Annotated in this window: 57 protein-coding genes, 2 tRNA genes and 2 pseudogenes (1 of these 61 running past the window's edge); 26 read left to right on the forward strand and 35 right to left on the reverse strand. The window is 65.2% G+C overall.

Going from position 1 to position 55,157, the window contains the following annotated elements:
* The 7 genes from L6Q21_RS05110 to zwf all read right to left on the reverse strand — a co-directional run.
* On the reverse strand, positions 1–212 hold a 212-nt coding region (locus L6Q21_RS05110), incomplete at its 3' end, for a hypothetical protein (RefSeq protein ID WP_237829572.1).
* Entirely contained in the window at positions 209–928 is a 720-nt protein-coding gene (gene ung / locus L6Q21_RS05115) for a uracil-DNA glycosylase (protein ID WP_237829574.1), read from the reverse strand. The genes L6Q21_RS05110 and ung, both read right to left, overlap by 4 nt.
* An 8-nt stretch (positions 929–936) precedes the next feature.
* A complete protein-coding gene (gene eda / locus L6Q21_RS05120; protein WP_237829575.1) occupies positions 937–1,548 on the reverse strand; it encodes a bifunctional 4-hydroxy-2-oxoglutarate aldolase/2-dehydro-3-deoxy-phosphogluconate aldolase in 612 nt (203 codons plus the stop codon).
* The gene (locus L6Q21_RS05125) at positions 1,545–2,522 is read right to left on the reverse strand and encodes a glucokinase (RefSeq protein WP_237829576.1); all 978 of its coding nucleotides are present in this window, start codon (positions 2,520–2,522) and stop codon (positions 1,545–1,547) included. The genes eda and L6Q21_RS05125 overlap by 4 nt, the downstream gene beginning before the upstream one ends.
* Before the next feature lie 9 nt (positions 2,523–2,531).
* On the reverse strand, positions 2,532–4,358 hold the full coding sequence (edd, locus tag L6Q21_RS05130) for a phosphogluconate dehydratase (protein WP_237829577.1): 1,827 nt from the start codon (positions 4,356–4,358) through the stop codon (positions 2,532–2,534).
* Position 4,359: 1 nt separating this feature from the next.
* Positions 4,360–5,055: a 6-phosphogluconolactonase gene (gene pgl / locus L6Q21_RS05135; protein ID WP_237829578.1), complete on the reverse strand. Its 696-nt coding sequence runs from the start codon at positions 5,053–5,055 to the stop codon at positions 4,360–4,362.
* 30 nt (positions 5,056–5,085) lie between these two features.
* Positions 5,086–6,543, reverse strand: a complete 1,458-nt coding sequence (gene zwf / locus L6Q21_RS05140; RefSeq protein WP_237829579.1) for a glucose-6-phosphate dehydrogenase — start codon at positions 6,541–6,543, stop codon at positions 5,086–5,088.
* Between the two features lie 207 nt (positions 6,544–6,750).
* Here zwf and L6Q21_RS05145 point away from each other — a divergent pair, with 207 nt between their 5' ends.
* From L6Q21_RS05145 to L6Q21_RS05160, 4 genes are all read left to right on the forward strand, one after another.
* Positions 6,751–7,416, forward strand: a complete 666-nt coding sequence (locus L6Q21_RS05145; RefSeq protein WP_237829581.1) for a protein-L-isoaspartate O-methyltransferase family protein — start codon at positions 6,751–6,753, stop codon at positions 7,414–7,416.
* Positions 7,417–7,428: 12 nt separating this feature from the next.
* The gene (locus L6Q21_RS05150) at positions 7,429–8,817 is read left to right on the forward strand and encodes a TolC family outer membrane protein (protein WP_237829582.1); all 1,389 of its coding nucleotides are present in this window, start codon (positions 7,429–7,431) and stop codon (positions 8,815–8,817) included.
* A 10-nt stretch (positions 8,818–8,827) separates the two neighbouring features.
* Positions 8,828–9,187, forward strand: coding sequence for a DUF2497 domain-containing protein (locus L6Q21_RS05155; RefSeq protein WP_237829583.1), 360 nt, complete (start codon positions 8,828–8,830; stop codon positions 9,185–9,187).
* 68 nt (positions 9,188–9,255) lie between these two features.
* Entirely contained in the window at positions 9,256–12,147 is a 2,892-nt protein-coding gene (locus L6Q21_RS05160; RefSeq protein ID WP_237829584.1) for a valine--tRNA ligase, read from the forward strand.
* A gap of 309 nt (positions 12,148–12,456) precedes the next feature.
* On the opposite strand, the gene L6Q21_RS05165 is transcribed toward L6Q21_RS05160, so the two are convergent.
* Complete coding sequence (locus L6Q21_RS05165) at positions 12,457–12,846, reverse strand: hypothetical protein (protein ID WP_237829585.1); 390 nt, start codon at positions 12,844–12,846, stop codon at positions 12,457–12,459.
* A complete protein-coding gene (locus tag L6Q21_RS05170; protein WP_237829586.1) occupies positions 12,837–13,079 on the reverse strand; it encodes a hypothetical protein in 243 nt (80 codons plus the stop codon). Before L6Q21_RS05170 ends, L6Q21_RS05165 begins: the two co-directional genes overlap by 10 nt.
* A 126-nt stretch (positions 13,080–13,205) precedes the next feature.
* Here L6Q21_RS05170 and L6Q21_RS05175 point away from each other — a divergent pair, with 126 nt between their 5' ends.
* Positions 13,206–13,892 (forward strand): S24 family peptidase, encoded by a 687-nt coding sequence (locus L6Q21_RS05175; RefSeq protein ID WP_237829587.1) that lies wholly within the window; start codon positions 13,206–13,208, stop codon positions 13,890–13,892.
* A gap of 134 nt (positions 13,893–14,026) precedes the next feature.
* Here L6Q21_RS05175 and L6Q21_RS05180 read toward each other — a convergent pair whose 3' ends face one another.
* The gene (locus L6Q21_RS05180; protein WP_237829589.1) at positions 14,027–14,206 is read right to left on the reverse strand and encodes a hypothetical protein; all 180 of its coding nucleotides are present in this window, start codon (positions 14,204–14,206) and stop codon (positions 14,027–14,029) included.
* 387 nt (positions 14,207–14,593) lie between these two features.
* Here L6Q21_RS05180 and L6Q21_RS18210 point away from each other — a divergent pair, with 387 nt between their 5' ends.
* Positions 14,594–14,830, forward strand: coding sequence for a hypothetical protein (locus tag L6Q21_RS18210; RefSeq protein ID WP_418895809.1), 237 nt, complete (start codon positions 14,594–14,596; stop codon positions 14,828–14,830).
* A 183-nt stretch (positions 14,831–15,013) separates the two neighbouring features.
* Here the strand turns inward: L6Q21_RS18210 and L6Q21_RS05185 are convergent, their stop codons facing one another.
* From L6Q21_RS05185 to L6Q21_RS05195, 3 genes are all read right to left on the reverse strand, one after another.
* The gene (locus L6Q21_RS05185; RefSeq protein WP_237829591.1) at positions 15,014–15,784 is read right to left on the reverse strand and encodes a PEPxxWA-CTERM sorting domain-containing protein; all 771 of its coding nucleotides are present in this window, start codon (positions 15,782–15,784) and stop codon (positions 15,014–15,016) included.
* Between the two features lie 183 nt (positions 15,785–15,967).
* Positions 15,968–16,044 (reverse strand) — tRNA-His (locus L6Q21_RS05190).
* A gap of 85 nt (positions 16,045–16,129) precedes the next feature.
* On the reverse strand, positions 16,130–16,753 hold the full coding sequence (locus L6Q21_RS05195) for a hypothetical protein (RefSeq protein WP_237829593.1): 624 nt from the start codon (positions 16,751–16,753) through the stop codon (positions 16,130–16,132).
* A gap of 125 nt (positions 16,754–16,878) precedes the next feature.
* Here L6Q21_RS05195 and ispH point away from each other — a divergent pair, with 125 nt between their 5' ends.
* The 6 genes from ispH to L6Q21_RS05225 all read left to right on the forward strand — a co-directional run bounded on the left by ispH (position 16,879) and on the right by L6Q21_RS05225 (position 21,980).
* Complete coding sequence (ispH, locus tag L6Q21_RS05200) at positions 16,879–17,820, forward strand: 4-hydroxy-3-methylbut-2-enyl diphosphate reductase (RefSeq protein ID WP_237829594.1); 942 nt, start codon at positions 16,879–16,881, stop codon at positions 17,818–17,820.
* 36 nt (positions 17,821–17,856) lie between these two features.
* Entirely contained in the window at positions 17,857–18,816 is a 960-nt protein-coding gene (gene thrB, locus L6Q21_RS05205; protein ID WP_237829596.1) for a homoserine kinase, read from the forward strand.
* Positions 18,809–19,261 carry a ribonuclease HI gene (gene rnhA / locus L6Q21_RS05210; RefSeq protein WP_237829597.1) on the forward strand — a complete coding sequence of 151 codons (453 nt, stop codon included), beginning with the start codon at positions 18,809–18,811 and terminating at the stop codon, positions 19,259–19,261. Before thrB ends, rnhA begins: the two co-directional genes overlap by 8 nt.
* Before the next feature lie 11 nt (positions 19,262–19,272).
* Positions 19,273–20,220 (forward strand): DUF808 domain-containing protein, encoded by a 948-nt coding sequence (locus L6Q21_RS05215; protein WP_237829598.1) that lies wholly within the window; start codon positions 19,273–19,275, stop codon positions 20,218–20,220.
* A 90-nt stretch (positions 20,221–20,310) separates the two neighbouring features.
* The gene (locus tag L6Q21_RS05220) at positions 20,311–21,312 is read left to right on the forward strand and encodes an NADP-dependent oxidoreductase (protein WP_237829599.1); all 1,002 of its coding nucleotides are present in this window, start codon (positions 20,311–20,313) and stop codon (positions 21,310–21,312) included.
* Positions 21,313–21,341: 29 nt separating this feature from the next.
* Complete coding sequence (locus tag L6Q21_RS05225; RefSeq protein ID WP_237829600.1) at positions 21,342–21,980, forward strand: extensin-like domain-containing protein; 639 nt, start codon at positions 21,342–21,344, stop codon at positions 21,978–21,980.
* A gap of 19 nt (positions 21,981–21,999) precedes the next feature.
* Here the strand turns inward: L6Q21_RS05225 and L6Q21_RS05230 are convergent, their stop codons facing one another.
* Positions 22,000–22,575: a hypothetical protein gene (locus tag L6Q21_RS05230; RefSeq protein ID WP_237829601.1), complete on the reverse strand. Its 576-nt coding sequence runs from the start codon at positions 22,573–22,575 to the stop codon at positions 22,000–22,002.
* A 90-nt stretch (positions 22,576–22,665) separates the two neighbouring features.
* On the opposite strand from L6Q21_RS05230, the gene purC reads away from it, so the two are divergent.
* The 3 genes from purC to L6Q21_RS18110 all read left to right on the forward strand — a co-directional run bounded on the left by purC (position 22,666) and on the right by L6Q21_RS18110 (position 25,318).
* Positions 22,666–23,448: a phosphoribosylaminoimidazolesuccinocarboxamide synthase gene (purC, locus tag L6Q21_RS05235; RefSeq protein ID WP_237829603.1), complete on the forward strand. Its 783-nt coding sequence runs from the start codon at positions 22,666–22,668 to the stop codon at positions 23,446–23,448.
* Positions 23,445–24,362, forward strand: a complete 918-nt coding sequence (locus tag L6Q21_RS05240) for an alpha/beta hydrolase (protein WP_237829605.1) — start codon at positions 23,445–23,447, stop codon at positions 24,360–24,362. Before purC ends, L6Q21_RS05240 begins: the two co-directional genes overlap by 4 nt.
* 188 nt (positions 24,363–24,550) lie before the next feature.
* Positions 24,551–25,318, forward strand: a complete 768-nt coding sequence (locus tag L6Q21_RS18110) for a PEPxxWA-CTERM sorting domain-containing protein (RefSeq protein WP_237829606.1) — start codon at positions 24,551–24,553, stop codon at positions 25,316–25,318.
* 74 nt (positions 25,319–25,392) lie between these two features.
* On the opposite strand, the gene L6Q21_RS05250 is transcribed toward L6Q21_RS18110, so the two are convergent.
* A complete protein-coding gene (locus L6Q21_RS05250) occupies positions 25,393–26,088 on the reverse strand; it encodes an NYN domain-containing protein (RefSeq protein WP_237829607.1) in 696 nt (231 codons plus the stop codon).
* A 45-nt stretch (positions 26,089–26,133) separates the two neighbouring features.
* On the opposite strand from L6Q21_RS05250, the gene purS reads away from it, so the two are divergent.
* Both purS and purQ read left to right on the forward strand, forming a co-directional pair.
* On the forward strand, positions 26,134–26,364 hold the full coding sequence (purS, locus tag L6Q21_RS05255; protein ID WP_237829608.1) for a phosphoribosylformylglycinamidine synthase subunit PurS: 231 nt from the start codon (positions 26,134–26,136) through the stop codon (positions 26,362–26,364).
* A complete protein-coding gene (gene purQ / locus L6Q21_RS05260; RefSeq protein ID WP_237829609.1) occupies positions 26,361–27,026 on the forward strand; it encodes a phosphoribosylformylglycinamidine synthase subunit PurQ in 666 nt (221 codons plus the stop codon). The genes purS and purQ overlap by 4 nt, the downstream gene beginning before the upstream one ends.
* Before the next feature lie 257 nt (positions 27,027–27,283).
* Here purQ and L6Q21_RS05265 read toward each other — a convergent pair whose 3' ends face one another.
* On the reverse strand, positions 27,284–28,051 hold the full coding sequence (locus L6Q21_RS05265; protein WP_237829610.1) for a queuosine precursor transporter: 768 nt from the start codon (positions 28,049–28,051) through the stop codon (positions 27,284–27,286).
* A 78-nt stretch (positions 28,052–28,129) separates the two neighbouring features.
* Between L6Q21_RS05265 and L6Q21_RS05270 the strand changes: the two genes are divergently transcribed.
* Complete coding sequence (locus tag L6Q21_RS05270) at positions 28,130–29,401, forward strand: DNA polymerase Y family protein (protein ID WP_237829612.1); 1,272 nt, start codon at positions 28,130–28,132, stop codon at positions 29,399–29,401.
* 127 nt (positions 29,402–29,528) lie between these two features.
* Here the strand turns inward: L6Q21_RS05270 and L6Q21_RS18295 are convergent.
* Positions 29,529–29,630, reverse strand: a pseudogene (locus L6Q21_RS18295) (PEPxxWA-CTERM sorting domain-containing protein); the annotation flags it as partial.
* 471 nt (positions 29,631–30,101) lie between these two features.
* A pseudogene (locus tag L6Q21_RS18300) lies at positions 30,102–31,091 on the reverse strand (choice-of-anchor D domain-containing protein); the annotation flags it as partial.
* Between the two features lie 21 nt (positions 31,092–31,112).
* Between L6Q21_RS18300 and L6Q21_RS18115 the strand changes: the two are divergent.
* Positions 31,113–31,298 (forward strand): hypothetical protein, encoded by a 186-nt coding sequence (locus L6Q21_RS18115; protein ID WP_237829616.1) that lies wholly within the window; start codon positions 31,113–31,115, stop codon positions 31,296–31,298.
* 363 nt (positions 31,299–31,661) lie between these two features.
* Here L6Q21_RS18115 and L6Q21_RS05285 read toward each other — a convergent pair whose 3' ends face one another.
* Positions 31,662–32,792 (reverse strand): helix-turn-helix transcriptional regulator, encoded by a 1,131-nt coding sequence (locus tag L6Q21_RS05285; RefSeq protein ID WP_237829617.1) that lies wholly within the window; start codon positions 32,790–32,792, stop codon positions 31,662–31,664.
* A gap of 160 nt (positions 32,793–32,952) precedes the next feature.
* Here L6Q21_RS05285 and purL point away from each other — a divergent pair, with 160 nt between their 5' ends.
* Positions 32,953–35,130: a phosphoribosylformylglycinamidine synthase subunit PurL gene (gene purL, locus L6Q21_RS05290; protein ID WP_237829618.1), complete on the forward strand. Its 2,178-nt coding sequence runs from the start codon at positions 32,953–32,955 to the stop codon at positions 35,128–35,130.
* 58 nt (positions 35,131–35,188) lie between these two features.
* Here purL and L6Q21_RS05295 read toward each other — a convergent pair whose 3' ends face one another.
* Positions 35,189–35,830, reverse strand: coding sequence for a PEPxxWA-CTERM sorting domain-containing protein (locus L6Q21_RS05295; protein WP_237829619.1), 642 nt, complete (start codon positions 35,828–35,830; stop codon positions 35,189–35,191).
* Positions 35,831–36,029: 199 nt separating this feature from the next.
* Positions 36,030–36,713, reverse strand: a complete 684-nt coding sequence (locus tag L6Q21_RS05300; RefSeq protein ID WP_237829620.1) for a type 1 glutamine amidotransferase domain-containing protein — start codon at positions 36,711–36,713, stop codon at positions 36,030–36,032.
* A 152-nt stretch (positions 36,714–36,865) separates the two neighbouring features.
* Here L6Q21_RS05300 and L6Q21_RS05305 point away from each other — a divergent pair.
* The 6 genes from L6Q21_RS05305 to L6Q21_RS05330 all read left to right on the forward strand — a co-directional run bounded on the left by L6Q21_RS05305 (position 36,866) and on the right by L6Q21_RS05330 (position 42,229).
* Positions 36,866–36,942, forward strand: a tRNA-Ile gene (locus tag L6Q21_RS05305).
* A 315-nt stretch (positions 36,943–37,257) separates the two neighbouring features.
* A complete protein-coding gene (locus L6Q21_RS05310) occupies positions 37,258–38,604 on the forward strand; it encodes a tyrosine-type recombinase/integrase (RefSeq protein ID WP_237829665.1) in 1,347 nt (448 codons plus the stop codon).
* A 290-nt stretch (positions 38,605–38,894) separates the two neighbouring features.
* A complete protein-coding gene (locus tag L6Q21_RS05315) occupies positions 38,895–39,557 on the forward strand; it encodes a hypothetical protein (protein ID WP_237829621.1) in 663 nt (220 codons plus the stop codon).
* A complete protein-coding gene (locus L6Q21_RS05320) occupies positions 39,554–40,450 on the forward strand; it encodes an abortive infection family protein (protein WP_237829623.1) in 897 nt (298 codons plus the stop codon). Before L6Q21_RS05315 ends, L6Q21_RS05320 begins: the two co-directional genes overlap by 4 nt.
* Before the next feature lie 428 nt (positions 40,451–40,878).
* Positions 40,879–41,934, forward strand: a complete 1,056-nt coding sequence (locus tag L6Q21_RS05325) for a LysR family transcriptional regulator (RefSeq protein WP_237829624.1) — start codon at positions 40,879–40,881, stop codon at positions 41,932–41,934.
* Positions 41,921–42,229, forward strand: a complete 309-nt coding sequence (locus L6Q21_RS05330; protein ID WP_237829625.1) for a hypothetical protein — start codon at positions 41,921–41,923, stop codon at positions 42,227–42,229. Before L6Q21_RS05325 ends, L6Q21_RS05330 begins: the two co-directional genes overlap by 14 nt.
* 7 nt (positions 42,230–42,236) lie before the next feature.
* Here L6Q21_RS05330 and L6Q21_RS05335 read toward each other — a convergent pair whose 3' ends face one another.
* From L6Q21_RS05335 to L6Q21_RS05400, 14 genes are all read right to left on the reverse strand, one after another.
* Positions 42,237–42,476 carry a DUF2274 domain-containing protein gene (locus tag L6Q21_RS05335; RefSeq protein WP_336246227.1) on the reverse strand — a complete coding sequence of 80 codons (240 nt, stop codon included), beginning with the start codon at positions 42,474–42,476 and terminating at the stop codon, positions 42,237–42,239.
* Positions 42,477–42,513: 37 nt separating this feature from the next.
* On the reverse strand, positions 42,514–43,803 hold the full coding sequence (locus L6Q21_RS05340; protein ID WP_237829626.1) for a TraB/TrbI/VirB10 family type IV secretion system protein: 1,290 nt from the start codon (positions 43,801–43,803) through the stop codon (positions 42,514–42,516).
* The gene (trbG, locus tag L6Q21_RS05345) at positions 43,800–44,828 is read right to left on the reverse strand and encodes a P-type conjugative transfer protein TrbG (protein ID WP_237829627.1); all 1,029 of its coding nucleotides are present in this window, start codon (positions 44,826–44,828) and stop codon (positions 43,800–43,802) included. Before trbG ends, L6Q21_RS05340 begins: the two co-directional genes overlap by 4 nt.
* The gene (gene trbF / locus L6Q21_RS05350; RefSeq protein ID WP_237829628.1) at positions 44,825–45,508 is read right to left on the reverse strand and encodes a conjugal transfer protein TrbF; all 684 of its coding nucleotides are present in this window, start codon (positions 45,506–45,508) and stop codon (positions 44,825–44,827) included. Before trbF ends, trbG begins: the two co-directional genes overlap by 4 nt.
* A gap of 6 nt (positions 45,509–45,514) precedes the next feature.
* The gene (gene trbL, locus L6Q21_RS05355) at positions 45,515–46,894 is read right to left on the reverse strand and encodes a P-type conjugative transfer protein TrbL (RefSeq protein WP_237829629.1); all 1,380 of its coding nucleotides are present in this window, start codon (positions 46,892–46,894) and stop codon (positions 45,515–45,517) included.
* Between the two features lies 1 nt (position 46,895).
* Positions 46,896–47,288: a putative entry exclusion protein TrbK-alt gene (gene trbK-alt / locus L6Q21_RS05360; RefSeq protein ID WP_237829630.1), complete on the reverse strand. Its 393-nt coding sequence runs from the start codon at positions 47,286–47,288 to the stop codon at positions 46,896–46,898.
* A gap of 41 nt (positions 47,289–47,329) precedes the next feature.
* Positions 47,330–48,052, reverse strand: a complete 723-nt coding sequence (trbJ, locus tag L6Q21_RS05365; protein ID WP_237829631.1) for a P-type conjugative transfer protein TrbJ — start codon at positions 48,050–48,052, stop codon at positions 47,330–47,332.
* The gene (gene trbE, locus L6Q21_RS05370; protein ID WP_237829632.1) at positions 48,049–50,496 is read right to left on the reverse strand and encodes a conjugal transfer protein TrbE; all 2,448 of its coding nucleotides are present in this window, start codon (positions 50,494–50,496) and stop codon (positions 48,049–48,051) included. The genes trbJ and trbE overlap by 4 nt, the downstream gene beginning before the upstream one ends.
* A 12-nt stretch (positions 50,497–50,508) precedes the next feature.
* Positions 50,509–50,778 carry a VirB3 family type IV secretion system protein gene (locus tag L6Q21_RS05375; protein WP_237829633.1) on the reverse strand — a complete coding sequence of 90 codons (270 nt, stop codon included), beginning with the start codon at positions 50,776–50,778 and terminating at the stop codon, positions 50,509–50,511.
* A complete protein-coding gene (locus tag L6Q21_RS05380; RefSeq protein WP_119037252.1) occupies positions 50,778–51,089 on the reverse strand; it encodes a TrbC/VirB2 family type IV secretion system protein in 312 nt (103 codons plus the stop codon). The genes L6Q21_RS05375 and L6Q21_RS05380 overlap by 1 nt, the downstream gene beginning before the upstream one ends.
* Positions 51,090–51,133: 44 nt before the next feature.
* Positions 51,134–52,105, reverse strand: a complete 972-nt coding sequence (gene trbB / locus L6Q21_RS05385; RefSeq protein WP_237829634.1) for a P-type conjugative transfer ATPase TrbB — start codon at positions 52,103–52,105, stop codon at positions 51,134–51,136.
* A gap of 188 nt (positions 52,106–52,293) precedes the next feature.
* Entirely contained in the window at positions 52,294–52,731 is a 438-nt protein-coding gene (locus tag L6Q21_RS05390; protein WP_237829636.1) for a CopG family transcriptional regulator, read from the reverse strand.
* 15 nt (positions 52,732–52,746) lie between these two features.
* Positions 52,747–54,765 carry a conjugal transfer protein TraG gene (locus tag L6Q21_RS05395; RefSeq protein WP_237829637.1) on the reverse strand — a complete coding sequence of 673 codons (2,019 nt, stop codon included), beginning with the start codon at positions 54,763–54,765 and terminating at the stop codon, positions 52,747–52,749.
* Positions 54,766–54,915: 150 nt separating this feature from the next.
* Positions 54,916–55,157, reverse strand: partial view of a type II toxin-antitoxin system VapC family toxin gene (locus L6Q21_RS05400; RefSeq protein ID WP_237829638.1) — the 3' portion only. It continues 130 nt past the right edge of the window; 242 of the gene's 372 nt are visible here — the last part of the coding sequence; the start codon falls outside the window, past its right edge; its stop codon occupies positions 54,916–54,918.

Genomic DNA, 55,157 nt, shown 5'->3' on the forward strand with positions numbered 1-55,157 from the left:
TCACTCGTCTCCATCTGACGAGCTAACTTACCAATGGCATGATTTCTGGGGAGCAGGTCACGTCGCCAACCTAAAGATGCATCGGCGCGGCAAGAATCCAATTCTTCGGGGAACCGCCCTCTGGAACCCGCTTTGTGGTTTTCACCCGTTCGGGTTCGTTCGGTCGCAGCTTCTAATATTGGCCTGCCAATTCCGCATGCTGGAAGTTTCATTTCAGCGGCGGCAATCTCCAGTCCACTGAATCGAGCCCATGCTCAGCCAGAAATGCATTGGCCTTCGAAAAATGCCGGCAACCGAAAAAGCCATTGTCGGCAGAGAAAGGCGATGGGTGAGCCGCTTTCAGCACCAGATGACGGCTGCTGTCGACAAACCCCGCTTTCTGTTGGGCATAGCGCCCCCACAGAAGAAACACCGCAGGCTCCGCACGGGCCGCGACCAGTTTGATCACCTCGTCCGTGAAACGCTCCCACCCCTTGCCGGCGTGGGAAGCCGGACGCCCCTGCTCCACTGTCAGCACACTGTTGAGAAGCAGGACACCCTGCTTCGCCCAGCTTTCGAGAAAGCCATGAGATGCAGGCGGTATATCAAGATCGTCTTTCAACTCCTTGAATATATTCCTGAGTGAGGGGGGAATGGCCACACCGGGTGGCACAGAGAAGCTGAGGCCATGCGCCTGCCCTGCCCCATGATAGGGATCCTGCCCCAGGATCACCACGCGCACCCTTGAGAGCGGTGTCAGGTCCATGGCGCGGAACCAGTTGGCGGCACGCGGCATGATGATCTTGCCCTGCTCGCGCTCCTGCACGAGGAACCGGCGAAGTTCGGCCATGAAGGGGGCTTCGAACACCGGAGCCAGCGGAATGCGCCAGCTTTCCTCCAGCTTTACCGCTCCGGCTTTCGCCTGCCCGGATTCGCCCTGCCCGTTCACGGATGTGCTCATGAAAGCCGCGAAGCCGCGGCGGCCGCGTCGCGAATCGCGGTGACGTCGGGGATTCCCCTGCCCACGATCCAGCTGCCCCCCACGCAAAGCACCGCTTCTTCCGCCAGCCATTCGGGCGCGCTCGCCAGCGTGATGCCGCCCGTCGGGCAGAAACGCACATTGCCGAAGGGGGCCGCCAGCGCCTTCAGGGCTTTCAGGCCGCCGGCCGCTTCGGCCGGGAAGAATTTGAACCGGTCGAGCCCAAGATCCAGGCCGCGCATGATGTCTCCGGCATTGGCTACGCCCGGCAGAAAGGCAATGTCCCGCTCGATGGCGGCCTTCGCCAGCGGCTCGGTCAGCCCCGGTGAGACGATGAACTCCGCGCCAGCCTCGATCGCAGCGTCCAGATCGCCCGCGTTCAGCACCGTTCCCGCTCCGACGATGGCACCGGGCACTTGCCGCATTTCCCGAATGGCCTCCAGCGCCGCAGGGGTGCGCAGCGTCACTTCCAGCACTTTCAGGCCCCCGGCGACCAGCGCCTCGGCGATCGGCGCGGCATGGGCCACCTCCTCCACCACCAGCACCGGAATCACCGGGCCGCTGCGCATCAGTTTCTCGATCCCGTTCATCGTTCCTCCCTGCCGAGGGCCTCGTTGAAGAAGACGGCGGCGGCCCCCAGCAGCCCCGGTTCCGGATGGACGATGTGCAGGATCGGAATATCCGCCATGCGCTTTTCAAATCGGCCCTTGGCCTTGAAGCGGGCATGGAATCCCGATCCGGCCAGCAAGTGCCGCACACGCGGCAACATCCCGCCGGCCAGCACCACGGCATCCGCGCCTTGCGCCAGCGCCAGATCGCCCGTCACGCTGCCCAACATCAGGCACCAGCGATCGAATGCCTCCCGGGCAAGGGCATCCGCATTCTCAAGCGCCGCTGTCCAAAGCGCCTTGTCGTCCAGCGAGGAGGAAGCCCGGCCTTCGATCGCCGCCAATGCGGCATGGATATTGGAAAGCCCCGGCCCCGAGACCAGCCGCTCCACCGAAACCCGGCCGAAGCGCCGCCGCAACTGGGCCAGAATCCGCTCCTCCAGATGGTCGACAGGCGCGAAATCGATATGCCCGCCTTCCGTCGGCACCACGCGCGGATGCCGGCCCGTCAGCAGCAAGCCAACCCCAAGCCCGGTTCCGGGGCCAACCACCGTGACCGCGCCTTCCGCCGGCAAGGCCTTGCGAGGGCCGGCAACGGCTTCGAGCAAATCCGACGAACATTCAGATATCGCATGAGATACGGCAGAAAAATCATTGATGAATCTTGCAGATTTCAATCCAATCTGCCCAGCCACCAGAGCCGGCCGTATCGACCACGGGCTGTTGGCAAGCGTGATCAACTCCACATTCGTCGGCGCTGCCAGCGCCACTACGGCATCGTCGGGAACCGGCCTTCCCAAACCCGCCCGATAAGCCTCGAACGCGGCCTGCAGGCTGGCATATTCGGCGACTTTCAGCTTCGCGACATGCGAAAGGGCAATGCGACCCTCTTCCCCCCTGGTCGCAATTGCAAAACGCGCGTGCGTTCCGCCGATGTCCGCTGCAACCATTTCCATTGCAGCCTCCTACAGCTTCGCCGCCGCCAGAATGGGGGAGCCGCCTCGCTCGGCTTCGTCCGCCGCCTGGCGGAACAGCGCGAACAATTCCCGGCCAGTCCCCTCCATCGCCTCCGGTTCGGAGGCCGGCTCGCGCGCCAGAAACTCGGCATCGTCCACCAGCACATCCACGCGCCCCTGATGCGCGCAAAGGCGAATCACATCGCCATCGCGCACCCGGGCCAGCGGGCCGCCGCCATGCGCTTCCGGGGTCATGTGGATCGCGGCCGGCACCTTGCCCGAAGCGCCGGACATGCGCCCATCCGTCACCAGCGCGACGCGGAAGCCCCGATCCTGCAACACGCCAAGCGGTGGAGTCAGCTTGTGCAGCTCGGGCATCCCGTTGGCGCGAGGCCCCTGGAACCGCACCACCACCACCACATCCCGGTCCAGCTCTCCGGCCTTGAAGGCGGCGTTCACTGCCGCCTGATCCTCGAACACCCTTGCCGGGGCTTCGATCGTCCAGCGTTCGGGATCGACGGCGCTGGTCTTGAAGCTGCCCCGGCCCAGATTGCCCTGCACCAGCCGCAGCCCGCCGTCCGGCCGGAACGGGGCGGCGGCGGGGCGCAGGATCGTTTCATCGCGGCTGGTTTCAGGCGCAGGGCGCCAGACCAATTGCCCATCGTCCAGATCCGGCTCCAGCGCGTAATCGGCCAGGCTCTCTCCGGCGACGGTCAGGATATCGCGATGCACCAGCCCCGCCCGCAGCAGTTCGGCGATGGTGTAGGCCATGCCGCCCGCTTCGTGGAACTGGTTCACATCCGCCGCGCCCGCCGGATAGACATTGGCGATCAGCGGCACGACCGAGGAGAGCGCGTCCACATCCTCCCAGTCGATCAGGATCCCGGCCGCCCGCGCGATGGCCGGCAGGTGGATGGCGTGGTTGGTGGAGCCGCCCGTCGCCAGCAGGCCGACGATCGCGTTCACGATCGCCTTCTCGTCCACGCAATGGCCCAGCGGCCGCCAGTCGTTCGCGCCCCCGTCCTTCCCGATTCGGGTAAGCTGGTGCACGGCGGCGCGCGTCAACTGCTGGCGCAATTCCGTGGCCGGATGCACGAAGGCCGCGCCCGGCATATGCAGGCCCATCAGCTCCATCATCATCTGGTTGGAATTGGCCGTGCCGTAGAAAGTGCAGGTGCCGGGGCTGTGATAGCTGGCGGACTCCGCCTCCAGCAATTCCTTCTCCCCTACCTTGCCCTCGGCATGGAGCTGGCGAATCCGCTGCTTCTCCTTGTTCGGCAGGCCGGACGGCATCGGCCCCGCCGGCACCAGCACCACCGGCAGATGCCCGAAGCGCAGCGCCCCCATCAACAGGCCGGGCACGATCTTGTCGCAGATGCCCAGCATCGCCACGCCTTCGAACATGCCATGGCTCAGCGCGATCGCCGTCGAAAGCGCGATGGTGTCGCGGCTGAACAGGCTGAGCTCCATGCTGCTCTGCCCCTGCGTCACGCCATCGCACATCGCCGGCACGCCGCCGGCCACCTGCGCGGTGGCGCCCGCCTCCCGCGCCCAGACCTTCATCTGCTCCGGGTAGCGGCCATAGGGCTGATGCGCCGACAGCATGTCGTTGTAGGCGGTGACGATCCCGATGTTGAAAGACCGCCCGCCCCGGATCGTGGCCTGGTCCTCCTCGGCGCCGGCGAAGCCGTGCGCGAGGTTGGAGCAGCTCAGCGCTTCGCGCCTCAGGCCCTTGTCCGCCTCGCGGGCGACAAGGTCCAGATAGCGACGGCGGCTGTCCGCCGAGCGCTCGACGATCCGGGCCGTGACGGCTTCGACGGTCGGGTGAAGGCTCATCTCAGGGGCACCAGTGGATGTCGATCGCCTGGCTGGAATCGGCCAGCACCCGGCCAATGGGATAGCTGGAACCGGCGCCGTCCTTCAGCGCCTTTTCCAGCACCTTGCGCTTGTCCTTCCCCGTCACCGAGATCAGCGCCGATCGGGCGGCAAGGATCGAGGCTTTCGTCAGCGTCACCCGGGCGAAAGGCGCGTCCGCCGGAAGCGGCTCGGGCGTGACGCCCACGGCCCGGTGCGGCGCCGTCAGGGCAGCCTCCAGATCCGGCCCGGGGAAGATGGAGGCGGTGTGGCCATCGGCGCCGACACCCAGCCACACCAGATCGAGCGGCCAGTGGATCGCCTGCAGCCGCGCGTCCGCCGCCTTCCCCGATTCCACCACCGGCAGGTCGCCGCCGGTCAGCGGCACCACGCGGGCGCCCAGCGGCAGGAAACGCTCGGCCAGCGCGCGGACATTGGATTGCCCGTCGCTCACCGGCACCAGACGGTCGTCGGTCGGAACGATGGTCACATCCTTCCACTTCAGCTTCGCCGCCTTCAGCAGGTCCAGCGCCATCAGCGGCGTCTTGCCGCCCGGAAGCGCCACCGCCGCATCGCCGCGCGCGTCCAGCGCCGATTCGATCAGGAACTGGGCGTCTCCAGCCACCGCCTCGGCCATCTCGGCGGCGTCCTCATACTCCCACCATTCCACTTCAATCATTACCCGAATTCCTTGTCATGGCCGGAACGATCAGTCGTTCCAGCTCGCATTGTCCCGTTCGATGAGGGCGATCGCGGCCGACGGCCCCCAGCCGCCCGCCGTATAAGGCCGCGGCTCCATGGCATTTTCCGCCCAGCCGCGTCGGATTCCGTCGATGAAGGCCCATTGCGCCTCCACCTCGTCGCGGCGGACGAACAGCGTCTGCCGGCCCTCGATCAGGCTCAGCAGAAGTTGCTCATAGGCGATCCGTCGCCGGGCTTCGGCAAAGGCGTTGCGCTGGTCGATGTCCAGCGAGACTTCGCGCAGGCGGATTCCGCCCTGGTCCAGCCCCGGCACCTTCGCCATCAGCTTCAGCGAGATATTCTCGTTCGGCTGCAGGCTGATCAGCAACTTGTTCGCCTGCATCCCCTGCACATGCTCGCCGAAGATCGAATGCGGCACCGGCTTGAAATCGATGAGGATTTCCGACTTGCGGGTGACCAGCCGCTTGCCGGTGCGCAGGTAGAAGGGCACGCCCTTCCAGCGCCAGTTGTCGATATGCGCCTTCAGGGCGACGAAAGTCTCGGTGCCGCTCGCCCGCCCAAGCTCGTCGGCATAGCCCTTCACCGGCTGCCCGCCGACGGCACCCGCCACATATTGCCCGATCACGCTGTGGCTGGGCGCGGTCCGGCCGTCGATGGGGCGCAGGGACTGGAGCACCTTCACCTTCTCGTCGCGGACGCTTTCCGCATCCGAACGGGCGGGCGGCTCCATCGCCACCAGCGCCAGCAGTTGCAGCATATGGTTCTGCACCATGTCGCGCAGCGCCCCCGCGCCGTCGTAGAAATCGACGCGCCCTTCCAGCCCGACGGTCTCGGCGACGGTGATCTGCACATGCGAAATGGCGTCGGCGCGCCACAGCGGCTCGAACAGGATGTTGGCGAAGCGCATCGCCAGCAGGTTCTGGACGGTTTCCTTCCCCAGATAATGGTCGATGCGGAAAATCTGCGCCTCGGAAAAAGCGGCGGCCACCGCATCGTTGATCTCGGCCGAACTGGCAAGATCGGTGCCCAGCGGCTTTTCCAGCCCGATGCGCACATTGGGGCCGGCCAGCCCGGCGGCGGCCAGCCCTTCGATCGTGGGCTTGAACAGCGAAGGCGCGGTGGAAAGAAAGATGGAAATCTGCTCGGCGCCGCAATTGTCCACGCCGCAGGCGGCCTGATGCAGCCGCCTGTAGCCCGACATGTCGGTCGCATCGAGCGGCACATAGGAAAGCTGCTTCAGGAAGGCGGCCGCCCTCCCCTCGTCCCCCAGCCCGTTGGCGATGTGCGGCGCCAGCGCTTCGGCCGCCAGCGCGCGAAAGCCCGCGTCGTCGATCTGCGAGCGCGCGGTGCCGACGATCCGCACCTCCGCCCCCAGCAGCCCGTCCACGGAAAGCCCGTAGAGAGACGGCAGCAGCATCCGACGTGAAAGGTCGCCCGTGGCACCGAAAAGCAGAACCGCTGTCATGCACTCCCCGCGATGGCTCGAAATCCCAACTCCATGGGCCACCATTAATGGGAGGCGGCGGAATGTGAAGCCCGGCCGGGGAAAAGCGCCGGAAATCAACGGCCAGAAATCAAAGCGAGCGTGCCAGTTGCGGGCAGCCCGGCCCTTCAGTATCAGGGCCGGCACCATATCTCTGTTCGAACAGTCGCAACCAAGGGGCCTATCCGCGTGGCATCTGCTGTTTCCGCTTCCCAAATCGCCGCCCGTGAAGCGATGATCGACAGCCAGTTGAAGCCTTGCGGCGTCGTCTCGCCGCGCGTTTCCGCCGCCTTCTTCGCCGTGCCGCGCGAAGCGTTCGTGGCCGCCGGCCGCCGTGGTCTCGCCTATGTCGACGCGCCGCAGCCACTCAAGCCCGGCCGAGAGTTGCTGGCCCCGCTCAGCCTCGGGCTTCTGGTGGAGCATGCCGAGATTCAGCCGAACGACAAGGTGCTGATCGTCGGCACGGGCAGCGGCTATTCCGCCGCCATAGTTTCGCAATTGTCGAACTCGGTGGTGGCGCTCGAATCCGATTCGGAGCTGGCCGCCGAGGCGCGGGACAATCTCGCCGCCTATGCCGAAGTGCGTGTCGTCGAGGGTCCGCTTGAAAAAGGCTGGGCCGAAGCCGCGCCTTACTCTCTCATCCTGATTGACGGGGCGGTCGAGGAACTGCCCGTCGAGTTGATCGCGCAACTGGCCGAGGGGGGCCGGTTGCTGGCGATCGTCGTCGGCAGCGATGGCGTCAGCCGCGCTGCAAAGGGAATCCGGCGGGCAGGCCTGCTGCCGCTGGAGCCCTTTGCGGAAGCGCCGGGCGCCGTTCTGCCTTCCTTCGGAAAGGCGCCCGCCTTCCAGTTCTGAAAGCCCCCCTCCATGTTGAAACATCTGCTTCTCGCCACCGCGCTGATCGCGGCGCCCGCGTCCGCCGAAACGCTTCAGGACGCGATCGCCGCCGCCTATGGCAGCAACCCGCAAATCGCCGCCGCCCGCGCCCGCCTGCGCCAGGTGGACGAAGGCGTGCCGCTCGCCTCGGCCGGCATGCGCCCCACGGTCGACCTCACCGGGGATTTCACCCAGGAATTCTCCGACCGTCTGGGCGATCGCGGGCAGCTCTGGCGCGGCGGCGCGGTCGTCGCCCAGCCGATCTATCAGGGCGGGCGCGTGCGCGCCGGAATCTCCGCCGCCGAGGCGCAGATCGCCGCTCAACGCGCGCAATTGCGCGCGACGGAATATCAGGTGATCGTCGACACGGTGGCCGCCTACGCCGATGTGCTGAAAACGGAGGCGGTGGTGCGGCTGAACGAAGGCCAGGTGAAGCTGCTGGGCGAACAGCTCCGCGCCTCGCGGGATCGCTTCGAAGTGGGCGACCTGACCCGCACCGACGTGGCGCAGAGCGAGGCCCGCCTGGCCGCCGCCCGGGCCGGCTTGCAGGGCGCGATCGCCCAGCGGACGCTTGCCCGTCAGGCCTATCGCCGCCTCGTCGGCAACGATCCGGTGGACCTGCAGCCGCTGCCGGCGCTTCCGGCAACGCCCGCGACCGAAGACGAAGCCCGCAACCGCGCTTTCGAGCTGAACCCGTCGATGGCGGCCGCCCGCTTCTCGGAAAAGGCGGCGGCCGAGAATGTGCGCGCCGCCAAGGCTGGGCGCGGCCCCTCCGTCGCGGTGAACGCCGGCGCCCGCTATGTGCACGGCACCGAATCGGTCGCCGGCCTCACCGGCTTCTCGCCGACGCTCGGCGTTTCGGCCGGCATGCCGCTCTTCTCGGGCGGGCTGATCGCCGCCCAGGTCCGCCAGGCGCAGGCGGCGCAAAGCGAGGCTCTGGAGAATATCACCCAGACCGAGCGGCTGGTGGCGGAGGGCACCACCGGCAGCTACGCCCTGCTGCGCACCGCCGAATCGCTGATCGAATCGTCGAAGGTGCAGATCAGCGCCAACGAACTGGCGGCCGAAGGCGTGCGCCAGGAAAATCAGGTGGGCAGCCGCGACATTCTGGACGTGCTGAACGCCGAGCAGGAACTGCTGAATTCGCGCGTGAATCTCGTCCAGGCCGAGCGTGACCGCTATGTCGCGGCCTATGAATTGTTCGAGATGATGGGAAATCTGGAAACGGTTCTGGAAGGCGCGCCGATCGGCCGTTACGATGCGGAAGCCAATGCCAACAGGGTTCGCGGCAAAGGCTGGCAGGAATTCGGCTATGATCCGGATCCGCGCACCGATCGCAGTCGCAACCAGGCCCCGCCACTGGTGGGCCCTACCCAATGATCCGGAACCGATGACCCGCAAAGCCCTCGATCCGAACCTGGCCTCGATCCTCGACTCGATTCGCGCAACCGTCGGCGCCGACTTGCCGCCGCCGGTCGCGCAAGCGGTGGACATCGACGAGCCGCTGGAAGACGCCGTGGAGATCGAGGTAGTCGCGGAAGAAGCGGCTTCCGCCGAGGAGGCCCGCCCGGCCAGGGCGACGAAAGCCGGGCGCAAGGCGGCGGCCGCGCCCGCGGCCGGACGCACGGTCGAGGATTTCCTGGCGGACCTCATCCGCCCACAGGTGGAAGCCTGGCTCAACGCCAACCTGCCGGAACTGGTGCAGAAGATGGCCGCCGAGGAAATCGCCCGCCTCACCGGCAAGAAGTGACGGCGCCGCCAAAGGCCATATAGCGAGGCTCCTTCCCTTGCGGGCGCGCAGCGGCTAACCCCGCCGCCATGCTGGAAAAGACCTTCACGCCCGCCGAAATCGAAGCCCGCTGGTACGCGCATTGGGAAAGCACCGGCGCCTTCCGCCCTTCCCGGCCGGAAGCGAAGCCCTTCACCATCCTGCTGCCGCCGCCGAACGTCACCGGCACGCTGCACATCGGCCACGCCCTCAACCAGACCTTGCAGGACATCCTCATCCGCTGGCAGCGGCTGAAGGGCGCCGACGCGCGCTGGATCGTCGGCACCGACCATGCCGGGATCGCCACGCAGATGGTGGTGGAACGCACCATCGCCGGCCAGGGCCTGACGCGGCAAAGCATGGGCCGGGCCGCCTTCCTGGAAACCGTTTGGGAATGGAAGGGCCAGTCCGGCGGGGCGATCACCCGGCAGATGCGGCGGCTGGGCGCCAGTTGCGACTGGGCGAACGAGCGCTTCACCATGGACCCGGCCTTCAACAAGGCCGTGGTGGAGGTGTTCGTGCGCTTGCACGAAGCAGGCCTCATCTACCGCGACAAGCGGCTGGTGAACTGGGATCCGAAGCTCAAGACTGCCATTTCCGACCTGGAAGTCGAAACGCGCGAAGTGCAGGGGCATTTCTGGCACATCCGCTACCCGCTGGCGGATGGCGTCCGCCTGTCAGACGGGCGTGACTATATCGTGGTCGCGACCACGCGCCCCGAAACCATTCTGGCCGATATGTTGGTAGCGGTGCATCCCGATGACGAACGTTACAGGAGCGTGGTCGGTCAGCATGTCATCCTGCCGATCACCGGCCGCCGTGTACGCATCGTGGCAGATGTACACGCTGACCCGGAACTCGGCAGCGGTTGCGTCAAGATTACGCCGGGGCATGATTTCAATGACTTCGAAGTCGGTCGGCGCGCCGGGATCGCGCCGGCAGAAATGCTCAACATGTTCGATGCTGAAGCCAATATCGTGCAAATCTACGAGGAGAGGGAGGAATGGGGCGTCACAAATTACGGAGATGACGAACTCCCTGATATTGTTGAGGAACCCACCCGGAATCCAATACCTACAATTCCCCAAGAATTCATCGGCCTGCACCGCTTCGAGGCCCGCGAAGCCATCGTCGCTGCTCTTAATGCGCTTGGCCTACTGGAACGGGTGGAAGCCAAGATCATCCAGACCCCGTTCGGGGACCGCTCCGGCGTAGTGATTGAGCCCTGGCTGACCGACCAATGGTATGTCGATGCCGCGAAGCTGGCGGTGGAGGCCCGCGCGGCGGTGGAAGACGGCCGCACCCGCTTCGTGCCTGCAACTTGGGAGAAGACTTACTTCAACTGGATGGAGAACATCCAACCGTGGTGCGTGTCGCGCCAATTGTGGTGGGGGCACCGAATCCCGGTGTGGTATGGCCCTTGGCGGTCTGACGATCCTGACAGGCCAACTCCGACATCAATCGCTGATAATGACCTGCAAACAAAACCGTTTATCGCCAGGGATTTTGCCAGCGCAGTTACGCTTGCCCAAGAGTATTACCGAGATTACTACCCTGGTGATTACATAATAAACGAAGCACCCGATGAAGCGGATGTAAGCCTGCAAAACGAATTTTTGCATCATACGCCTCTTCGCATACTCCATCTGAAACGAGACGCAGACGTCCTAGACACATGGTTTTCCTCCGGCCTTTGGCCCTTCGTCACGCTCGGCTGGCCGGATCAAAACGAGGATTTGAAGCGCTGCTACCCCAGCAGCGTCCTCGTCACCGGATTTGACATCATCTTCTTCTGGGTCGCCAGGATGATGATGTTCGGTCTGCAGATCATGGACGAGGAACCGTTCGAAACGGTTTACATCCACGGCCTCGTGCGCGACGCCAAGGGCCAGAAGATGTCCAAATCCAAGGGCAACACCGTCGACCCGCTGGAACTGATCGACCGCTTCGGCGCCGACGCGCTGCGCTTCACCATGGCCGCCAGCGAAGCGCAGGGGCGCGACGTGAAATTCGACGAGAAGCGCGTCGAGGGCTATCGCAACTTCGCCACCAAGCTCTGGAATGCGGCCCGTTTCGCGGAATCGCAGGGGATCAAGGCCTCACCCTCCCCCGAACCACCAGCAGCCACCCATGCGGTCAACCGCTGGATCATCGCCGAAACGGCGAAGGCCGCGGCGGACGCGGAAGCCGCCCTCACCGCTTACCGCTTCGATCAATATGCGCTGCAACTCTACCAGTTCGTCTGGAGCCGCTATTGCGACTGGTATCTGGAACTCATCAAGCCGCTGCTTGCCGAAGGCGGCGATCTGGCCGAGGAGACACGGGCGGTCGCCGGCTGGGCGCTCGATCGGATTCTGGTTCTTCTGCACCCCGCCATGCCCTTCCTGACGGAAGAGCTCTGGCACGCGCTGGGCGAACGCCAGCAGGATCTGATCGTGGCAGGCTGGCCCGATCTTGATGCCGGGACCGATGAAGCGGGTGCGGAAATCGGCTGGCTGATCGAGCTGGTTTCGGCGATCCGCTCCGCCCGCACCGAATTGAACGTGCCGCCGGCCGCGAAGCTCGCGCTGCACAGCAACGAAGTCGATTCCGCCCTGATCGCCCGGCTGGAACGGCATCGCCCGGCGCTGGAGCGTCTGGCGCGCATCGACACCATCGCCACGACGCCCGCGCCTGCGGGCGGAGTCGCGCAGCTGGTGGTCGAGGGCTGCACCTATGCCCTGCCGCTGGAGGGTGTGATCGACCTTGCCGCCGAGCGCGCACGCCTGCAAAAGGCGGCCGAGCAAGCCGAAAAGGAAGCCGCCGCGCTGGACGGCCGGCTCTCCAATCCGGGTTTCGTGGAACGCGCCAAGCCCGAAGCGGTCGAAAAGGCCCGTGAAGACCATGCCGCCCGTTCGGCCGAAGCGGAACGCTTGCGCGCGGCGCTCGCCCGCCTGGGCTAGGCTGGGGACTCCTATACCCCTTCGTCATCCCGGGCTTGACCCGGGATCCCGCTTCTGGCCCACGCTGGCCGGAAAGCTGGACCCCGGGTCAAGCCCGGGATGACGGGAAACATATCCAATCAATTATATGCGTTCTCAACCTGGAACCGCAGCCAGGCATCCTCACCATTTGCCCCAACGGCGGCGCAGCGCAACTGCGCCGCCGCCATGACATGGCTCCTCGCAGGGGTTGCAGATGAACCGACCTTTTGCCAGGTCCGGGAAATAGGTATTGTCCTATAGTTAACCTATTCTTCTTGCGTTTCCTGCCTACTCCTCTATCGTCAAGGCCCGTAGGCGGAGGCAAAGCGAAATGCGCCCAACTTCCCGATATGCGCCAGAGACCTGGGTGAGTTCGGAATCGGCGAGGAAATGCCCGGCGATCTTCAGATCGCCCTCCCGAAGCCGGCCCGCCAGGCGCCCGCGCACGGACTCGACAGCGTCTTCCGGCCCCTCCAGGCGGAACAGCAGATGGTGCCGCATTCCGCTGAAGGTCAGGCTGGCCCATGGCTCGCTGTCGAAATCCTCCAGCACCAGATACGGCTTGCCGCTGTCGGCCTGCGCCGAAAGCGGCGAATCCGCCAGCAGCGGGTCGTCGGCCACCAGCGCCCGCACCGCACGCAGCAGCCCGGAGTGCACATCCCGCAAGTTCATTCGCATGCGGACCCTCCGGCCCGCAGGCGGCGCTCGGCATTTCGCCGCTCGCTTTCCGGCAAACCCGCCAGAACGCCGGACAGGTGCGCGCGCACGCGGCGCTCCATGCGCGGCCCGGGTTGGCGGCCACGACGCAGATCGTGCACCAGCCGGGGGTCGCGCACACTGTCGCGCCCAAATCGGGAGGGGGGTATGTTGGTCAGTTTCAAACATATTTCAATTGCATGCAGCAGCGACATGATCCGGCAACTCCTCATGTCGACCCTGTGCCCATTCGTCCCGTCACCGCCCAAGCCCTCTTAGACGGTCCGAATCGGATGCATTAATGGTGATAGGCAATTTCCTACTAGTCTAGGCTTTTTCTTATGATTAACGACGAACGCTCCGCGTTTACCACGATTGCAGACGAAGCGGATGTCCGCGCCACCCTGGAACGGCTGATCGAGAAATCCGGCGACGGCTATGCCGCCTTGTCGCGGCTGATCGGCCGCAACCCCGCTTATATCCAGCAATATCTGCGCCGCGGCGTTCCCCGCCGGCTTTCCGAGCAGGACCGGCACCGCCTCGCCCGCCACTTCGGCATCAGCGAAACCCTGCTGGGCGCCCCCGTCCGGGCGGCGCCGTCAACCCCGGTTCCGGCCAGCCTCAGCCCGGACAGCGCCCGCCACGGGCAGGTGGAAATTCCCTGGCTCACCGGCGGAATGCGCCCTCCCCAGCCGATCCTCATGGATTCGAGCCTGCTGCAGCGCGTCGCCGATGGCCGATATGCGAGCCTCGCCGCGCATCTGGTGGAGGGGGATTCGATGGCCCCCACGCTGCTGGACGGCGACCATGTGCTGATCGACATGGCGGACCAGCTGCCCCTGCGCGACGGCATCTATGTGATCGAAAGCGATTCGCAGCCGGTGGTGAAAAGGCTTTCGGTCAATCCGGCAACGCAGCGCATCGCCATTCTTTCCGACAATGCCTCCTACCCCTCCTTCGCAGACTGCGATCCGCTGCAGGTGCGCGCGGTCGGTCGCCTGGTCTGGCTCGGCCGCCGTCTGGGATGACCCGGGTTGGCGGCCCCTATTCCCCTTCGGTCACCCCCGGGGGCCAGCTTTCCGGCCGGCGTGGGCAAAAACGCGGTATCCCGGGTGAGGCCCGAAATGACGAAATAGATCAATTACCTATATGGATTCTCAGCCTAGCGGCCAGCCAGACGCAGCCCCAGGGCCAGCAGCGCGCCGGCGCCAAGGCCGATCACGGCGCCTGCGGAAGGTTCGCCCACGGCAATACCGCCTGCAAGCCCCAGGATCAGGCCAAGCGCCAGCAGCACGCCGAACGCCCGCTCGGAAGTGGGGGGTTGGGGAAGCTGCGATGTCATGAAACAGAACCTTTCCGCATCGGTAGCGGCCATCATCAAGGCGGATGGGGCCAACGACGGGACCTTAACCCGCAACTTCTGGCATTACAAACCAAGGCCATGACATTTTTATTAGGAATTTCAACGATTTGATCAACGAGATGCTCAAAACTGAACATGGGGCAGCTAAGCTGACTGCCTGTGCGCACAGCCAATTATCCCAAACTTCGCAGAGTTACCAGCCCCGCAGGTTCAACATGAACCCGCGAGCACTGGCCTGTGTGCATCTGAGAAAAACCCATGATTGCCCGCATCGTTATCGGGCCTGGCGATACTCGTTAGGCTTTCGACCTTCCGCGCGACCGACAGACCCGAGCGATGTCGTAGGCGACCGATGGTGAGGTCCGGCTGCACCCCAGCCGCATCGTTCCGTTCAAGGGCGACCCGATCCCGAATTCGTTCGGTGTCTCGACGGAGGATGCTTATTGGGGTCGTTCTCGCGTTACGCGCATCCTGACCGAGGTGCAGGCGCTGGATGCGACCAAGGCAGACTTCGCGTATCTGGTGCGCAAGGCCAGGCTCATCTGGACCGCGTGGTTTGCCAGTGGACGCAGCGCGGCTCGCGCGGAACCGACACGCCGCTGATCCACCTGGGCAAGGACAAGTCGGCGCGAGCTCGTCGACTGCTAGGCGCGCATGACAGCGCGCAACGGCGGGCGAGTGCTGCCGCAATCGGCCCGCTTTGGATGTTTTCTTCTGCGGGGCGGGTTTGGTGGCGCCTGTGTGGGCCGTGCAGGCGCCGCAGCCCACAGGCGCGGCGCACCAGCATCACACGGACTGTACGGATGTGACCTGCTTGCGACGGCGGCGGGCGGCCAGGCCAATCGCACCGAAGCCGGTGATCATCATTGCCCAAGTGGCGGGCTCGGGGACACGGGCGTTGTTGATGTAGAGTTGGGTGATGCGTCCACTGCCATATGCATAAGTGCTTAGTGCAAAATAGTCTTGATCCCAGTCACAATATCCGGCCACGTCGTTGCCGGAGGCGGTGAAATTATTCCCAACAATACTCGCCAGAGAAAAGAAGACGTAGCAGGAGCCTCCCCAATCTTCGTAGCCGGCGATGCTTACTTCAATTGGCCGACCATTCAAAAACTTTACGTCCGCATAGAGACGTTGCACATAGCCAAGGCCCCGGAATACTTCCAAAGCTCCGCCACTCGTGTGAGCGCCAACTCTGGGCACATAATCGTCAAGGTGGAACGATGCAGCGAAATCGAATTTTTCCCCAACACTGTAAGAGGGTTCCGGGAAGGGGCCGCAGGGCGTGTTCGTCTCATTTCGACACCATTCAACGGTGTTGACCTTATCTATTACGCCCACACCGACAAACTTTAAATGCCAAATGCCATCATCCCATGATCCGGCATGTACAGATGAAGTAACGAAAAGCGCAGACAAAGCCAGAATAATACGCATATCAGCCCCAAAATTGCCCAGAACGAAGATTGGTTTTCTGGATCGTGGAGTCAATGATTCGATTTTGTCGGCGGTAAAAGCAACGGGCTGATTTCCGCAAGTTGGCGCCATGCCCAGCATGCCGCCGACCGTTTCGCCATTCCGCCTGCGCTATCCCGAGTTCTCGGATATGCAGGATGGCCTCCTGTGCTGAGGACATGTTCCGCGCTTTCCTGACAGCCAACGCTGAGAAGGCTTCGCCACCGAACAGGTTCGAGTGAACCTGTCGCACTTTACGAGCCTGGCGCCAAGTCATTGAAAAGGTGGGGCGACCGACGGGACTTGAACCCGCAACCTCTGGTACCACAAACCAGCGCTCTAACCAATTGAGCTACGATCGCCATATCGCCCGGTGCGCCGCGGGAAACGGCGCGCGAGGGGTGCGGCAATAAGCGTGCGCGCCCCGCGACGTCAAGCGAAACCCGGCTACTTCCCCACGTTATAGGCGAGGCTGGCGTCATCCATCTGGAAACCCACCAGAATCTCGAAGCTCGCTGCCCTGACCGCGGCGCGCACCTGCGGGTCGGAAAGCGGATCCACCAGCGCGTCTATATCTTCCGGCCGGCGCTCGCGGGAAATGCGTTCCTGCACATCGGCCGGCAGCGCCACCGCCGAACGGTGCACGTCCGCCCGCGCCCCGCCGCGCGCCTCGGCGCGAAGCTGGCCTTCCTCGAATTTCAGCATCACCCCGGTCAACTGCTTGGAAACCAGCACATTGCCGCCCTGCGCCATGGCGACGAACAGCGGCAGATACACTTCCTTCGCCGGCCCGGCGTGGCGGCGCTGCGCCGTCACCGTGAAGCTCACGTCGGTGGTCAGATATTCCGCGCTTTCGATGCAGGTCGCGCTCACGTCGGAAATCTGCGCCGTCAGCGCGATGGCGCTGGCATCGCGGCTTTGCGGCGGATCGAACTGCGTCACGCTGCCCACGAAGGTCGGGATGGCAACGGCCGGGCATTGCGACCGCTTCACCAGCAGCGGGTTGCGGTTGCAGGCGGCCAGCGTCAACGCCGACGCGGCGAGCCCGAGCATGAGAAAGGCCTTCGACAAATGCATCTCCTGAGGCACAACCAGGGGCGATCGCCCCTCTGCCCCCTCAGCGCCGTCCTTAGGCGTCTCGAAGGCAATTTGGGAAGGGGCTTCATGCCCGCCTCCACTTCGCCTAAGAGGCATGCATGCAAGTGAAGCCAGCCTTAAGCGTTCTCGTCGCCGCCCCGCGCGGTTTCTGCGCCGGAGTCGAGCGCGCCATCCAGATCGTCGAGCTCGCGCTCGAGAAATATGGCGCGCCGGTCTATGTCCGGCACGAGATCGTCCACAACCGCTTCGTGGTGGACAGCCTGAAGGCCAAGGGCGCCATCTTCGTGAAGGAACTGGACGAAGTGCCGGACGGCGCGCAGGTGATCTTCTCGGCGCATGGCGTGCCCAAGGCCATCCCCGCCACCGCCCAGGAACGCGGGCTCGACTGGCTGGACGCCACCTGCCCGCTCGTCTCCAAGGTGCACCGGCAAGCCGAGCGCATGGTGGAACAGGGCCGCCACATCCTGTTCGTCGGCCACGCCGGCCATCCGGAAGTGATTGGCACCTTCGGCCAGGTCCCCGATGGGGCGATGACGCTCATCGAGACCGTCGAGGATGCCGAAGTGGTGCAGCCGCCGACCGAAGAACTGGGCTTCCTGACGCAGACCACGCTTTCGGTCGACGATACGGCCGACATCGTCACCACGCTGCAGCGCCGCTTCCCGTCGCTGGTCGGCCCCAAGGGCGAGGATATCTGCTACGCCACCTCCAACCGGCAGACGGCAGTGAAGGCGATCGCCCGCCGGTGCGAACTGGTGCTGGTGATCGGCGCCGAGAACAGCAGCAACTCGCAGCGCCTGCGGGAAGTCGCGGCCCGCGAAGGCGCCCGCGCGCAACTGATCCAGCGCGCGCATCTGATCGACTGGAGCTGGTTCGAGGGCGTTTCCACCCTGGGCATCAGCGCCGGCGCCTCCGCCCCGGAAGTGCTGGTGCAGGAAGTGGTCGACGCGCTGCGCGAGCGGTACGAGGTGGATGTGCAGGAAGTGGCCACCGCCACCGAAAGCGTGGTTTTCAAGCTGCCCCGCGGCCTTGCCGCCTGACATCCGCGCATAACATCTGCGCATAGGGGGGGCCGCATGGCAGTCTACACCGAAGTGCCGGCGGAGGCGCTGGAAAGCTTTCTGAGGCGCTACGAAACCGGCAAGCTGATTTCCGCCAAGGGGATAGCGGAGGGCGTTTCAAACTCCAACTTCCTCGTGGAAACGGCCACCGCGCGCTACATACTGACGCTTTACGAGCATCGCATAGATCTTCAGGATCTGCCCTGGTTCCTGGCCCTGATGGAGCATCTGGCGGACAAGGGCGAACCCGTTCCCCGCCCCATCCGCGACCGGCGGGGCGAGGCGCTGCAGCAACTGGCCGGCAAGGCCGCCTGCCTGATCCAGTATCTGCCCGGAGTCTCCGTTTCGCAGCCCACGCCCTTACAGGCCCGTTCCGCCGGCGAGGCGCTGGCGCGGCTGCATCTGGCCGGGGCCGACTTCGAGGCGGAGCGGCCGAACGGCCTCGGCCTTCCCCAATGGCGGGAAACGGCGGCGGAACTGGGCGAAGGGCTGGATTCGATCGAGCCCGGCCTCGCCGCTTTCGCAGCCCGGCGGCTGGACGCGCTTTCCGGCAAATGGCCGGCGCATCTGCCGCGCGGCACCATCCACGCCGACCTTTTCCCGGACAATGTGCTGATGCTGGGCGACAAGGTGACGGGCCTCATAGACTTCTATTTCGCCTGCACCGACCTCTTCGCCTATGATCTCGCCGTGCTGCACGCGGCCTGGTGCTTTCCGCCCGACGGTTCCGCCCCCGGCCCCGCGCATTCGGATGCGCTGATGGCCGGCTACCAGTCCATCCGCCCGCTTTCCCCGGACGAGCTGGCCGCTTTCCCGATGCTGGCGGAGGGCGCCTCCCTGCGTTTCCTGCTGACCCGCGCGCAGGACTGGCTCGCCCCGCCGTCCGATGCGCTGGTGCAGCGCAAGAACCCCCTGCCCTTCGCGCGGCGCCTTCGCCATTATGCGGCCCTCAGCGAAGGGGCCCCGCATGGCTGAGCTTCCGCAAGTCACCATCACCACCGACGGCGCCTGCAAGGGCAACCCCGGCCCCGGCGGCTGGGCGGCGATCCTGCATTGGAACGGCCAGGAAAAGCTGCTGACCGGCGCCGAGCGGGAAACCACCAACAACCGCATGGAAATGACCGCGGCGCTCCGCGCGCTGGAAGCCATGAAGAAGCCCGCCGAAATCACCCTGCAGACGGACAGCCGCTACCTGCTCGACGGCATGACCAAATGGATTCACGGCTGGAAGAAGAACGGCTGGCGCAACCCCTCCAGGCAGCCGGTGAAGAACGCCGACCTCTGGATGGACCTGGAGCGCGCGGTGAAGCCGCACCGGATTCGCTGGGAATGGGTGCGCGGCCACTCCGGCCATCCGTTGAACGAACGCGCCGACCAGCTCGCCAACGAAGCGATCGCCTCCATGCTCCAGCAAGGCTAGAAAGGCCCCAGATGGCTTCCGGTCTCATCGCCCTTCTCGACGATGTCGCGGCAATCGCCAAATTGGCGGCGGCCTCGCTGGACGATGTCGCCGCCGCGACCGCCAAGGCCGGCGCCAAGTCGGCGGGCGTGGTGATCGACGACGCCGCCGTTACCCCCACCTATGTCACCGGCTTCACGCCGGACCGGGAACTTCCGATCATCTGGAAGATCGCCAAGGGTTCGCTGCGCAACAAGCTGATCTTCCTCACCCCGATCTTCATCGCGCTCGCCGCCTTCCTGCCGCAGGCGCTGACGCCGCTGCTGATGCTGGGCGGTTCCTTCCTCTGCTTCGAAGCGGCGGAAAAGGTGATGGAGAAGCTGGGCCTCCACGCCCATGCCGAGGGCGACAGTCCTGAGCTGCCCGTGCCGCTGGAACCGGCCGAGCGGGAGACGAAGATGGTGGGCGGCGCCATCCGCACCGACCTCATCCTCTCGGCGGAAATCCTCGCCATCGCGCTGGGCGAGCTGGACAATCTGCCGCTCGCCACCACGGCTGCCGCGCTGGTCGGCGTCAGCATCGCCGTCACCGTGCTGGTCTATGGTGGTGTCGCCCTCATCGTGAAGATGGACGACATCGGCCTCCGGCTGGCGCAGGTGGACAATGGCGCTTCGCAGGCGGTCGGCCGCGCGCTGGTCGCCGGCATGCCGAAGCTGCTGGCGGCGCTTTCGGTGATCGGCACCGCCGCCATGGCCTGGGTCGGCGGCGGCATCGTGCTGCACGGGATGGAAGTGCTGGGCATCTTCCCCGCCCTGCCCCACGCCCTCACCCATTGGGCGCATGCGATCGCCAGCCTTTCCCCCGTGCTGACGGCGGCTCTGGAATGGGTCGTCCACGCCAGCTTCGCCGGCGTCTTCGGCCTGATCCTCGGCGCCGTCATCGCGCAGGGCGTCACGCTGGCTGGCAAGCTGCGCAAATAGGCTGGCCTTATCGGGAGGAGCGGGCCGACACGCCTTGCCCCCGGGCCGGCCGCGTGAAAGACTCGCGCCCAAGCCATTGGGGAGACAGCCATGACCAAAGCCCGCGAAATCCATCTGAAGAGCCGCCCGGCAGGCCTGCCGCAAGTCGAGCATTTCGAACTCGTCACCGTCGAGCTGCCCGAGCCGGGCGCGGGCGAGGTTCTGGTCAGAAACCGCTTCATGTCGGTCGACCCCTATATGCGCGGCCGCATGTACGATCGCCCCAGCTATGTGCCGCCTTTCCAGGTGGGCAAGGTGCTGGAAGGCGGCGCCGTCGGCGAAGTGATCGCCTCCAACGACCCGTCGCTGAAGCCCGGCGACCTCGTCAATTCCATGGCCGGCTGGCGGGAAGCCTTCGTCGCGCCCGCCTCCACCCTCACCAAGGTTCCGGCGATCGAAGGGGTGCCGTCGCAAGCCTATCTGGGGGTGATGGGCATGCCGGGGCTTACGGCCTGGTCCGGCCTCACCCAGATCGGCGAACCGAAGGAAGGCGACACGGTATTTGTGTCGGGCGGAGCCGGTGCCGTCGGGTCCGCCGTGGCGCAGATCGCGAAGATCAAGGGCTGCCATGTCGTCGCCACCGCCGGCACCGACGAGAAATGCGCCTGGCTTAAGTCGGTCGGCGTCGACCATGCCATCAACTACAAGACCGCGCCCAGCCTGCTGGGCGCGGTCCGCGAAGCCGCACCCAGAGGCATAGACGTCTATTTCGACAATGTCGGCGGCGAGCATCTGGAAGTGGCGCTGGAACTGGCCCGCCCGTTCGCCCGGCTGGTGGAATGCGGCATGATCGCCGGCTACAACGCCACCGAGCCGGCGCCGGGGCCGCGCAACATCATGTATGTGGTGGGCAAATCCCTGAAGATGCAGGGTTTCATCGTCATCCAGTATCAGCATCTGATGCCGCAATTCCTCGCCGAGATGGGCGGCTGGATTCAGCAGGGCAAGGTCCGCTGGCAGGAAACCATCCTGGAGGGGATCGAAAGGGCGCCCGAGGCCTTCATCGGCCTCTTCTCCGGCTCGAACACCGGCAAGATGCTGGTGAAGCTCTGAAACCTGCCTGGCCCATTCTGGCGCTGGCGTTGCTCGCCGCCTGCGGGCAGCGCCAGCCGGCCCCCGGTGCGGCCCCTGCCCCCGGCCGGGCGCCGGCCCAGTCCAGCTTCCTCGCGCTGGACCGCGATCCGGCGCAATGCCGGGCCGCGCTCGACCGGCTGGGCACCAGGGCCAGCCTGATGCCGGGCCGGCAGGGGCCGGCCGGTTGCGGCTATGCCTGGGCGGTGCTGCGCACGCCGGCCTCCACCGGCCCGCGCTGGCTGGGCGAGCCGCCGGCCACAAGCTGCTCGGTGGCGGCCGCCCTGAGCTGGTGGGAACAAAGCGTCGTGCTGCCCGCCGCCCGCCGGCATCTGGGCGAGACGGTCGCCGCCATCCGCCACATGGGCAGCTATGGCTGCCGCACCATCGGCAATCGCCAGGGCGGCCAGCCTTCCGAACATGCGAAAGCCAACGCCATAGACATCGCCGGCTTCCGCCTCGCCTCAGGCCGGGAAATCAGCGTGCTGAAGGACTGGAACGGCTCCGCCCGCGACCGGGCCTTCCTGCGCGACGTGCGAAACGGCGCCTGTCCGCTGTTCGGAACCGTCCTCTCGCCCGACTACAACGCCGCCCATGCCGACCATCTGCATTTTGACCAGATGCCGCGCAGCACGGGCTTCTGCCGTTGAAGACCGCCTCCAAGGGCCGTTACAGGCCACCCCAGGGTTCGGCCGGAACCGGCACTTCCTTCGAAAGGTCGAAGCCGACTCGGAAATCGCGGTTCGGCCGGGTCAGGCGATAGGTGAAGCGGCTGCCCGGCAGGATGGCCATTTCCCAGACGTTGGTGACCGACTGCGGCAGCCCCTCCTTCTGGAACATCGCCTTCGATTCGGCGTCGGCGGGAAATCTCAGCGTCAGCGTTCCGTCCGGTCCGGCGATCGCCGGCCCCACATGCTCGCCGCCATAATTGGTGACGGCGTCCAGGCTGCCATCCTCATGCCGATGCCGGTGCTTCAACTGCATGCCCCTGGGGGTCGCCGTCAGGAACCAGGTGCGCGAACGATTGTCGCCCACAAGGAAGGGAATGCGGATTTCCGTGTCGGTGCAGCTCGCCACATGCATGCTGAGCGGTTGCCCGGCGAGGTCGGCGTCGGCCGCCTCCCGGCTTTCCATTGCGCCGGCAAAGGCCTTGCCGCAAAGCGGCTTCAAGGCTTCGAAAAAACTGCCGGCAGCAGCGGCGGGCGACGCAAGCGCAAGGAGCGCCAGGGCAAGGAAATGTCTCATGGCCGCCAGCCTAATCGGCTTTGCCCGCGTTGCCGAGTCCTGACGAACAGGCTATGCCCAACCTTCAGATTTACCTAGGAAGCACAATCCATGTCCCGCCGCCGCCAGATCTACGAGGGCAAGGCCAAGATCCTCTACGAGGGGCCAGAACCCGGAACGCTCATCCAGTATTTCAAGGATGACGCCACCGCCTTCAACGCCCAGAAGAAGGGCACCATCAGCGGCAAGGGCGTGCTGAACAACCGCATCTCCGAGCATCTGTTCACCCTGCTCGGCTCGATCGGCATCCCCACGCACTTCATTCGCCGACTGAACATGCGCGAGCAACTGGTTCGTCAGGTTGAGATTATTCCGATCGAAGTCGTCGTCCGCAACGTCGCGGCCGGCTCGCTCAGCAAGCGCCTCGGAATCGAGGAAGGCACGCAGCTTCCGCGCACCATCCTCGAATATTATTACAAGGACGACGCGCTCGGCGATCCGATGATCACCGAGGAGCATGTCGCCTGCTTCGGCTGGGCCGCGCAGGACGAATTGGCCGACATCGTCGACATGGCGATCCGCACCAACGACTTCCTGACCGGCCTGTTCGCCGGAATCGGCATCCGCCTGGTGGATTTCAAGCTGGAGTTCGGCCGCCTCTGGGAAGACGACTACAGCCGGGTGATCCTGGCGGACGAGATCAGCCCGGACGGTTGCCGCCTCTGGGACATGAAGACCAGCGAGAAGCTGGACAAGGACCGTTTCCGCCGCGACCTGGGTGGCGAAGTGGAGGCCTATCAGGAAGTCGCCCGCCGCTTGGGCCTGCTGCCGGAAGGCGCGGACACGGCCGTGCTGGATCTGGAAGAAGCCCGGAAGGCCCGCACCAACAAATGATCCGCATTCCTGCCGCCGCTCTTCTTCTGTCCCTCCCGGCCGCGCCGCTTTTCGCGCAGGCCAAGCTCCCGGAGCTGCCGCGGCTGATGCAGCCGCGCGCGGTGATGTCGATCCCGGCCGCCGCGCCCACGGAAAGCATCCGCTACGGCGAAGCGCCTTCGCAGCAGGTGGAACTGTTCCTGCCGAGGGCAGCGCAAGCAGATGGCCGCCATCCGGTCGTGGTGATGGTGCACGGCGGCTGCTGGCGCAAGGACGTGGCCGGCCCGGAACTGCTCCGCCCGGCGGCGGCTGCCTTTCTGGAAAAGGGCTTCGCGGTCTGGTCCATCGGCTACCGCCGCGTGGACGAGGAAGGCGGCGGCTATCCGGGCACCTACCAGGATGTGGCGCAGGCGATCGACCTCCTGCGCGAGCATGCGGAGGCACGGCAGCTCGATCTCACGCGCACCGTCCTCTTCGGCCATTCGGCGGGCGGGCATCTGGCGCTGTGGGCGGCCGGGCGCAGTAAGCTGCCTGCCGCCAGCCCGCTCCGCGTCGACAATCCGCTGAAGCCGCGCGGCGTGGTTTCCGTCGGCGGTTTCGGCTCGCTGAAGAAATGGCAGGGCGAAATCGGTATCAACTGCGGGCCGGACATCGTGCAGAAACTCGCCCCCGGAGATGGAGACGCGCGTTTCGCCGACACCTCGCCCGAACAGCTTCTGCCGAGTGGCGTGCGCACGATCCTGCTGCACGGCGTGTTCGACGGCGTGGCTTCCCCCGCCACAGGGCTGGACCATGCGCAGGACGCGCGCCGTGCCGGAGACCTGGCGGAAATCCAGATTGCCCCGGTCGCCGGCCATTTCGATGTGATCGCGCCTGGCACCGCGGCTTTCGCCCAGGCCCTGGCGGCCGTGGAGCGCTTGTCGAACAGCCGCTGAGACTGTCGGCCTTTTTTACAGGCATTTTGCGAAATCATCGCAACAGCGCGAATCATATCGAATCATCCAATTGAAGAACAAATAGAAATTTCCTCCGCAGCTTGGTCGGATTCTTGCACTCCGTTATTTCAATCATCGGGCCGCGACCACTCAACAGGCATGACTTAAACCTATCGGAGGAATGAAACGTGCAATTTTTCAAGCTCGCCACTGCCACCATCGCGCTCATCGGTGCCGCCACCGTCGCCAACGCAGGCGTGATCCGCGTTTCCGCCGCTGACTTCAAGCCGGCCGCCGGCCTCATCACCTTCAGCAACAGCGGCGCCGTCAATCCGGTCTACAATCCGGCGGACTATGGCTCGGTCACCGGCCCGGTCGTCTATACGGGCGGCTTCTTCCTCGGCCAGTCGCTCAGCACCACTCCGGGCGTCGATTGCCCCGGCGCGGCGGCCTCGGCCTGTGTGGTCGGCAACCCCAGCGGCCCGCTCTCGCTGGACCCGAACTCCCCGAACGTGACCGTGCGTAACGACGGTTCCAACCCGACCTCGCCGGTGCTCTCGGGCACGCCGACTTTCAATGGCCCGATCGCCATCCTTTTCAGCACCGACCAATATGGCGTCGGCTTCGACGGCGGCTATTTCGACGCCATCGGCAGCACCGGCATCACCGCCTTCGCCCGTGACGGGTCGCTGCTCGGCACCGTCACCAACACCGGTCTCGGCATCGAGTTTCTCGGCCTCGTGACCGACAATGGCCAGGCGCAGATCGCCGGCGTGTTCTTCGAACTCGTGGGCGCCGAGCCGGCCGGCTTCGCGATCGACAACCTGCGCTTCGCGCAAGTGGGCGACATCGTGGTTCCCGGCGGCGTTCCGGAAGCCGCCACCTGGGCGCTGATGATCGCCGGCTTCGGCCTGGTGGGCGTCGCCTCGCGCCGCCGCCGCGCGCTCGCCGCCTGATCCGCATCCAAACGCGACAGGAGGAAGGCCGGAACCCGACAGGGTTCCGGCCTTTCTTTTTCAAATCGGCCCGTTCAGCGCACCCGCCGCAGGAACAGCCCGCTGTCGCGCTTCTCGATCTCGAAATTCGGCAGCCGCTCCACCAGTTCCGAAAGCCGCGTGGCGCCATAGTTGCGGGCGTCGAACGAAGAGCGGTTTCCCGCCCGCTGCCCCACCTCGCTCAGGCTGGCGAAGCCCTTTTCGTCCCGCTTGGACGCCTTCCAGGCATCGCTCAGCAGTGCGATCACCTCCTCATCCACCGGCTTCGGCTTCGGGCTTTCCGTCGGTGCGTCGGACGGAAGCTGCGTCACATCGATGAAGCGGGTGCAGGCCTGGCGGAAGGATTGCGGCGTCTTTTCCGTGCCGAAGCCATAGATCGGCAGGCCGTTCTGCCGCAGCCGCATCACCAGTGGCGCGAAATCGCTGTCGGACGACATGATTCCGAAACCATCCACCCGCCCAGAATAGAGCAGATCCATGGCGTCGATCACCATCTTCATGTCGGTGGCGTTCTTGCCTTTGGTCACATCGAACTGCTGCTGCGGCTCGATGGCATATTGGTGGGCGAGGCCCGACCAGCCCGAAAGCGCCGTCTTCGCCCAATTGCCATAGGCGCGGCGGATGTTCACCGCGCCCAGTTCCGCCAGAACCGTCAACACCGCGTCGATTCCAGCGGGAGACGCATTGTCCGCGTCGATCAGCAGCGCGATGTTCGCCGTTCCATTCGCCATGTGCCAGCTTCCTTTCTCCGCTGCTTTGGCGCATAGGCCCGGATCATGAAAGCCCGAGTCACCGTTTCCTTGAAGCCCGGCGTCCTCGATCCGCAGGGCCGCGCCATCCGGCACGCCCTCGACGGCCTTGGTTTCCCGGAAGTGTCCGACGTGCGCGTCGGCAAGATCATCGAACTGGACGTGGTCGAGGGCACGACCGAGGAGCAGGTGGCCGAAATGGCCCGCAAGCTGCTGGCCAACACGGTGATCGAGAATTTCCGGGTCGAGCTCGCATGAAGACCGCCGTCGTCGTCTTCCCCGGTTCCAACTGCGACCGCGATCTTGCCGTCGCCCTGGAACTGGTGACGGGCCGCAAGCCCGCCATGCTCTGGCACGACGACACGAGCCTGCCCGAGGGCCTGGACCTCATCGCCCTGCCCGGCGGTTTCTCGCATGGCGATTATCTGCGCTCCGGCGCGATCGCCGCCCGCGCGCCGCTGATGCGCGAAGTGATCGCGGCGGCCGGCAAGGGCACGCCCGTGCTGGGCATCTGCAACGGCTTCCAGGTGCTGACGGAAACCGGCCTGCTGCCCGGCGCGCTGATGCGCAACGCCGGCCTCGATTTCGTCTGCCGCGACGTGGCGCTGGAGGTGGTCACCGCCGACACGCCTTTCACCCGCGGCTACAAGGCGGGCGAAACCGTCACCATCCCCGTCGCCCACCACGACGGCAATTTCCAGGCGGACGCGGACACGCTGGACCGGCTGGAGCAGCAGGGCCAGGTCGCCTTCCGCTATGCCGAAGAGGTGAACGGCTCCGCCCGCGGCATCGCCGGCATCCTCAGCGAAAAGGGCAATGTGCTGGGCATGATGCCCCACCCCGAGCGTGTGGTGGAAAAGGCCCACGGCGGCACGGATGGGCGCGCGCTGTTCGAGGGCCTGCTCACCGTCCTCGCCTAGGCGAAAAACTCCTCCACGCCCTCCGTCATCCCGGGCTCGACCCGGGATTCTGCTTTCCGGCCAGCGTGGGCAAAAAAACTCCCCGTCACCCCGGGCTTGACCCGGGGTCCAGCTTTTTGCGGACGAAGCGGAGGAGGCAGTATCTCGGGTCAAGCCCGGGGTGACGAACGACTCCACCCAATTCGAACCGCCCCGCTTCCCATGCGGCAGTAGGTCCATGCACGCCTTCACATGAGGCTAATTAGGGATGTGCTACCTCAGACCTTGGTCCTGAACGGCGTGAAGTCCGTCTCCACATCGAACACGTCCAGCCCTTCGGAGCGTTTCATGAAGGCGACCACCTTGTAGGTCACCGGCGTCAGCAACGCCTCCCACAGCACCTTCATCAGATAATTGGTCGCCATCACCGTCAGCACCAGCCTGGTATCCCACACGCCCAGGAAGGCCAGCGGGTAGAAGATCAGGCTGTCCACGCCCTGCCCCACCACCGTCGAGCCGATGGTGCGCGTCCACAGATACCGGCCCCGCGTCCAGACCTTCATCCGCGCCATGACGAAGGCATTGGCGAACTCGCCTGCCCAGAAGGCCGTCACCGAAGCGGCGAAGATGCGGGGCGCCTGCCCCATCACGCCCGCGAGCGCCTCCTGCCCCGTCCAGTCGTCGGCGGGCGGCATCGCCACCACCACGGCCGCCATTCCGGCCGCGAACACAGAGGCCGCAAAGCCCACCCAGACCACCCGCCGGGCACGGGCATAGCCATAAACCTCTGTAAGAACGTCACCCAGCACATAGCTCAAAGGAAAGAATAAAATTCCTGCGCCGAAAGCCACCGTGCCGAACAGGGGCAGATCCAGCGCCGCCACTTTGCCGGCCCCGATCAGGTTCGCGCAGATCAGCAGCACCGCGAAGGCCGCCATGCAATAATCATAATAGCGCAGGCGGCGCCCCTCGATGGCTCCGGCTTCCACGGCGCGCACGCCGGCCGGTTCCTCCACTGTCAGCCCTTCCACCCGCTGCTCGTTCATCAAGCCCCCGCAAATCAACCGCCGGCATCTTGGCCCAGCGCCTCGACTCGCGCAACTGTTCCTGATATGTTCCAAACAATGTCGGAAGAACGCCCCCTCCGCTGGCTCTATCTCGACCTCAACAGCTATTTCGCCAGCGTCGAGCAGCAACTGGTTCCCGAACTACGCGGCAAGCCGGTCGCGGTCGGCCCGGAAAGCGTAAACTCCGGCACCGTCATCGCCGCCAGCTACGAAGCCAAGGCCTATGGCATCAAGACGGGGATGAAGGTCGCCGAAGCCCGAGCCCGCTGCCCGCAGCTGATCTTTTCGGGGCAGGACCACCGCATCTATGCGGAATTCCACGAGAAGATATTGGAAGAGGTCTGGCGCCACATTCCGGTCACCCAGGTCTGCTCGATCGACGAGGTGGCCTGCCGCCTGCTCGACAATGAGAATGGCCGCGCAAAGGCCATCGAACTGGCCAGACGGATCAAGGCGGGAATCCGCGCCAATGTCGGCGAATGCCTCACATCCTCGGTGGGAATCGCTCCTTCGCGCCTGCTCGCCAAGATGGCGGCCGACATGCAGAAGCCGGACGGCCTCACCCTTATCGAGGCAGGCGACCTGCCCCACGCCCTGCTCCCGCTCGGGCTGCGCGACATTCCCGGAATCGGCCCGCGCATGGAAGCGCGCCTCAACGGCCGGGGAATCCGCAGCATGGCGCAGCTTCTCTCCCGAAGCCCGCTCGAGGCCGGAAGCGCCTGGGGTTCGGTGGTGGGCACGAGGCTGTGGTATGCGCTGAACGGCCACGACCTGCCGGAAACCGCCCGCAAGTCCCGCTCCATCGGCCACAGCCATGTGCTGTCCCCCGACACGCGCGACCCCGAGAACAGCCGGCAGACCGCGCGGCGCCTGCTGCTGAAGGCCGCCAGCCGGCTGCGGCGCGGCCAGTATGTCACCCGCTATCTCACGCTTGGCGCCCGCTTCGAATCGCGGCGCAAATGGTCGGCGACGCAAAGCCTTCCCGAAACGGACGACAGCTTCCCTCTGCTGGAGGCGCTGGCGAAGCTATGGCCGCAGTTGATAGCCCATCAGGCCGAGCTTTCGGCGCGGGACAGGGTTCACACCATCTCCGTCAGCCTGGAGGACATCCGCCCCGCCCCCGCAAGCGAAGCGAAAGGCCAGCAACTGCATCTGTTCGACGACAAGCCTCGCTCCAGCCTCGCCGTCGCCAGGGCGCTCGATGCGATCAACGCCCGCTATGGCCATAACAGCGTGACGCTCGGCCCCGCCTATGTGGGCCGGGCGAATCTGATCGGCGCGAAGATCGCCTTCGGCCGAATCCCCGAGGCGGCGGAATTCCACGAATAGCACGTCGCCCCGGGGCTTGATCCCGAGGCGACGGAATGCCCGCTTCGATTGAAGCCGACCCGCCAACCGGGGCGGGAACGGTATCGACCATCCCGTCCCCGCCCCCGTATCGCCGCCTCATCCGCCTTTATGCCATGGCCGCCATGCGCTGCCGGCGCAGCGCGCCGCCGACCAGCCCGAAACCGGCGATCAGCATGGCCCAGCTCGCCGGTTCGGGAACGGACATGACGGTGGCGCGGATATTTAATGTGATCGGCCCCAGCGCCTGATCCGCCAGCCCGGAGAAGCGGCTGAAGCCGTTGAAGGTCAGCACGCTTTCATAGCTGCCGGCACGCAGGCCGCTGCTGTCGAAGCTCAGCCAGTTGCCGAGATCGATATCGCCGCCGGCCAGATCGCTGAAGGCGTCGCCGGCGAAGGCGAAGCCCGGCCCGCCATCCAGCACGAAGCCGCCGCCCAGCGTTTCCGAGAAGGCGGTGGCGAATATGGCGTTCCAGACGGCGATTTCGGTGGCGACCGGCCCGCTGCCGGCGCGGATGCTGCCGAAATCGAGCGTGTAGAGGCTGCCGGAACCGGCGAAGCTGCCGGCGCCGCCGGCCTTGGCCAGTTCGGCGACGGCGACATCGGTGACGGTGCCGAAGAAGCTGATGGTCTGCGATTCCAGCGCCAGATCGGCCAGTACCGGGTTGACGGAGGTGAACCCCAGCGTCGCCGTGCTGTTCACCAGCCCGGCCGTGCCGGTGTCCAGCCCGAACCGCAGGACGCCGGATTGGCCGGCGGCCAGCAGGCCGGGCACGGAGAGGACATTGACATGGCCCGGCGTGACGGCGACGCTGGTGCGCAGATGGTCGGTCAGCGCGCCGCTGGCGGTGTTGCGGATCGTCGTGCTCGAGGTGAAGCCGGCGGTTCCCCCGCGGACGACACCGAAATCCACGATGCGGCTGGTACGGGTGGCGACGGCGGGCGCATAGACATCGGCCCTGACGATCAGCGAGTGGTTGGCGACATTGTCGAAATTGTTGGCGACCGTGAGAGCTTGCCCGCTGACCGTGCCGGCGGTTCTGGCGTTGAAGCGCAGGTTGGCGACATGGCTGCCGCCGAGCGGGAACGGGTCCAGCACGAAGTCGGCATTCTGCACGCTGACATCGGGGGCATGCACATTCTGCACCGCGCCGCGCAGACGTGTCTCACGGCCCGCGTTGCGAATGGTGATGTTCGTTCCGCGACTGTCGCCGACACGGAGCGTGCCGAAGTCCAGGAAGGAGACATTCGGAAAGGCCGCTGTCACCGCATTGCCGCTGACGACCTGCTGCGCATCGGCGGCGAATATCCCCCCGCTGCCCGAGACGCCGTTGCGGCCATTGAACCCGTTGCCGCTGCCGAGTTGCGCGCCGCTATAATCTTTAAGGACCGTCACCCGCGTATTGAGTTGGAGAGAACCGTCGTTCACGAGGTTTCCGGTGGTGGCCTCGTCGTTGATTTGCAGCTTCGCCCCGCCACCGCTGCGCAGCGTGCCATTGCCGCTGATCGTGCCCCTAGTGTAGAGGGTGCCACCGGGAGTGCTGGCTTCGATCAGGCCATTATTGACGATGACTGTCGCCCGATATACCTTGCCCGTGGATATTACAATATGTGAATTACCCACCGTTCCCGAGCCTCGGATAGTCTGACCAGAGCCGATGGTCCAGTTCACTCTTCTGCGCTCGCTTGCCGAGTGAGTGCCACCGAGCGTGCCACCATTGAGCTGGATGACGCCATTGCCATCGATCCGGTGATTATCCGTGCCCTCCAAGAAACCATAGACAGTTATAGTTCCATTATTCGTTATGTTTCCATGAACATGAAGATAGGAGCGAAGCAAATAATCTGGATGATAAAGAATATTCACATGATTCCCTGAGCCTATTTGCAGATGGCGAACCTCGCGCTGCGTCCCTGCCACCACATTGACCTTGGAGCCTGGCTGCAGGATGAAGGCGTCATCATTCTTTCCCGGTTCCCCGGTCGGCGTCCATCTGCTTCTGGCGTTAAAGCTGCCCTCGCCACCGCGCCAGTCATAGCGGCGTGCCTCCGCCGGATGGACGAATGCCGTCAGCGCGACGGCAATACCGATAAGCGAAGTCGAACGAGAATATGCGTGCATTGCCCCAATCCCCTGTCTGCGGCGGCCCCGCCGCCGGAAAAGCGCAGCGACAGCCGGTGACCGCAGCTTAGGTCGATCGCCCCCCGCCCGCGTCATGCACTTGCATGAGGCCGGGCCGATTTATCCGCCGCCGTCCAGCAGCGCGCACAGCCGCACAAGCTCGCGCTGCGATCTTATGCCCAGCTTGTCGAACACGTGCGCCAGATGCGTGCGCGTCGTGGCGGCTGACACTTTCAGCCGCGCCGCCGCCTGCGGCGCGGAAAGCCCCGCCCCCACCAGCGCCGCCACCCTTGCCTCGGCGCTGGTGAGGCCAAAGCCGCGTTGCAGCGCGGCGATTCCGGGTGCATCGGGCGCCGTCGGATCGGCCAGTTGCAGCAGCAGGCATGGCCCGGCATCCCTCCCCAGCAGCACGGAAGACGGTAACGGCGGCAGAGGCGTGGCAATGGCGAAACAGGCCGGCCGCCCATCGCCGCGCGGCAGCGCCCGCACCAGCCGTGCCGGCGCTTCCGCCTCGGCCCGCGACAGCGCCGCGTGCCGCAAGCGGGCGAGCACCGCATCCTGCGCGGCGGTCGCGCCGGTCAGGCGCCGCGCCTCCAGCCGCAGACAGTCGCCCTTCGCCAGCAGCGCCTCGCCGGCGGCATTCGCCTCCAGCAGCAGGCCGTCCGCCAGCAGGATGAAGGCCGCCGTCGGCAGCGCCATCGCCATCGCTTCCAGCCTGTGCAGCCGCGCCCGGCTCGCTTCTACATCCAGCATCAGGTCGATGGCCCGGGCGATATGCGGCGCCAGCCGCCCCAGCCGCGCGGCCACCGTATCGACCGCCTCGGCCTGCCGGGCGTTCAGCACCACGCCAAGGCCGCCGCTGGCCGTGGCATGCGTCAGGCTGGCGTGCGGCAGAGACACCGATTCCTCCAGCTTCTGCGGCGCGAAGATATCGGCATAAAGCGCGGTCCGGCGCAGCCGATCGCGGCTGAGTATGCTGCTGCCGACGGCTGGCCGGCCCGCCGAGCGCCCGGCGATGCCAACGGCGAGCGGATTGGCGGCGTGGTCGCGCATATAGGAATCGTTCAGGTCGGCCCGCAGCCGCCCCACCACCAGATTCGCCTTGCCGGTCACGAAGTCATGCCGCACCAGCATCGCGCCCTCGGCGCCGACATAATCGGCCACGGCCGACAGCACCGCCGGCCAATCGCGCCCGTGCACGGCGGCGGCATACAGCAGATCGATCGTTCGGGCATAGGAATGGCTGCGCATGCGGGCCGGCTTTCCGAGATAGGCGGCTGCCAACCGGACATTCCATATCCGGCCAGTAAGAAAAACAGGTGACGCATATGCCCCAAAAAGCCCGCGGCAGGCGACGATGGAGGGCAGACCGGCGGATGACTCTTGCTGGCCGCTCGGCTAAGGCCGGCGCATGAGCACCGCCACATCCGCGATCACGCCCGAAATCGTCGACGAACATGGCCTCCAGCCGGACGAATATGCCCGCATCCTGAGGGCGATCGGCCGCGAGCCGAACCTCTTGGAACTCGGCATCTTCTCGGTGATGTGGTCGGAGCATTGCTCCTACAAATCCTCGCGCATCCACCTCGCCAAGCTGCCCACCAAGGCCCCCTGGGTGATCCAGGGCCCGGGCGAGAACGCCGGCGTCATCGACATCGGCGACGGAGACGCCGCCATCTTCAAGATGGAAAGCCACAACCACCCGAGCTTCATCGAACCCTATCAGGGCGCGGCGACCGGCGTCGGCGGCATCATGCGCGACGTCTTCACCATGGGCGCGCGGCCGGTAGCGCTGATGAACTCGCTATCCTTCGGCGAGATCGGCCATCCCAGAACGAAACAGCTTCTGCGCGGCGTGGTGGCCGGCATCGGCGGCTATGGCAATTGCACCGGCGTGCCGACGGTCGGCGGCGAAGTGCGCTTCCACCGCAGCTACAATGGCAACATACTGGTGAACGCCATGTGCGTCGGCCTCGCGAAGACGGACAGGATATTCTATTCCGCCGCCGCCGGCATCGGCAATCCGGTCGTCTATGTCGGCTCGAAGACCGGGCGCGACGGCATCCACGGCGCCACCATGGCCTCCGCCGAGTTCGACGAGGATTCGGAATCGAAGCGCCCCACCGTGCAGGTGGGCGACCCCTTCATGGAAAAGCTGCTGATCGAGGCCTGCCTCGAACTGATGGCGACCGACGCCATCGTCGCCATCCAGGACATGGGCGCCGCCGGCCTCACCTCCTCGTCGGTGGAAATGGCCTCCAAGGGTGGGGTCGGCATCAAGCTGGTGATGGACAATGTCCCCACCCGCGAGGAAGGCATGACTCCCTATGAAATGATGCTCTCCGAAAGCCAGGAGCGCATGCTGATGGTGCTGAAGCCGGGCGCCGAGGCGCAGGCGGAGGCGATCTTCCGCAAATGGGCGCTGGATTTCGCGGTGATCGGCGAAGTGACCGACACGGGCCGCCTGCAACTGGAGTGGAAGGGCGACCTCGTCTGCGACCTGCCGCTGGACCCGATCGGCGAGGACGCCCCCAAATACGACCGCCCCTGGGTGCCGACGCCCGCCCGCGCGCCGCTGGCCGACACGCCGCAATCCGTCGACGTGATGGCCGATCTGGCGACTCTCTTGGGCTCGCCCGACCTCGCGTCGCGCCGCTGGGTGTGGGAGCAATATGACCATATGGTCGGCGCCGACACGGTGCAGCGCCCCGGCGGCGACGCCGCCCTCGTCCGTGTGCACGGCACGAAGAAGGCGCTGGCGATCAGCACCGACGTCACGCCGCGCTACTGCTTCGCCGACCCGGTGGAGGGCGGGAAGCAGGCGATCGCCGAAACCTGGCGCAACCTCACCGCCGTCGGCGCCACGCCGCTGGCGGTAACGGACTGCATGAACTTCGCCGCCCCCACCCGGCCGGAGATCATGGGCCAGTTCGTCGGCTGCATCGAAGGGATGGCGCAAGCCTGCCGCCTGCTCGACTATCCGGTCGTGTCGGGCAATGTCAGCCTCTACAACGAGACCGAGGGCCAGGGCATCCTGCCCACGCCCGGCATCGGCGGCGTCGGCCTCATCGCCGATTGGGAAAAGGCGGTGACGGCGGCCTTCCAGTCGGAGGGCGACGAAATCTGGCTCGTCGGCGCCCATCGGGGCCATCTCGGCCAGTCGATCTGGCTGAGGGAAGTGCATGGCCGCGAGGACGGCCCGCCGCCGCCGGTGGACCTCGCCGCGGAAAAAGCCACCGGAGACTGGGTGCGCGCGCAGATCCTGCACGGCACGCTCAACGCCGTGCACGATGTGGCGGATGGCGGCCTGCTGGTGGCGCTGGCGGAAATGGCGCTGGCGGGCAATGCCGGAGCCACGGTCGCGGCGGACAGCGCCCTCTCGCCCGCCGCCTGGGCGTTTGGCGAGGATCAGGGCCGCTATGTCGTGACGGTGCCGGCCGGCGCCGAACTCAAGGGCTGCCCTGCCCCCCTTCTCCGTCTCGGCAAGGTCGGCGGTTCCGCGCTCATGGTGGACGGAATCGGTTCGCGCGAATTGTCGGAACTCCGTATCCCGCGCGAGGCATTGCTTCCGGAATTGATGGCGCGCTGAAATAAAAGGGGCGGAAGACCAAAGCCTTCCGCCCCGAAATCCCGCCTGATAGCGGCTGTCAGCCCAGCAGGACGCCAGCGCTGCGGCGACGGCGGGCGGCATAGCCGACCAGGCCGAAGCCGGCGATCAGCATCGCCCAGGTCGCCGGCTCGGGCACCGCCGAGGCGGCGATGTCGTCGAACTCGAAGGCGACACCCGTCGAGGTGAAGCGCAGGCCGGTGATCACCTCGCCGGCCCCGGCGGTGATGAAGATGCGGCGATTATTGGCCTGATTGCCCTGATCGCCCACGATCGGCGGAACCCCCACGCCCGGCGTATTGCCGAACAGGCTCAGCAGCACCGTGCCGCCCGCGCCCAGCACTTCCAGCTGATTGTAACCGTCGATAGATCCCCAATAGAAGCTGATGGACTTCAGGTTGGGCGTATCCAGCTGCGCCCAGTTCGGGTTGCTGGCAGAGGAGACGAAGCCATAGGCCGTGGCGTTTCCGGCGGGCGCAGCCGCCGCGGCTGTGCTGCCGGTGGCAATACCCAGCGAACCCGACCAGCTATAGCCGGCCGCATCCGGCGCATCGAAGGTCACGACCAGCGTCTCCAGCGCTCCGGCGCCCGGATCTGGCGCACCCGGCGCGGTGATGAACGACGCCGCAGCGGCGGGAACCGCCAGCACCGCGACCGCAACTGCAACAAATGACTTGATCATGTTCCGAACCCCTTCAGAAACGCGGACACAAAGCCCACGAACATAATCAAGCAAGTTGCATGCCAATTCCTGAAAAAGCGGCGGCACCCACCACGCCGTCACAGAATTGTCAAACAATCTGACAATTGTTTGATCTATTAACCTTTCTGGATGAAGCAGGCCCACCCTGCCCTTCCGGAAGCAAGCATGGCGAGGCCGTTCAACGCAGCAGTTGCAGCAGTTTTTCGGAAAGTTCCGGCGCGCTTGCCGGATTCTGGCCCGTCACAAGCAGGCCATCCACCACCACCATCGGCTGAAACGGAGGTGACGAACGATAGAAAGCCCCCTGCTCCACAAGCGCGGTTTCCACCAGGATCGGCACGAGGGCGTCGCAACCGGCCTCGATTTCCTCCGCGTTGCTGAACGCTGTCAATCGCTTGCCGCGCACAAAGGGGCCTCCATCGGGCGCATGGGCGGCAAGCAGGCCGGCCACACCATGGCAAATGGCCGCAACGGGTTTTCCGCTGGCGTGCAGGTCGCTGACCAGCGCGCCCAATGCGTGGCATCGTGGGAAGTCCCAAAGCGTCCCCGTCCCGCCGACCAGATAGAGGCCGTCGAGCGATTCCGCCTCCACCGTCCTCATGTCGACCGGTGTTTCCAGCATGCGCGACAATCCGGGCTGATCCAGAAACCATTGCCCCGCAGGCCACAAGGAAGGGGCTACGAGGCTCTGCGGATCGAGCGGCGCAGGCCTTCCCTCGGGGGTTGCGAACCCTATTTCGCAACCCGCCTCGGCGCACAGGCGATAGGGCATCGCCAATTCCTCCAGCCAGACACCGGTCGGGACGCCGCTTTCCCCCAGTTCGGCCCTGGATGTCATGACGAAGAGAAGCCTCTTGGGCATCAGCCGGCACTCCTCTGTCCCGGATACGGATGCATATATGACTCCATATTCTCATCGAAGGCAGCGGGCCCTCCAATCGACGGCTTTCGTTCGCACAGCCGGTAGGCGCTTTTCAATTGGCTGAGGGGCGGCTATCGGGCTTCGTTCTGGTGGGGCCTGTAGCTCAATTGGTTAGAGCAGGCCGCTCATAACGGCTTGGTTGCGGGTTCGAGTCCTGCCGGGCCCACCATCCCCACTTGACACGAGCACAAGCCAAAAACGCCCTTAATAAGGCTCAGACGTGGAAGCAGCGGCGCCCGGCGTCGGCATAGATGTTCGAGAATGGCGCACCCGAGAGGATTCGAACCTCTGACCTCTGCCTTCGGAGCTAGAAGCGCAACGCTACTCCATGCTGCGCCAGCCTTCGCCAAAGACCGATAAGTCATTGTGATTTATTGGTTTTATTGACAATGAAGGGCCGCCAAGCTACTCCATTAGCCGCCAACGTTTTCGATCTGCTGGTGAGTTTTTGGTGAGTTTTTTTGGACCCTCTGGCGAGGTGAACATGCCGAAATTAACGAAAATCGTCATCGACAAGGCGCTGCCGCGCGACAGCCAGTACACGCTCTGGTGCAGCGAGCTTAAAGGCTTCGGGGCCTTCGTGCTGCCGTCTGGTACTCGTACATACTTCGTGGACTACCGAAACGCCAACAATGTTCGTCGGCGTATGAAGCTCGGTCGCCATGGTGTCATTACCGCTGAACAGGCCCGCACACTCGCCATCCAGGCATTAGCGGACGTCGCCAAGGGCAATGACCCTCTGGAGAACCGAAACAGCGCCCGCAAGGCGATCACGATGAAGGAACTGTGCGAACTTTATATCAAGGAACTCGATGAGGGCCGGATTCTCGGCAAGGGTGGCCGACCGAAGAAGGCGACCACCAAGGTTACCGACCTTGGCCGCATCAATCGGCATATCATTCCGCTGATCGGCAGGACTCAGGTGACGCATCTGACCAAAGCCGATGTGACCACCATGATGAAGGATATCATGGCGGGGAAGACGCGCCTTAGCGAAAAGACGGGCAATCTGCGTGGCAGGTCGGTCGTGCGCGGCGGCCATGGGGCGGCGAGCCGCACCGTCGGCTTGCTCGGCGGCATTCTCACCTATGCGCGCGATGAGTTGGGGATTATCGAAATCAATCCCGTCCATGGAGTACGTAAACCCAAGGACGCCGTGAAAACTCGCCGCCTGAACGAAGACGAGTATCGGGCGCTGGGCCGCATCCTGAACGAAGCGGCTCTCGATGACCGCTATACGCGGACCACGGAGATCGTCCGGCTACTTGCCCTGACGGGTTGTCGGCGCGGCGAAATCATCGGGATTCGCTGGGCGGAGATTGATACCGCCGGCAGCGCCTTTCGATTGGATGACACCAAGGAGGGGCAGTCCGTCCGTCCGATCGGTCTCCCGGCATTGGAGTATTTTGATGATCGGCGCGCGGAAGGCGCCGAAGACGATAGCCTCTATGCCTTCCCGGGCCGGGACGACGAGAAGGCGTTCGGGAGCTTTCCGCGCCATTGGGAGAAGATATTCCAAGGTACGGAACTGGAGGATGTCACGGCCCATGTCCTCCGGCACAGCTTCGCCAGCATGGCCAATGATCTCGGCTTCACCGAGATCACGATCGCCGCGCTCCTCGGTCACGCGTCCAACTCGATCACAAGCCGCTATGTCCATACCCTTGATGCTGCGCTTGTCATGGCAGCGGACACGGTGTCGGGTTACATTCAGGCGCTCCTGGATGGCGCAGAACTGTCCCATACGCATTACGCGCTTGATCGCGGCTCCAGAAAAGCGGCGCTCGCCAGATTCCTCGCGCCTCATGATGCTGAACGCCTGGCGGCGTAACCTCCGTCCGTTCGCAATTTCCGGTTCCCCTGGCTCCCACTGGTAGCTGGGGGGCCGTTGCCGCAGGATATGGATCGGATGGACAGTCCATTTATCCGGACTTAGATTTGGACCGTCGTTCAGGAGACCTCACGCCCACTCTGTCGACAAAAGAAAAGGCCCGCCTTACAGCGGGCCTTAAATATCCTTAGACGATGAGGGGGGGCGTTAGCCCGCATTCTCAAAGCCGATGGGCCTTATATAGGGGTAGTGACGCCACCGTCAATACCACGCTGGCAGGACACTAAAAGTTGCCCTTCACTCAGGATGAGCTTCACGAGCTGCCCACCGTCATCTCTGCGCCCCGCTTCGCCACCTACTTGCAGGCTATGGGCAATGACCGAGAGAAGGCTCTCGCACTCTATGAATGGAACCTGGACCTTTCGTCGGCCCTGATCGTCCCGCTCCAGGTGTGTGAAGTGGCGGTTCGTAATGGAATCGCCGAAGCGATCGAGCACGTCCACGGCGCGAACTGGCCGTGGAACAATGGCTTTATCCGAAGCTTGCCGCGTCCGAAAAGCAAGTTCCGATATAACCCGGCGAATGATCTTCAATCCTGCGCAGCGTCCTTGCCCACGACCGGAAAAATCATAGCTGAACTCAAATTCGCGTTCTGGGAGAACATCTTCACCGTTGGCCAGGACAGCCGTATCTGGAATGCGCACTTTCGCGCCTGCTTTCCCGGTGCGCCGCTAGGTCAGCCGATTCCGCAATGCCGAGCCACGGCTTATGCGGACCTCCAGATCATTCGACGTTTGCGGAATCGAATCGCTCATCACGAGCCCATCTTCAGCCGTAACATCGCCGACGACTATCAACGGATTCATGACATGATCGCGTGGCGCAGCCAGGTGGCTGCGGCGTGGATGGATCGAAAGCAGGCAGTCCTTACTCTACTCGCGGTGAAGCCATGACCGGGAAGTTCTCCCCATTTGTTATCAAGGCGCTGGTCGACACCATTACGGGCGGCTCCGGAAACGACAACACGCCAGCGATCGGAATCTATCGCTCGGGTCCAAAAATCGAGCAGTTCTTTCTCGATTGCGGCCTCGACATGCGCATCGGCCCAAACTCGCGCGTGCCGGCCACGACAGATTTTCTGCGCCGGACGGCCAATCATCATGACGGCAATGGCGATACCTATATCACCCGGACCATCGAGAAGGTGTGCGATCCCCGCGAATATCTGGCGGAGCCTGACAAAGCCACCGCTGTCCGCGAGCATCTCAACAAGGCGCTGGCGCCAGAGGGACTGTCCGTCGTCATCGTTGGCGGGAAAGCCATTCTGACTGAACGGCAAGGTTCTGGTGGGATTGTCGAGCCTTTCATCAAGAAGGTGGCGACGCTGGATTTTGATACCGTCCAGATGGAGATCGCCCGTGCCCTCCCAAACCTGGAGAGCGACCCGGAAGACGCGGTAACAGCAGCTTGCTCGCTGATCGAAGCGGTGTGCCGATCGATCCTTGTCGAACTCAAGGTGCCGCTGCCGCCAAAGAAGGACATCGATGGGCTGATCCGCGCCGTTCAGGGCCCGTTGGGCTTGTCGCCGGGTCGATCGGATCTTCCACCCGAGGTAGAAGCCGACATCCGCCAAACGCTTAGCGGTCTCACCTCCGTTACCAAGGGTATTGGCGCGTTGCGGACGCACGGTGGGGATGCGCATGGGCGCGAGAAGGGCTTTCGCCGCATCGACGCTCGGATTGCACGTCTTGCGATCAATGCGGCGAGTACGCTGGCGCTGTTTCTGATCGAAACGTGGGAACGCCAGGAGCACCGCACCTTACCTCAACATGCTGAGGCATCCTGACGCCCTCAATCCATCTGAGAAAAGGGTAAGCTAGAGTTACCACGCGATCATTGCAGAACCGCTTGGGAATGTCGCCGAGAGGCGCAAATCTGCGATCCTAGGGTCAAGCGGCTCTGCGACGAGACCATCAAATCGCAGCGCCAGGAGATCGATGAAATGAAGGGCATTCTCATCCGAATCTGGCCGGGCACGTTGCCGCACGAACGGTATTGCGCAAGCACTCACACTCCCTTGGAAGCTTCATCGTGAGGGATGCACGCGCGCTGTGCGTATAGCCATTGTGCGGAGAAGATGGAGAAAATGATGAAGCCTTTTGTTCTTCCGATTGCCGCTCTCGCGCTGCTTCCGACGCTCTCGCTCGAGCAAGGCTAAGATACGGGCAGGTGCTTCCCAGATTATGATTGGAAATGGCCAACAGGCGCATAACATTGGCGGATGAGGAAAATCTTTTCTTCGCCTGCCGGCTGTTGTCCCGTGGAATAGATCTGGTTTCGGTCGTCCAGGCGCTTGTCGTGGCGGAATATCTCAGCTTCAGCGCGGCGGCGAGCGCGCTCGGCGTTCGACAATCGGGTGTCAGCAAGCGCATCAGGATGTTGGAAGAAAATCTTGGAGTAACCTTGTTTGAGCGAGGTCCGCGTGGTGTACGCACGACACTCGCCGGCGAGTCTTTTCTCACGCAGGCCCGGTGTGTGATGCTCCAATTTGATAGCGCAATTGCTTCTGCGCGCCAGGCCGGACGGGGCGAACAGGGAACGTTGCGCATAGGCGTGTTCACGTCATTGGCTGGCGGCTTTCTGCGCGATCTAGTCCTTGAGTTTCGAAACGCTCATCCGCTGGTGCGCATCGATGTTCGCGAGGGCGATCGCCGTGTGCATATCAGCGAGGTTCGCCGCCATTCCCTCGATGTGGTGATAGCGACCGGGAATGCCGAGGTGATCGGTTGCGACACCGCTGAGCTTTGGCGGGAACGAGTGCATGTTGCGTTGCCGCAGGGTCATCCGCTTGCCGAACGTTTGGAGCTGCATTGGTCAGACATTCGCGATGAACAGTTCATGGTTTCGGAATACCCTCCTGGGCCGGAAATCCATGACTATGTCGTGAGGCGCATTGCTGATTACAGCCATTATCCGGTGATCGAGCGACGCGGTGTTCAGCAGGAAATGCTGATGAGCATGGTCGGCATGGGATTTGGGATCAGCCTTGTTTCGGAAGGCTGGATCGCCCTTGGCATTCCGGGGGTCGTGATGAGGCCGCTTGTCGAAGAAGCTGATATCGTGCCGTTCAGCGCGATCTGGTCGCCCGACAACGACAATCCGGTGCTGCGGCGCTTTATCAGCACGGCCCATGTCATGGCCGGACGCACGCGGCGCGGAACGTCGGACTGGGCAGGCATCGACGTATCCGATCCGCAGAAGGCTGATGAGCCGTCCGCGCCGCACGACGACGACAATCACTCGGAAGGGAGCAGATATGACACAAGGTAGGACCGTCTTCATCGTGCTGGTCGCGCTGGTCGTTGGGTTTGGATCAGGCTTCGTTCTCCGCCCGATTCTCGTGCCCGTTGGGCCGACGGCTGCGACCGCTGGCATTTCTGCCTCCATTCCGGCCATGATCGAGCCTCGGGGCACGCAATATTTTAGGGCTCATCTCGATGAAGCCCGCCATATTGTCGAGCAGTGCCAGACAGGCGCGGTGCGCGGCGGTGAGTGCGCCACTGCCGAAACTGCTGTCGTGGAGGCAGAAGGCAAGGAGCGCTTCGGGAAATTCATGGGTAATTGATCGTGTGCTATTCGTTGGTCTGCCTCGGAGGGCGGCCCTTCGAAGATAGGGGCGAGTGGTTCTGATCCTCCGCCCGGCGCAATTTCAGGAACGCCCGATCGGTCGCCATGAATCGGGCGATCATCGGCACCACCAATTTTGCAGGGTCGATCGATCCCGCGCTTTCCTCCGTCTCGGCCGCCAGTATCTCGGCATAGCGGGTGAGATCCCGGTAGGTGGCGGCGGGCAGTTCGATCGTGATTTTCACCGGCCGTCCTCGACCAGCGGACCCAGTTTGAGTTTGGTCATCGTGCGCTCCTCCAGGCCGGCATCACGATGTCGCGCGCGACGAGCACACGGACCGGATAGCCGGGCCGCACGGTCAGCGTCGGCTGGATGTTGAGCTGGCGACGGACGATCTCCTGCCCGGCCCGGTTGAACGTATCCTGCCCGCCGTCGCGGATGGCGCGGGCGATGTCATCGTTGGAGTCCGACCCCATTTCAGCGCCGATGCTGAGCAGGGTCGAGAGCGCGGCGGCGCGGGCGATCCCGCCCCAATGCTGGTTCACCCGGTCTTCGAGACCAGCATAGCCTGCGGCGTCGCCCGCCGGCTGACGGTCGAGAATGATCGAGCGGCCGTCAGGCAGGATAAGACGGCTCCAGGCGAGGAGGATGCGGCGCTGCCCGTAAGCGACCTGGCTGTCATAGTCGCCGATCAGCCGCGACCCTTGGGGGATGAGCAATATGCGCCCGGTCGGGCTGTCATAGACATTCTGGGTCACTTGCGCCGTGACCTGGCCCGGCAGATCGGAACTGATGCCGGTGATCAGGGCGGCGGCGATGATATTCCCCGCCTGGACGATGTTAGGCGAGACCGGATCGATCAGCCGCCCGGCGTTGAGCGTGCGGCTCTCCGGCCCGCGCTCGACAAATTCCTGTTTCGACCGCTGCATATTGGGGCCGTCCGGTGGAACCGGCGCGGGCGGGATAGCAGCGGCGTTCAAGGCTGCGAGATCGAGACCGGAAAGCGGCGGCGCGGACGCGCCTTGTCCAGCGGGCGCCGCGGTGCTCTGTCCACCAAGAAACAACCGGCTTGCTATCGCGGCCTCCCGCTCCTGCGCCGCGCGCTGCCGGGCCTGCTCCTCGGGTGTCGGGCCGCTATTGGGTTGAGCCGTGTCGGCGCCGATCGGCGGGACCGTCACCATTTCCCCGCGTTGCTGCGCGGAGACGATCGGCCCTCCAAGGTCGCCGGGGAGCGGCGCTCCCAGCGGCGGAACGCCGGGTGGCAGGGCGGAATAGTCTTGCGGACCGCTTGTCACCCGTTCGGTCACGGCACGATTGTCGGTGTTGTAGAGTTCGGTGGGCGGCTTGGCGTCGCGGCTCTGAAGCGCAAATGTCAGCGCGCCGCCCACAGCAAGCGCGCCGAGACCGCCAATGCCGGCGATGACCTTGCGCGACAGGCGCATCACGCGCGGCGCCTCACCGCGCAGGCGAAATCCGCCGGGATCGGCCGGCGCTGGCGCCGCCGAAGCTGCTGCTGCCGGCGCCGGGCGCTCCTCTTTCTCCCTTTCCAGGGATTCGTCGGGCGCGCTCATCGCCGTGCCCTGCCATTGCGACGAGCGTCGTCGCGGACGATGCGTACGGTCTGCTGAGGATGTTCGCCCAGACGCAGTTCGGCGGCGGCGAACAGGCGGTCGACCACGATATAGCGCTCGCGCACCCGGTAGTTGACCAGTTCGCCGCCGCCATTCGGGCCGATGACGAACAGGGGCGGCATCTCGCCCTGCGCGATGCCTGAGGGAAATTCGATGAACACCTGGGCGCTGTCATCGAATGCACGCACCGGACGCCACGGCGCATTGTCGCCCTCGATGCGGTAGCGAAAGTTGAGCCGGGCGACATCGATCCCGGCGGCGATGGGCGCTGATCCCGCCGCTGCCGCATTCTGGCCGCGTAGCGCGATCAGCCGGCCCTGCGGATATTGCCAGGATACCGACGCCATCCATGTGCGCTGCGTGGCGCGCAGCTCCAGATGATAGGTGCGCCGATCGGTATTGATGATGAGATTGGTGGCGAGGTCGGGCCGTGTTGGTTTGACCAGGATATGGACACGGCTGCTATCCCCCGAGCCGCTGACGGTGTCGCCGATGATCCAGCGCACGGTATCGCCTGCCGCCACCGGTCCTGGTCCCACCAGTTGCTCGCCTTCCTGAAGGGCGATGTCCGTCACCTGTCCCGGCGCGGTATAGACCTGATAAAGCGCACCCTCGGTCCAGGGATAGAGCTGGATGGCGTTGATGAACCCGTCGCGAACGGGCTGGATGCGCGCGGCGGCGTTGGCCTGGCTGACGCGCGCGGAGGGATCGACCGGTTCGGGCGGATCGCGCCGTTCCTCGACCGGCATCAACTGTCCGGGCAGCGGCAGCGGTTCGGCGATCGTGACGATCTCGACCGGCGCGGGCGCCTCGGGCGTGAGCGTCGCTGCGATGGCGGGCGCGTCGTCATAGAGGATCGCGGGCGGTTTAGACGAGGTCGTGGCGCAGCCCGCCAGCGTGGATGCGGAGATCAGCAAAGCCGGACCTACGGATTTACGGAAATACGTGCCTAGGATGATCTTCATTGGCCCAGCTCCTTCGACCAGTTGATGGCCGTGACGAACACGCCCAGCGGATTCTTGCGCAGCCGCTCGGGGTCGCGCGGCGGCTGGATGACGAGGGTGAGGATGGCCGACCAGCGCTCGGTCCCGGCGAGTTGGCCGTCCTGATAGCGGCGCTCGGTCCAGGCGATGCGGAAGCTGTCCGGAGAGGCGCGGATCACACTGGAGACGTCGATTGCGACCTGAACCCTGCCGACATTGGCGAAGGGGTCGTTGGTGCGGGCGTAATCATTGAGCGCCAGCGCGCCGCGATCCGTGGTGAAATCATAGGCGCGCAGCCAGTTCTGGCGGACGATCACCGGATCGGCCGGCACGCTGCGGACCTGTTCGACGAACCGCGCCAGATGGAAGGCGATCTGGGGGTCGGTCGGGCGATATCCCGCTTCGGCGGGTGCGACGGCTTGCGCCACGCCGAGCTTGTCGACCTCGACTACCCAGGGAACGATCGTGCCGCGCGCCCCCTGGACCACGAGACCCGCGGCGAGCCCGCCTGACATCGCGAGCGTGGCGAAAAAGGCGAGCCGCCAGTTCCGGGCCTGGACACGGGCGGAACCGATGCGATCATCCCAAGCCTGCGCAGCGCGCTGATAGGGTGTCTCGGGCTGCGGGGTCTTGCCGTAGCGGGTCGAGGGGCGTTTGAACATTTGCCGTCAGTCCTTCTGGCTGAGATCGGGCGAGGAACCGCCGCCGCCGCGATCGCCGGAGCGTACGGCGTGGGTGACGGACGACACGCCCCGGTTCATCGCTTGTTGGCGCTTCATCGATTGCGCCCAGGCTGGAGGGGCGCTGGCGGTGGATGTCGCACTGCCTGCCGTCGCAGCCGCAGTCGGTGCTGTGGCGCCTGACCCGCCGCTGATTGTGCCGCCTGTGGCCGTGAACCCGGCGCGGGCGCCGGACCTGAAGCTGGATTTCATGGCGTCGCCGGCCTTGGCGGCGGCTTTCTTCAACGGGGATGTGGCGGCGTTGACCGCGCCGCCGACCGCCGTCTTGCCGACAGCGGACATGCCGCCGGCGACCGCGCTGCCGCCNTTACCGAGCGAGCCGAGGCTATAGGCGCTGGCGGCCGCGCCTGACGCATGAGCGCCGCCACGCGCCGCCGCCGCGCCAGCCTTGACACCGCCGCCGACGACTGAAGCCGCCCCGCCCATCGCCATACGCGCGCCCATGCCGCCGGCCATCGTCGCGCCGCCGACCGCAAGCGCGGTCCCGACCGCCGCGCCCGCGCCAAGCTGGGGTGCGCCGGAGACCAGGCCGGTGGCGATGCCGGGGCCGAAGATGCCGAGGCCAAGCAGCGCCAGCGCCGCGAGCGCCACGGACATGGCTTCCTCGGCGGTGGGCGTGCCGCTGAATGCGGTCGTGAACTCGGCGAACAGGCCGGTGCCGATGCCGACGATGACGGCGAGCACCAGCACCTTGACGCCAGACGCCACGACATTGCCGAGCACCTTCTCGGCGAGGAAGGCGGTCTTGTTGAACAGGGCGAAGGGCAGCAGCACGAAGCCGGCGAGCGTCACCAGCTTGAACTCGATCAGGGTGACAAAGAGCTGCACCGACAGAATGAAGAAGGCGATGAGGATGATCACCCAGGCGATCAGCAGCACCGCGATCTGGATGAAGTTGGCGAAGAAGCTGCGGAACCCCATGAGATCGCCGATGGCGTCGAGCAGCGGTTCACCGGCATCGAAGCCGGTGGCGGCGACGCTGCCCGGTTTCATGAAATCGGCGAGGCTGATGCTGGCGCCGCTGGCCTTCAGGCCGAGCCCGGCGAAGCTGTCGAACACAATGCCGGCGAGCGCGGAGAAATTGCCGATGATGAAGGCGAAGAAACCGACATAGAGCACCTTCTTCACCAGCCGGTGCATGACGTCTTCATCGGCGCCCCAGGCCCAGAACAGGCCGGCGAGCGTGATATCGATGACGATGAGAGTGGTGGTGAGAAAGGCGACTTCACCGCCGAGCAGCCCGAACCCGCTATCGATGTAGCTGTTGAAGGTGTCGAGGAAGCGGTTGATGACGCCGACGTCGTTCATGTCAGCGGCCCGGCTCGGATGCAGTCGCAGCCGCCTTGTCGGCGGCCATGACGGGCGCCTGCGTCAGGAAGTCCGTGACCGGATCGCTGGTGGGTTCGGAATCAAACCCGTCGTCGGGCGCATCCATGGCTGTTTCGGCATCGATCTGCCGGTCGGCAGGGTCGCGGCCGAGGAAACGACGGCGATGATCTTCCCAGGCTGCCTCGCAGCCGGTGTCGGGCATGGTCAGGGTCCGGCAGCGATCGAGTTCAGCGCGCAGCGGATCGGCGCCGATCGCCTCGATCCGTGGCGAGGCCTCCTGCGCCGATCGGTCATCGACGGCGATGACGATAGCGGTGGCCAGCAATATGCCGGCGGCCAGCGCCACGCCTGCGATCTTCGCGCTGCGGCTCATCTCCATTCTCCCTTTCCGGCCCGATGCCCGTCCGAATTTGATCAGTTGCCGCTGCGCGTCATGAAGCGGCGGAACTGCTCGCGCCCTTGCGCTTCGGCGGCAGCATCGCGGGCGGATTCGAGCGCCTGGGCGCGGCCCTGAGCGGCAAGCAGCGCGGTGAGGTCAGCGATCTGTTGGGATTGCAAGGCGAGAAGCTGGTTGCCGGCCTGCGCCGCCTGTAACGCTCCGGTCGCCGACTGGCTGGCGCCGACGATATTCGACATGGCGGTGCGCGCGCCATCGATATTGCCGACGACCCCGGCCTGGACCTTCAGCGCATCTTCGAACCCGGCGACGCTGGTCTCCCAGCGGTCCTGCGCGCCGTCGACCAGCGCTTGGTCGGACGCATTGAGGTCGATGTTGCGGTAACGGGACGAGAACGCCTGCTCGATCTGCTGAACGTCATAGGCGATGCGTTGCGCCTCGCCGAGAAGCTGCTGGGTCTGGCGGACCTGCGCCTGGAGTTGCTGGAGCGAGGAGAATGGCAGGCTGGCGAGGTTCTTCGCGTCATTGATCAGCGAGGACGCCTCATTCTGGAGCGACTGGATCTGATTGTTGATCTGCTGGAGTGAGCGAGCTGCGGTCAGGACATTCTGGGCATAGTTGGTGGGATCATAGACGATCCCGCCGAAACCGAATTGTGCGCTGGCGGGGGCCGAGACGCCGGCAACGGCAAGCAGGGCGACGCCGGCGATCATCGCGCGGCGCAACTGAAAACGGGTCATGGCTCATACTCCGGGGCTGCGGGGGAAAGGAGATCGGCGGCCCAGTCCAGGCCGCGAGCGCGCAGCCAGGCGGCGGCGAAGCCGTCGCGGCCATGTTCGGCGATCAGATCGGCGATGCGCGCCTGATTGGTCTTCGACGAGGCGGCGGTGAAGGCGAGCGCGACATCGCCCAGCCCAAGATCGAACAGCCGGTTGCCGCGCCGCGACTGGCAGTAATAATCGCGCTTGGGGGTGGCGCGGCTCAAGATCTCGATCTGGCGGTCGTTCAAGCCGAACCGCCGGTAGATGGCGGTGATCTGCGGTTCGACCGCGCGTTCGTTGGGCAGAAAGATGCGCGTCGGGCAACTTTCAACGATGGCCGGCGCAATGGTCGACGTCTCGATATCGGCGAGGCTCTGGGTGGCGAAGATGACGCTGGCGTTCTTCTTGCGAAGCGTCTTCAGCCATTCCTTGAGCTGCTGGGCGAAGGCAGGCGAGTCCAGCACCAGCCAGCCCTCGTCGATGATGATCAGGGTCGGCGAGCCATCGAGCCGGCCTTCGATCCGGTGAAACAGATAGGAGAGCACGGCGGGTGCGGCCCCGGTTCCGGTCAGCCCCTCGGTCTCGAACGCCTGAACATCGGCGTCGCCCAGATGCTCGGATTCGGCATCAAGCAACTGGCCGTAAGGCCCGCCGACGCAGTATGGGCCGAGCGCCTGTTTCAACTGCTGCTGCTGGAGCAGAACGGCGAGGCCCGTCAGGGTGCGTTCGGGAACGGGGGCGCTGGCGAGCGATCCGAGCGCCGACCAGAGATAGTCCTTCACCTGGGGATCGACCGTTACGCCTTCGGCGGTCAGGATCGCGGCGAGCCATTCGGACGCCCAGTTGCGTTCGGCGGGATCGTCGATGCGCGCGAGCGGTTGCAGGAAGACGCTAGCGGCCGCAGTCCCAGTCTCTTTGGCGTACAAGCTGCCACCGAGATCCTGCCAGTCGCCGCCCATCGCCAGCGACGCCACCCGGATCGAGCCGCCGAAATCGAAGGCGAACACCTGTCCGGATTGATAGCGGCGGAACTGCATGGCGATCAGCGCGAGCAGCACAGATTTGCCCGCGCCGGTCGGGCCGACGATCAGGGTATGGCCGACATCGCCGACGTGCAGCGAAAACCGGAATGGCGTCGATCCTTCGGTCTTGGCGAAGAACAAGGGCGGCGCGTCGAAATGCTCGTCGCGTTCCGGCCCGGCCCAGACCGCCGACAGCGGGATCATATGCGCCAGATTGAGCGTCGAGATCGGCGGTTGCCGGACATTGGCGTAGACATGGCCGGGCAAGCTGCCCATCCATGCCTCAATCGCGTTGACCCCCTCGGCGATGCAGGTGAAATCCCGGCCCTGGATGACCTTTTCGACCAGTCGGAGCTTCTCGGCGGCGATGCCGGGGTCGGTATCCCACACGGTCACGGTGGCGGTGACATAGGCCTGGCCGACATCGTCGGCGCCCAGCTCCTGCAACGCGGCATCGGCGTCGGCCGCCTTGTTCGACGCATCGCTGTCCATCAGCGTCGACGCCTCATTGGTCATCACCTCGCGCAGGATCGCAGCCACGCTCTTGCGCTTGGCGAACCATTGCCGCCGGATGCGGGTAAGCAGCTTGGTGGCGTCGGTCTTGTCGAGCATCACCGCGCGGGTCGCCCAGCGATAGGGGAAGGCCAGCCGGTTCAGCTCGTCGAGCAGGCCGGGCCAGGTCATCGACGGGAAGCCGGTGATGGTCAGCGTGCACAAGTGATGATCGCCCAGGCGCGGTTCGAGGCCGCCGGACAGCGGTTCGTCGGCCAGCAGCGCATCGAGGTGCATCGGGGTTTCCGGCACGCGCACGCGCTGGCGGCAGGTCGAGATCGTCGAATGCAGATAGGTCAGGGTCTCGCCGTCATCCAGCCAGCGAACCTCGGGCACGAATCCATCGACCAGTTGTAGCACGCGGTCGGTGCGGTCGGTGAAGCTGCCCACCAGCTCCCAGGGATCGATGCCCTTCTGCGCGCGGCCCTCATAGAGCCAGCTTTCCGCGCGAGCGGCGTCCTCGGCAGGCGGCATCCATAACAGGGTGAGATAATAGCCGCTCTCATAGTGGCTGCCCTGCTCCTCGAACTGCGCGCGGCGTTCCCGATCGACCAGGGCGGAGGCGGCGTCGGGAAACGCGCTCGCGGGATAGTCGCCCGCTGGCACACGCTGCGCCTCGACGAAGATCGCCCAGCCCGATCCGAGCCGACGCAGGGCGTTGTTCAGTCGTGAGGTCACGGCGACCAGTTCGGCGGGCGTCGCCGAGTCCAGATCGGGACCGCGAAACTTCGCCGTGCGCTGGAAGCTCCCGTCCTTGTTGAGCACAATCCCCTCGGCGACCAGCGCCGCCCAGGGCAGGAAGTCAGCCAGATGGCTGGAGCGATTGCGATATTCGGCGAGGTTCATCATGGGGTGTTGACCTCAGACGCGCATGAAAATGGGGTAGCGAAGGTGGCGGCGGGCGACGTCGGGGAACTGCGCGTCGCGCTTGGCCGCCCAGACCGCCGCCAGATGGCCGATCAGCCACAACACGCCGCCAGCGATCCAGAGCTGGAGGCCGACGCCGATCGCGGCCGCCAGGGTGCCGTTGGCGATGGCGATGGCGCGCGGGGCGCCGCCGAGCAGGATCGGCTCGGTCAGCGCCCGATGGACGGGTGCGTAGAAGCCCGCGACTTCGCCATCCTCCAGCATCAGATCAGCGCCCCGCCGCCGAACGAGAAGAAGGACAGGAAGAAGCTTGATGCCGCGAACGCGATCGACAGGCCGAAGACGATCTGGATCAGCTTGCGGAAGCCGCCGCCGGAATCGCCAAACGCAAGCGTCAGGCCGGTGACGATGATCACGATCACGGCGATGATCTTCGCCACCGGCCCTTCGATCGATTCGAGGATGGACTGGAGAGGGGCTTCCCAGGGCATCGACGAACCGGAGGCGCGCGCCGGGGCCGACAGGGTCACGGCCACGACGCACGCCAATGCGCCAGCGGCGACCTGCTGGCGCATATGCGAAATGGCGGCGATCGGCCGCCGCACGTTGGATATCGGGTTCACTGGCTTTCTCCTGCTGAAAGGACGGTCGCCGCTGGCGCCGCTGATCCGGGTGAAGGGCATGGGAGGTGGGTGAGCGCGAAGTCGCCGTCCGGGCCGAGACCATCGACGCGCGCGAGTTCGGCAAGGCGGCGTTCCGATCCGCGCCCCGCCAGCACCGCCACCATGTCGATGGTCTCGCCGATCAGCGCGCGCGGCACGGTCACGACCGCTTCCTGGATGAGCTGCTCCATCCGGCGCAGCGCGCCGAGCGCCGTGCCGGCATGGATGGTGCCGACGCCGCCGGGATGGCCGGTGCCCCAGGCTTTGAGGAGGTCAAGCGCCTCGGCGCCGCGCACCTCGCCGATCGGGATGCGGTCGGGGCGCAAGCGCAGCGAAGAACGGACTAGGTCCGACAGCGAGGCGACGCCGTCCTTGGTGCGCAGCGCCACGAGATTGGGCGAGGCGCATTGCAGCTCGCGGGTGTCTTCGATCAGAACGACGCGATCCGATGTCTTGGCGACTTCGGCCAGCAGCGCATTGGTGAGCGTGGTCTTGCCGGTCGAAGTTCCGCCCGCCACCAGGATGTTGCAGCGATCCGCGACGCCCTTGCGCAGCACCGCCGCCTGCAAGCGCGACATGATCCCGGCGTCGGCATAATCGTCGAGCGTGAAGATCGCGACGGCGGGCTTGCGGATCGCAAAGGCGGGTGCGGCGACGACGGGCGGGATCAGCCCTTCGAACCGCTCGCCGGTCTCGGGCAACTCCGCCGAAACGCGCGGGTTGCGCGCATGGACGTCGACGCCGACATGATGCGCGACCAGGCGGATGATGCGCTCGCCATCCGCCGGCGACAGCCGCTCGCCGGTATCGGCCAGGCCTTCACCGAGCCGGTCGACCCAGAGGCGCCCGTCGGGGTTGAGCATGACTTCGACGATGGCGGGCTCGGCGAGCCAGGTGGCGATCGACGGGCCGAGTGCGGTGCGCAACATACGCGCGCCGCGAGAATCCGCCTCCGATCCGACCTGTTGATGCTGCACAATTTGTCCCCTGCAAGGACCACCGGGCGACGCGCGCAGCGATCGGGGACGAGTAAGAGAGACACAAAGCCGGCAATCGCAACACTAAAATCAAGGTGTCGTAGGATGGCGTGCAAATAGAAACGATCGGCGGCCTGGCATTACATCTCAAGATTTTGGGTATCGTGCTCTGGCGTAGCTTTGACGTCCTCGGACAGTTCGCGCGCGAGGCTTGCGCCGGTCTCCATGCGCCGGCCGAGCGACTCGACGAACCCACGATAGCGTTCCCGCCCGCTGGCCTGGGCGGCGGCGAACGCCGTGTCCGGCAAGGGCGGCGTCGTGGTCAGCCAGAAGCGGACGAACAGCGCCATCGCTTCGTTGGAGATTGCAACATGATGCTCGAGCCGGTCGGCCTGGCGCGATAGCCGGTCGAGACGCCGGCCGATCGCGGCCTCCAGCCGCTCGGACCCATCGGGCGAGAGGAACGACAGCAGCGCGGCCTCTACGATCTGGGTCTGGGCGACGCGTTTCCTCGCCGCATAATCGGCCAACCGACCGGACAGATCGGCGGGCAGACGGAATGTGTGTTTGATGCGCATGGCGGTTCCTTCGTCTCAGAGCTGGATGCCGTCGCCGGGGTCGAGGCTGGCCTGGCGCGCGAGGCGCTGCATCCGGCGCTGTATCGCGGCGTCATTGTCGGTCGCCTCGGTGTCGTCGAACGCGAACTCCGGCGTGGGCGTGGGCTTCTCGCGTACCACCTCCTCATGATCGGGCAGTCCCGGCTCGCGCCGAATATTGGCGTTGGCGGTGTCGTTCTGGCTCGCGGATGTGGCCTTGGCTGCTTTGCCGGGCATACGGCTCGATCCGTCGGTGGATGCCGGGTCCGCAAGAGCCGGCCGCGGCGGCGCCGCCAATGCCGTCCAGTCATCCGGGCGCGGCTTGGCCGTGGACCGCTGGATATTGGGCGCGGGCAACAGGCGTGACGTGAACCGCCGATCGGTGAAATAGCGCGCTTTCTTGGCGCGCACCGGCGGCAGGCCCGCGATCATGACGATCTCATCATCGGGCGGAAGCTGCATGATCTCGCCCGGCGTCATGAGCTGGCGCGCGGTCTCCGAGCGCGAGACCATCAGATGGCCGAGCCAGGGCGACAGGCGATGCCCGGCATAGTTCTTCATCGCTCGCATCTCGGTGGCGGTGCCGAGCGCGTCGGATACCCGCTTGGCGGTGCGCTCGTCATTGGTCGCGAAACTGACCCGCACATGGCAATTGTCGAGGATGGCGTTGTTCGGGCCGTAAGCCTTCTCGATCTGGTTGAGCGATTGGGCGATCAGGAACGCCTTCATCCCGTAGCCGGCCATGAACGCCAGCGCGCTCTCGAAGAAGTCGAGCCGCCCCAGCGCTGGAAACTCGTCGAGCATCAGCAGCAGCCGATGCCGCCCATCCTTGGCTTTCAGATCCTCGGTCAATCGCCGTCCGATCTGGTTGAGAATTAGCCGTATGAGCGGCTTGGTCCGGCTGATGTCGCTGGGCGGCACCACCAGATAGAGCGAGACCGGATGCGCGTCATCGACCAGATCGGCGATGCGCCAGTCGCATTGCCGGGTCACGGCCGCGACGACGGGATCGCGATAGAGGCCGAGGAACGACATGGCGGTCGACAGCACGCCCGACCGTTCGTTCTCCGATTTGTTGAGCAGCTCGCGCGCGGCCGAAGCGACGACGGGATGGACGCCGGCTTCGCCCAGATGCGGGGTGAGCATCATCGCCTTCAGCGTGGTCTCCATCGGCCGCTTCGGGTCCGACAGAAAGTTGGCGACGCCGGCCAAGGTCTTGTCGGGTTCGGCGTAGAGGACATGCAGGATCGTGCCGACCAACAGAGCATGGGAGGTCTTTTCCCAATGGTTGCGCTTTTCGAGACTGCCTTCCGGATCAACCAGCACGTCGGCGACATTCTGGACGTCGCGCACCTCCCATTCACCGCGACGCACCTCGAGCAGCGGGTTGTAGGCGGCCGACGCCGCATTGGTCGGATCGAACAGCAGCACCTTGCCCAACCGGCTACGGAATCCGGCGGTCAGACCCCAATTCTCGCCCTTGATGTCGTGGATGATGGCCGATCCCGGCCAGGTCAGCAGTGATGGCACCACCAGACCAACGCCCTTGCCGGAGCGGGTCGGCGCGAAGCACAGCACATGCTCGGGGCCGTCGTGGCGTAGATACTCACGCTCGAACCGGCCCAGCACCACGCCGTCATCGCCAAGCAGACCGGCGCTGCGGACTTCCTTCACGTTCGCCCAGCGCGCGGTGCCGAAGGTCTCGGCGTTGCGGATTTCCCGCGCCCGCCACACCGACATGCCGATGGCGACGATGATCGACAGGAAGCCGCCGGACACTGCGATATAGGCGCCGCTCTGGAAGATATCCGGTGCATAGGCGTCGAAGGAGAACCACCACCAGAAGAAGGCGGGCGGCGGATAGACCGGCACGTCGAACGCCGTGAACCAGGGCGCGCCGAGCTGGTGTTGGTGGCCGAGCGCCGCCGCCGTCCATTGCGTCGCGGACCAGACCGACGCCAGCACAATGGCGAACACAACAAGGATCTGACCCCAGAGGATTTTGGTGGCGGACACGGCCCTTCCTTCCCGGCAAATGCCGTAGAGGTCGTGTGCAGGTCTCCGATGTTACAAGGTGTCGGCGCTGGGAGGCGAAGTAATGGCGGGATTGGCGTGCAAAAAGAAACGGTCGCGTAGAGCGTGATCTACGCCCTGGGAAGCAGCCGATCAGTGTTGAGCGGTTTTGGCAATACCGAGGCGGGACGCGATCTCATTGAGCCGCTTGTCGCGGGTCCAGAGTCGCAGCCCTGGCGTCAGACGGGTGGCGGCAAGGAGATGCGCATCGATATAGCCGATGCCGAGGCTGTAGAGCGGCTGCTGTTCGATGAAGCCCTGGACCTCATCGTCGGAAGCCTGGCTCGCCATCGGCAGATCGCGCAGCGCCGACAGCACGTTGTCGCGCTGGCGCA

The sequence above is a fragment of the Sandaracinobacteroides sayramensis genome (assembly GCF_022014495.1).
Lineage (GTDB): Bacteria > Pseudomonadota > Alphaproteobacteria > Sphingomonadales > Sphingomonadaceae > Sandaracinobacteroides > Sandaracinobacteroides sayramense.

Bases quoted from the DNA above. Each gene is read 5' to 3' on its own strand.
- eda (WP_237829575.1), bottom strand. From the start codon at position 1,548: ATGAACGGGATCGAGAAACTGATGCGCAGCGGCCCGGTGATTCCGGTG.
- L6Q21_RS05125 (WP_237829576.1), bottom strand. From the start codon at position 2,522: ATGGAAATGGTTGCAGCGGACATCGGCGGAACGCACGCGCGTTTTGCA.
- edd (WP_237829577.1), bottom strand. From the start codon at position 4,358: ATGAGCCTTCACCCGACCGTCGAAGCCGTCACGGCCCGGATCGTCGAG.
- pgl (WP_237829578.1), bottom strand. From the start codon at position 5,055: ATGATTGAAGTGGAATGGTGGGAGTATGAGGACGCCGCCGAGATGGCC.
- zwf (WP_237829579.1), bottom strand. From the start codon at position 6,543: ATGACAGCGGTTCTGCTTTTCGGTGCCACGGGCGACCTTTCACGTCGG.
- L6Q21_RS05150 (WP_237829582.1), top strand. From the start codon at position 7,429: ATGTTGAAACATCTGCTTCTCGCCACCGCGCTGATCGCGGCGCCCGCG.
- L6Q21_RS05155 (WP_237829583.1), top strand. From the start codon at position 8,828: ATGACCCGCAAAGCCCTCGATCCGAACCTGGCCTCGATCCTCGACTCG.
- L6Q21_RS05160 (WP_237829584.1), top strand. From the start codon at position 9,256: ATGCTGGAAAAGACCTTCACGCCCGCCGAAATCGAAGCCCGCTGGTAC.
- L6Q21_RS05165 (WP_237829585.1), bottom strand. From the start codon at position 12,846: ATGCGAATGAACTTGCGGGATGTGCACTCCGGGCTGCTGCGTGCGGTG.
- L6Q21_RS05170 (WP_237829586.1), bottom strand. From the start codon at position 13,079: ATGTCGCTGCTGCATGCAATTGAAATATGTTTGAAACTGACCAACATA.
- L6Q21_RS05175 (WP_237829587.1), top strand. From the start codon at position 13,206: ATGATTAACGACGAACGCTCCGCGTTTACCACGATTGCAGACGAAGCG.
- L6Q21_RS05180 (WP_237829589.1), bottom strand. From the start codon at position 14,206: ATGACATCGCAGCTTCCCCAACCCCCCACTTCCGAGCGGGCGTTCGGC.
- L6Q21_RS05185 (WP_237829591.1), bottom strand. From the start codon at position 15,784: ATGCTGGGCATGGCGCCAACTTGCGGAAATCAGCCCGTTGCTTTTACC.
- ispH (WP_237829594.1), top strand. From the start codon at position 16,879: ATGCAAGTGAAGCCAGCCTTAAGCGTTCTCGTCGCCGCCCCGCGCGGT.
- thrB (WP_237829596.1), top strand. From the start codon at position 17,857: ATGGCAGTCTACACCGAAGTGCCGGCGGAGGCGCTGGAAAGCTTTCTG.
- rnhA (WP_237829597.1), top strand. From the start codon at position 18,809: ATGGCTGAGCTTCCGCAAGTCACCATCACCACCGACGGCGCCTGCAAG.
- L6Q21_RS05215 (WP_237829598.1), top strand. From the start codon at position 19,273: ATGGCTTCCGGTCTCATCGCCCTTCTCGACGATGTCGCGGCAATCGCC.
- L6Q21_RS05220 (WP_237829599.1), top strand. From the start codon at position 20,311: ATGACCAAAGCCCGCGAAATCCATCTGAAGAGCCGCCCGGCAGGCCTG.
- L6Q21_RS05230 (WP_237829601.1), bottom strand. From the start codon at position 22,575: ATGAGACATTTCCTTGCCCTGGCGCTCCTTGCGCTTGCGTCGCCCGCC.
- purC (WP_237829603.1), top strand. From the start codon at position 22,666: ATGTCCCGCCGCCGCCAGATCTACGAGGGCAAGGCCAAGATCCTCTAC.
- L6Q21_RS05240 (WP_237829605.1), top strand. From the start codon at position 23,445: ATGATCCGCATTCCTGCCGCCGCTCTTCTTCTGTCCCTCCCGGCCGCG.
- L6Q21_RS05250 (WP_237829607.1), bottom strand. From the start codon at position 26,088: ATGGCGAATGGAACGGCGAACATCGCGCTGCTGATCGACGCGGACAAT.
- purS (WP_237829608.1), top strand. From the start codon at position 26,134: ATGAAAGCCCGAGTCACCGTTTCCTTGAAGCCCGGCGTCCTCGATCCG.
- purQ (WP_237829609.1), top strand. From the start codon at position 26,361: ATGAAGACCGCCGTCGTCGTCTTCCCCGGTTCCAACTGCGACCGCGAT.
- L6Q21_RS05265 (WP_237829610.1), bottom strand. From the start codon at position 28,051: ATGAACGAGCAGCGGGTGGAAGGGCTGACAGTGGAGGAACCGGCCGGC.
- L6Q21_RS05270 (WP_237829612.1), top strand. From the start codon at position 28,130: ATGTCGGAAGAACGCCCCCTCCGCTGGCTCTATCTCGACCTCAACAGC.
- L6Q21_RS05285 (WP_237829617.1), bottom strand. From the start codon at position 32,792: ATGCGCAGCCATTCCTATGCCCGAACGATCGATCTGCTGTATGCCGCC.
- purL (WP_237829618.1), top strand. From the start codon at position 32,953: ATGAGCACCGCCACATCCGCGATCACGCCCGAAATCGTCGACGAACAT.
- L6Q21_RS05295 (WP_237829619.1), bottom strand. From the start codon at position 35,830: ATGATCAAGTCATTTGTTGCAGTTGCGGTCGCGGTGCTGGCGGTTCCC.
- L6Q21_RS05300 (WP_237829620.1), bottom strand. From the start codon at position 36,713: ATGCCCAAGAGGCTTCTCTTCGTCATGACATCCAGGGCCGAACTGGGG.
- L6Q21_RS05310 (WP_237829665.1), top strand. From the start codon at position 37,258: ATGCCGAAATTAACGAAAATCGTCATCGACAAGGCGCTGCCGCGCGAC.
- L6Q21_RS05320 (WP_237829623.1), top strand. From the start codon at position 39,554: ATGACCGGGAAGTTCTCCCCATTTGTTATCAAGGCGCTGGTCGACACC.
- L6Q21_RS05330 (WP_237829625.1), top strand. From the start codon at position 41,921: ATGACACAAGGTAGGACCGTCTTCATCGTGCTGGTCGCGCTGGTCGTT.
- L6Q21_RS05340 (WP_237829626.1), bottom strand. From the start codon at position 43,803: ATGAGCGCGCCCGACGAATCCCTGGAAAGGGAGAAAGAGGAGCGCCCG.
- trbG (WP_237829627.1), bottom strand. From the start codon at position 44,828: ATGAAGATCATCCTAGGCACGTATTTCCGTAAATCCGTAGGTCCGGCT.
- trbF (WP_237829628.1), bottom strand. From the start codon at position 45,508: ATGTTCAAACGCCCCTCGACCCGCTACGGCAAGACCCCGCAGCCCGAG.
- trbK-alt (WP_237829630.1), bottom strand. From the start codon at position 47,288: ATGAGCCGCAGCGCGAAGATCGCAGGCGTGGCGCTGGCCGCCGGCATA.
- trbJ (WP_237829631.1), bottom strand. From the start codon at position 48,052: ATGACCCGTTTTCAGTTGCGCCGCGCGATGATCGCCGGCGTCGCCCTG.
- trbE (WP_237829632.1), bottom strand. From the start codon at position 50,496: ATGATGAACCTCGCCGAATATCGCAATCGCTCCAGCCATCTGGCTGAC.
- L6Q21_RS05375 (WP_237829633.1), bottom strand. From the start codon at position 50,778: ATGCTGGAGGATGGCGAAGTCGCGGGCTTCTACGCACCCGTCCATCGG.
- L6Q21_RS05380 (WP_119037252.1), bottom strand. From the start codon at position 51,089: ATGCGCCAGCAGGTCGCCGCTGGCGCATTGGCGTGCGTCGTGGCCGTG.
- trbB (WP_237829634.1), bottom strand. From the start codon at position 52,105: ATGTTGCGCACCGCACTCGGCCCGTCGATCGCCACCTGGCTCGCCGAG.
- L6Q21_RS05390 (WP_237829636.1), bottom strand. From the start codon at position 52,731: ATGCGCATCAAACACACATTCCGTCTGCCCGCCGATCTGTCCGGTCGG.